Below are 48,303 nucleotides of genomic sequence, written 5' to 3' on the forward strand. Positions count from 1 at the left end.
AATCCAGCCCCTCCGGCGTTTGAGGAGCGGGGGTTCCGGGGGCTGGCCCCCGGGGAACGGTGGAAGGGCGGGTAGGGGACCCTCGCCCCGCAGGGCAGCCCCCCGGGACAGCCGTCCCGCATTCAGGACTGTCCGCCGGCTGCCTAGACGCCGGTGCGGATCCGGCGGCGGGTGCGCTCCCGGCCCCGGCGGGCCGCCGCCGGGGAGAGCAGCAGCACCCGGAGCGGGGGCAGGCGCAGCGGGCGGGCCGGGAGCTGCGCGAGCTCCACGACCTCCAGCTCCTGCGCGCCGACCCTCGGCACCGAGCCGGCCGGCGTCCCGGCTCCGGCGGCGAGCACGGCCGCCGGGGCCCCGCCGCGCCGGCGCACCGAGCCGGGGGTCAGCGGGCGTCCGCCGACGTGCAGGGCGACCGCGGCCATCGGGCCGGCCACCGCCAGCAGCAGGCCCCCGAGGACCAGGCCCATGCCGGGGAACCCGACGCCCTCGGCGAGCAGGCTCCCGGTGACGGGCCCGCAGGCCACGCCGAGCGAGGACGCGGAACCGACCAGGACGGCCCAGCGCCCGCGCGGGTCGAGGGCGGCGGCCAGGCCGATGGCGTAGGAGAGCACGACGGGGTAGACCGCGTTCCACAGGATCTCCCCGGCCGCGAAGGAGCCCAGGTCCCGGGCGTGCGAGGCCAGCACCACGCAGCACGCGATCACCGCCGTGCCCACGCCTACCGGGACCGCCCGCCCGAGCCGGGCCCCGAGCGCGGAGGCGGCCGTGACCCCGAGCAGCCCGGCGCCGAGCGCGGCCGCGAAGACCATCCCGAGGGTGACCTCGGACAGGCCCGCCTGCTGCGCGCCGATGCGGCCGCTGACGCCCCACAGGGCGTTCTGGGCCAGTGACCACAGCATCAGGGCCCCGGCGAGCACCATCCCGGCGCGCGGGTACGGCAGCCGCCCGGAGACCCGTACGGCGGCGTGGCCGGTGCCGTCGGCGCGGTCCGCACCGGCCAGGCGGCCCGTCGCCGGCCAGCACACCAGCGCGACCAGGGCGATCGCCGCGAACGGCAGCCCGTGCCCGCCGCCCAGCCGGGGCAGGGTCAGGTACAGGGCCCCGGCCGTCGCCGACACCGACAGCAGCCCCAGCGCCGAGGTCCGGTGCGGGTCGCGCTGCGCCGCGATCCCGGACGCGGCCACGGCGGTGGCCGTGCCCGAGCCGAAGCCGCCGAGGACGGCGCCCGCGATGACGAGGGGGAGCTGCGCGGTGGCGGCCGCGGTGCCGTACCCGAGGACGGCGAGCAGCAGCCCGAGCCGGGCCAGCGGACGCGGCCCGTGGCGCGGGATGCGGGAGGCGAGGGTGAATCCGGCGGCGGCCGAGCCGAGCAGCAGGACCGAGCCGATCAGCCCGGCCTGCGCGGGGCTCAGGGGGAGGTGCGCGTCGAGCCGGCCGACGACGGTCGGCAGCAGGTACGGGGCGACGTAGCCGGAGGTGAAGAGTGCGACGAGCGGCCAGGCGGCGGGCGGCGCGGGGGTGCGGTCGGGCACGGGTGTTCCAGGTGGTGCAGGTGGAGCGTGAGATTCCGCAAGAGCGCGGGGCTCATATCTATCAAGCGGCCCGATCTTCCGAGAAGAGCGTTCAGGCGGTGATCTGCGTCACACTGTATTGCGGGCCCGCCCGGGAGGGAGGGCCTGACGGCGGACGTGGGTTAAGCCCATTGAAGAAACGACCCGCCAAGATTCACCACGCGCGCCGAACCGAACGGGGAGTACATCGTGACCAGTCGCAGCAGCCGGGACAGCCTCGACTCCGCCGTGGACCCGCTCGGGCCGCTGCGCGACCCCCAAGAACCGGGCTGCGACGTCTTCCTGACGGGCACGGTCTTCCTCGACATCATCTTCACCGGCCTCGACTCGGCCCCCGTGCGCGGCACGGAGTCCTGGGCGCGCGGCATGGGCTCCAGCCCCGGCGGGGTCGCCAACATGGCCACCGCGCTCGCCCGGCTCGGCCTGCGCACCTCCCTCGCCGCAGCCTTCGGGGACGACCACTACGGGGAGTACTGCTGGGACGCGCTCGAACAGGGCGAGGGCATCGACCTGTCGATGTCGCGGACCGTGCCCGGCTGGCACAGCCCCGTCACCGTCTCGATGGCGTACGAGGGCGAGCGCACGATGGTCTCCCACGGCCACGAGGCCCCGCCCCCGGCGGGCCCCGGACCGTTCCCCCAGTGCCCGCCCCGCGCCCGCGCGGCCGTGGCCTCGCTCGGCCCGGGCGGCGGCGAGGCCTGGGTCGCGGAGGCGGCCCGGCGCGGCGCCCGGGTCTTCGCCGACGTCGGCTGGGACGACAGCGGGCGCTGGGACCTGGGGGCGCTGGCCGACCTGGAGCACTGCGAGGCCTTCCTGCCCAACGCGGGGGAGGCGATGGCCTACACGCGCACCGACTGCCCGCGCGCGGCGGCCCGGGCGCTGGCCGAGAAGGTGCCGATCGCGGTGGTGACGATGGGCTCGGAGGGCTCGTACGCGGTGGACGGGCGGACCGGGGAGACGGCCGAGGTCCCCGCGATCGCGGTCGACGCGCTGGACCCGACCGGTGCGGGCGACGTGTACGTGGCGGGCTTCCTCACCGGCACCCTCGCCGAGTGGCCCCTCGCGGACCGGCTCGCCTTCGCGGGCCTGACGGCCGCCCTGTCGGTGCAGGAGTTCGGCGGCTCCCTGTCCGCCCCCGGCTGGCCGGAGGTGGCCCACTGGTGGCGGACCGCCCCGGAGGCGCTGCGCGGACGGTACGGCTTCCTGGACGACCTGGTCCCGCGGGCCGCGGCCCCGGCCAGCCGCCGCCGGGCGGTCCCGACGATCGGCTTCCGCCAGTCGGCGTAGGCCTGGCCGGCCGGGGAACGGGGCTGGCGGGGGCGTGCGGGGCCGCGCCCCCGACCCGAGGCCCGCGCCCCAGGTGGTCCGGCCGGGTGCGGCGGCGTTTCCGGGGGCCAGCCCCCGGACCCCCGCTCCTCAAACGCCGGAGGGGCTGGTGTGGGCCGGGGGGTCCGGGCCCCGCGGGGGACCCCGTAAAACCCCTCGGGGATGCCGGGGCGGCGACGTAGGCTTGGAAGTCCGGTGGCCGTCGATCGGCGCGGCCCCTCAGTGGGAGGTATGCGCAGGCCACAGTGCCGGCCCATGACTCAGACACCGACAGCCAAGACTCCCGCGCCGGGACAGGCGCGAGCCCACTTCACCGTCCCGGCCACCCACCCGATGGTGTCCGTCCTCGGCTCGGGCGACGCCCTTTTGCGCGTGATCGAGAAGGCCTTCCCGAAGGCCGACATCCATGTTCGGGGAAATCAGGTCAGTGCGGTCGGTACGGCGGCGGAAGTCGCTCTGATCCAGCGCCTGTTCGACGAGATGATGCTGGTGCTCCGCACCGGGCAGCCGATGACGGAGGACGCAGTGGAACGCTCGATCGCCATGCTCAAGTCGAGCGGCAACGGCGGGGGCCCGGACGAGTCGCCCGCCGAGGTGCTCACCCAGAACATCCTCTCCAGCCGCGGCCGCACCATCCGCCCCAAGACCCTGAACCAGAAGCGGTACGTCGACGCGATCGACAAGCACACGATCGTCTTCGGCATCGGCCCCGCCGGTACCGGCAAGACCTACCTCGCCATGGCCAAGGCGGTCCAGGCCCTGCAGTCCAAGCAGGTCAGCCGGATCATCCTGACCCGCCCGGCGGTGGAGGCGGGCGAACGCCTCGGCTTCCTCCCGGGCACCCTGTTCGACAAGATCGACCCGTACCTGCGGCCGCTCTACGACGCCCTCCACGACATGATCGACCCGGAGTCGATCCCGCGGCTGATGGCGGCGGGAACGATCGAGGTGGCGCCCCTGGCGTACATGAGGGGTCGCGCGCATCCGATTTTCACACAAGTGCTGACCCCGGACGGTTGGCGTGCCATCGGCGACCTCCAGGTGGGTGACCTGGTCGTCGGGTCGAACGGCGAGCCGACGCCGGTCCTGGGCGTCTACCCGCAGGGCGAGAAGGACATCTACCGCCTCACGGCCCAGGACGGCGCCTGGACCCTGTGCTGCGGCGAGCACCTGTGGACGGTCCGTACGGCCTCGGACAAGCGTCGCGACAAGCCGTGGCGGGTCCTGGAGACCAAGGAGATGATCGGCAACCTCCGTGCGGCACATGCCCGCCGCTACGAGCTGCCGATGCTCACAGCGCCCGTAGCCTTCCCCGAGCGCGAGGTCCCGGTCGATCCCTACGCTCTGGGGCTTCTGCTCGGCGACGGCTGTATCTCGGGAAGCACCACGCCCTTGTTCACCACTGCCGATCCTGAGCTCATCCCCGCGGTGGAGGCAGCACTGCCGGGCATTAAGGTGCGGTCGCGAGGGGGCTACGACTACCTCATCAACCGTGCGCCGACACCGAGTGATAGTTGGGGCGGTGTCCTGACACATCCGCTCAAGCAGGCGCTGCGCACCCTGGATCTGCTCGGTAGTAAGTCGTACTCGAAGTTCGTGCCGGACGCCTACCTTTTCAACACGGCAGAGGTCCGCCTCGCGGTGCTCCAGGGCCTGCTCGACTCCGACGGCGGCCCGGTAACCCAGAATGACCGCACCTGCCGTGTCCAGTTCTCCACGGTGTCGATCATTCTGCGGGACGACGTGATCGCCCTCGTCCAGTCCCTTGGCGGGGTGGCCTACACGCGGCGTCGCGCGGCCGAGGGTCGCAAGCAGGGGACGGCCCTGGCTGCCCACCGGCGCGATTCCCACGTCGTCGACATCCGCCTCCCCGAGGGCATCGAGCCCTTCCGCCTCACCCGCAAGCGGGACGCCTACCACGCAGCCGGCGGAGGCGGGCGCCCGATGCGCTTCATCGACTCCATCGAGCCCGCGGGCCGCGAAGAGGCGGTGTGCATCCAGGTGGCCGCCGAGGACTCGCTGTACGTCACGCAGGACTACCTGCTGACGCACAACACCCTCAACGAGGCCTTCGTCGTGCTCGACGAGGCGCAGAACACCACACCCGAGCAGATGAAGATGTTCCTGACCCGGCTCGGGTTCGACTCGAAGATCGTCGTCACCGGTGACGTGACCCAGGTCGACCTGCCGGGTGGCTCCAAGAGCGGTCTGCGGCAGGTGCAGGACATCCTCGAAGGGGTGCCGGACATCGCGTTCTCGCGGCTCACGTCCGAGGATGTCGTCCGGCACAAGCTGGTCGGCCGTATCGTCGACGCGTACGAGAAGTACGACGACGGCCAGGACGCGAAGCAGTCGCGGAACGGCTTCCAGCGGAAGTAGAAATCAGCGCACCATGTCGATCGACGTCAACAACGAGTCCGGAACCGAGGTCGACGAGCGGGCGATCCTCGACATCGCCCGCTACGCGCTCGCCCGGATGCGGATCCACCCCCTCTCGGAGCTCTCCGTCATCGTCGTGGACGAGGACGCGATGGAGCAGCTCCACATCCAGTGGATGGACCTGCCCGGACCCACCGACGTCATGTCCTTCCCGATGGACGAGCTGCGTCCGCCGTCGAAGGACGAGGAGGAGCCCCCGCAGGGGCTCCTCGGTGACATCGTGCTCTGCCCCGAGGTCGCCAAGAAGCAGGGCGAGGACGCGCCGACGCGGCACTCCATGGACGAGGAGCTCCAGCTCCTGACCGTCCACGGGGTGCTGCACCTGCTGGGGTACGACCACGAGGAGCCGGACGAGAAGGCCGAGATGTTCGGCCTCCAGGCGGCCATCGTCGACGGCTGGCGCGGCGAGAACGGCGTGACCGGACCGTCCCCGGCGCCGACCGTCTCATGACCGGTGATCTCCAGCTGATCACCGGGGCCGTCCTGCTGGTCGTGGTGGCCTGGTTCGCCGCGTGCGCGGAGTCCGGGATCGCCCGGATCTCCGCCTTCCGCGCCGAACAGGCCGTACGGGAGGGCCGGCGCGGCAGCGCGAAGCTGGCCCAGGTCGCCGGCGACCCGACCCGCTACGTCAATGTCGCGCTGCTGGTCCGGGTCACCTGCGAGATGGCGGCGGGTGTGTTCGTCACGTACGTCTGCCTCGACGAGTTCGGGGAGAACTGGACCGCGCTGCTCGTGGCCATCGCCGTGATGGTGCTCGTGTCCTACGTGGCGGTCGGGGTGTCCCCGCGCACCATCGGCCGGCAGCACCCGCTGAACACGGCGACGGCCGCGTCCTACGTGCTCGTACCGCTCGCCCGGATCATGGGGCCGGTCCCGCAGTTGCTGATCCTCCTCGGCAACGCGCTGACGCCCGGGAAGGGCTTCCGCAAGGGGCCCTTCGCCTCCGAGGCGGAGCTGCGCGCGATGGTGGACCTGGCGGAGAAGGAATCGCTGATCGAGGACGACGAGCGCCGCATGGTGCACCAGGTCTTCGAGCTGGGCGACACGCTCGTGCGCGAGGTCATGGTGCCGCGCACCGACCTGGTCTGCATCGAGCGGTACAAGACGGTCCGTCAGGCGACCACGCTCGCGCTGCGGTCCGGCTTCTCGCGCATCCCGGTGACCGGGGAGAACGAGGACGACATCGTCGGCATCGTGTACCTGAAGGACCTGGTCCGCAAGACGCACATCAGCCGGGACGCGGAGAGCGACCTGGTCTCCACGGCGATAAGGCCCGCGGTCTTCGTGCCGGACACCAAGAACGCGGGCGACCTGCTGCGCGAGATGCAGTCGGTGCGCAACCACGTGGCGGTCGTCATCGACGAGTACGGCGGCACCGCCGGCATCGTCACCATCGAGGACATCCTGGAGGAGATCGTCGGCGAGATCACCGACGAGTACGACCGGGAGCTCCCGCCGGTGGAGGAGCTGGGCGGGGACCGCTACCGGGTCACCGCGCGGCTGGACATCACCGACCTCGGCGAACTGTTCAAGGTGGACGCCTTCGACGACGAGGACGTGGAGACGGTCGGGGGACTGCTCGCCAAGGCGCTGGGCCGGGTGCCGATCGCCGGCGCCTCGGCGGTGGTGGACCTGCCGGACGGGCGGCCGCTGCGGCTGACGGCGGAGTCCCCGGCGGGCCGCCGGAACAAGATCGTGACGGTGTTGGTGGAGCCGCTGGCTCCGGTGGAGGGCCAGGGCGGGGAGACGGAGTGACACCGGCGGAGCTGCGCGCCTTCTGTCTGGGGTTCAACGCGGCGGTGGAGGAGTTCCCCTTCACCCCGGAGACCTCGGTGTTCAAGGTGCTGGGGAAGATGTTCGCGCTGAGCGCGCTGGACGCCGACCCGCTGAAGGTCAACCTCAAGTGCGACCCGGAGCAGGCGGTGCGGCTGCGGGCGGAGCACGAGGCGGTCGTGCCGGGCTGGCACATGAACAAGCGGCACTGGAACACGGTGACCGCGGGCGGGCCGGGGGCGCTGCCCGACGCCCTGGTTCGGGAGCTGGTCGAGGACTCGTACGACCTGGTGGTCGCGGGTCTGCCGCGGGCGGAGCGGCTGCGGCTCGACCGGCCGTAGGGATCCGGCGGCCACGGCGTTCCCGGTGACCGCGGCGTTCCCGGAGCCCGTGGCGTTCCAGGCGGCGGAATCGGGGAGGGGTCCAAGGTCATGGATCACGGGACCTTCGGGGCCGTGGATCCGCTTACGCAGCGCTTAGTTTTATCCCTGCGCCACCAAGATCCCGGGGGGACACCGGGGGCGGAGGGGAGAGCGCGTCCGCGGGGTCGTCGTGCGGCCCCGCCGACGCGCTCCATATGCTTCGGACCATGACCGACAGCACCGGGATCGACCCCGAAGACACCAAGATCATCACGTTGGCGCGCAGCGCCCGGGCCCGCAACGGCGTGCCCGAGGGGGCGGCGGTCCGGGACGAGACCGGCCGTACGTACGTCGCCGGAACCGTGGCGCTGGACTCCCTGAAGCTGAGCGCGCTCCAGACGGCCGTCGCGATGGCGGTGGCCAGCGGCGCCCAGTCCCTGGAGGCGGCCGCCGTCGTCAGCGCGGCGGATGCCCCCGCCGACGCCGACCGCGCGGCGGTCCGGGACCTCGGCGGCCCGGACACCCCGGTCCTCCTGGCAGCCCCGGACGGCACCCTGAAGTCGACCACTCCGGCGGGCGCCTGATCCCCGCGGGGCGCGGGCGGACCGTAGCGGCCCGGGGGTGGGCGGACCGCCCGCCCCCGATCCCTGTGGTCTGCGCCGCGTCCCGGATCAGGTCGTGACGGCCCCGGCCGTGGAGCGGCGGCGGATGACCATCGCCATCAGGGCGGCCATCGCGCACAGCGCGCCCGAGGCGTACCAGACGGGGTCGTACGAGCCGAAGGCGTCGCGGGCCAGGCCGCCGAGGAAGGCCACCACCGCCGCGCCGATCTGGTGCGAGGCCAGGACCCAGCCGAAGACGATGGCGCCGTCCTCGCCGTAGTGCTCGCGGCACAGCGCGATCGTCGGCGGGACCGTCGCGACCCAGTCCAGGCCGTAGAAGACGATGAAGAAGATCATCGGCGGCTGCACGGTCGGGGCCAGCAGCATCGGGAGGAAGAGCAGCGAGATCCCGCGCAGGGCGTAGTAGACGGCGAGGAGGCGGCGCGATTCGAAGCGGTCCGTCAGCCAGCCGGAGAACACCGTGCCGATCACGTCGAACACGCCGATCACGGCGAGGAGCCCGGCCGCCGCCGTCACCGGCATGCCGTGGTCGTGGGCCGCCGGGACGAAGTGGGTCTTCACCAGCCCGTTGGTCGATGCCCCGCAGATCGCGAAGGTGCCCGCCAGCAGCCAGAAGGGGCCGGTACGGGCCGCCTTGAGCAGGACGCCCACGGCCCGGCGGGCGGCGCCGGGGACGGGTGCGGGCTTGGCGGTGTACTCGCCTCCGTACGGGGTCGCCCCGACGTCCGCGGGGTGGTCGCGCAGCAGCAGCCAGACGAAGGGCACGACGGCCAGGGCCGCCAGCGAGACGGTGACCGCCGCCGGGCGCCAGCCGTGGTTCTCGACCAGCCAGGCCAGCAGCGGCAGGAAGACCAGCTGGCCGGAGGCCCCGGCGGCGGTCAGGATGCCGGTGACCAGCCCGCGCCGGGCGGTGAACCAGCGGTTGGTCACCGTCGCGGCGAAGGCCAGCGCCATCGAGCCGCTGCCCAGCCCGACCAGGACGCCCCAGTACAGGACCAGTTGCCAGGAGGCGGTCATCCACACCGTGGCCATCGAGCCGCCGGCTATGACGGTCAGCGCGAGGGCGACGACCCTGCGGATGCCGAAGCGGTCCATCAGCGCGGCGGCGAACGGCGCGGTGAGCCCGTACAGCGCGAGGTTCACGGAGACGGCGAGGCCGATCGTGCCGCGCGACCAGTCGAACTCCGCGTGCAGCGGTTCGATGAGCAGGCCGGGGAGCGAGGCGAAGCCGGCGGCGCCGATGATCGTCACGAAGGCGACGGCCGCGACGAACCAGGCGCGGTGGATGCGGTGGACGCGGTGCGGCCCCCGCGGCGGTACGCCGGCGGTGGTGTCGGCGCCGGCGGCCTGGCCGGAGGCGGGCGTCGGTGCGGGGGAGGGGCCGGGGCCCGGGTCTGTCTGCGTCACGCCGATAGTTTCCGGCCGCCGGGGACCCGTACGACAGTGGCCTGACCGACACCCTTCGATATGATCGGGCCATGGAGACTCGCGCGCACCGTGTCCACCGTGTTGTCGTACTCGCCCTCGCCGGGCTGCTGCCCTTCGAGCTCGGGATCCCGCACCGGATCTTCGGGCGGGCGAAGGATTCCGCCGGGCGGCCGCTGTACGAGATCCTCACCTGCGCGCTCGCCCCCGGCCGGGTGCCCACGGACGCCGACTTCGACGTCCACGTCGAGCACGGTCCCGAACTGCTGGCCACGGCCGACACGGTGGTGGTCCCCGCCTCCTACGAGCTGGGCCCGGTCCACGACGAGGGCCGGCTCACCCCCGAACTCGCCGCCGCCCTCGCGCACATCAGGCCCGGCACCCGGCTCGTCTCCATCTGCACGGGCGGCTACGTCCTGGCCGCGGCCGGGCACCTGGACGGCCGCCGGGCCACCACCCACTGGTCCGCCGCCGAGCACTTCCAGCGGACCTTCCCGGCCGTACTGGTCGACCCGGGCGTGCTCTACACCGACGACGGGGACGTCCTCACCTCGGCCGGAGTCGCCGCCGGGATCGACCTGTGCCTGCACATCGTGCGCCGGGACCACGGCGCGGCCGTCGCCAACGACGTGGCCCGGCGCACCGTCGTACCGCCGCACCGCGAGGGCGGGCAGGCCCAGTTCATCGAGCGCCCGGTGCCGCAGCCGCAGCGGTCGGCCACCACCGCGGCCCGCGCCTGGGTACTGGACCGGCTGCACGAACCGCTGCGGCTGACCGACCTGGCCCGGCAGGAGGCGATGTCGGTACGGACCTTCACGCGCAGGTTCCGCGAGGAGTCGGGGCTGAGCCCGGGCGAATGGATCGTCGGGCAGCGGGTGGAGCGGGCCAGGGCGCTGCTGGAGCAGACCGAGCTGCCGATGGAGCACGTGGCCCGGGAGGCGGGCTTCGGGACCGCGCAGTCCCTGCGCAAACACGTCCAGACGGCGCTCGGCGTGAGCCCGACGGCCTACCGGCGGACGTTCCGGGAGGCCGCACCCGGTGCCACCCTGCCATCTCCTGATGGGACATCAGTTGCTGCCGGGTCCGTGCATTGACTTATCCCCCCGCCCGCTCGTGAATGGCCCCCTGGCGGGGTAGGGGATCCCAGGGGGCGGTCAGTGCGGACTTCGGCGGGAACATCGGCGCGGACGACGGCGCGGACTACGGCGCGGCACAGAGGGTGGTCGGCGGCCGTCGGCATGGCGGTCCTGGCCGCCGCGACCGGGGGCGCGCTGAGCGCGCCCGCCGCCGCGGAGGGGGAGACCCCTCCCGGGCAGGTGGAGTTCCCCACGCACTGCCTGCCGCCGCAGGAAGCCGGACTGCCGCCGGCCGACGGGCCCACCACCGCCCGGATCACCGTCGACGACCCCGCGCCGCGCGTGGGCGACACCGTCACCGTCACCTACCAGGTGACCCGGACCCCCGCCGTGAACCCGCTCTCGGTCGGCCTGCCCGCCGACGTCCTCACCCCGAGCGGGCGGATCGTGCTCGGGGGCGTGCAGCAGGGCGAGGTCACGGTCGTCGGGGCCAAGCGCAACGATCCAGTCGAGGCGGGCGGGGCACTGCCCGCCGTCACCATGACCGGCACCTTCACCGTCACCGCTCCCGGCGAGATCACCCTGGCCCCGGGCGGCTACACCCTGCACACGGGCCACCTGCTCGAACTCGACACCGTCTGCGCCGCCGCCTCCGGGAGCGTGCCGCCGGGACCGGCACCGGACCCGTCCGCGAAGCCCTCCGCGTCGGCCTCCGCGTCCGCCTCCGCGGATCCGTCGCCGGTGTCCCCGTCCGGCTCCCCGTCCTCGGCTCCGTCCCCGTCGCCCTCCCCGGCCGGGCCGCCGGTCGCCCAGCGGATCACCGCGAGCCCGCTGCCGACGGCCAACCTGCGCGCCGTCGCGCTCGGTACGGCCGCGGGAGCCCCGGGCGCCAGGGTCGAGGTCACCGGAGCCGGCTTCGTCCCCGGCGCGGAGGTCACCGTGGCCGGCCGGGCCGGTACGGCCGAGACCGCCGACCGGGTCACCGCCAAGGCCGACGAGCTCGGCGTGGTCCTCGCGGAGCTGCCGGTCACGGACCGGGCGACCACCGCCGTCGTGGCCTACGAGGGCGCCGCCTGGACTCCGGAGCGGGGCTCCGGCCCGTCCGCGTACACGGTGATCGCCGCCGCCCCGCTGCCGCCGGGCAGCCAGACGGTGACGGCGGTCGTGGAGCCGGGCGAACTCGGGATGACCCAGGCGGGCGACGCCGTGACCCTGGCCGCGGTGCCGTACGGGGACGGCGGCGCGGCGGCCGGCCGGATCGGCACGGTCACTGTCAAGGACGCCCGCGGCGGGCCGGCCGGGTGGTCCCTGATCGGCAAGGTCACCGATTTCACGGGCTCCGGCGGGGTCCGCATCCCCGGCGCCTCCCTGAACTGGACCCCGGCGTGCACGGCCGCGCCCGGCAGCCCCAGCGCGTGCACGCCGGGCAGTGCGGGCACGGTCGGGCCGGACGGCGCGGTCCTGGCCTCCACCGGTGACGCCGCGCTCGTCGGCGGCACCTTCACCGTCGACGCGGCCGTCACCCTCCAGGTGCCCCCGTACACCCCGCCGGGCGCCTACACGGCGGTGCTGACGCTGACGTTGTCGTGACCCGGCCCGGCTGCTCCGCCACCCCTGTGCCGCTGCGCGGGGCGGGGAGAAGAACCCCCAGGAAACCGGCACCGGCACGGCGGCTCCTCGCCGCAGTCGTGGCCGCCGCGGCGCTGGCAGTGGCCGGGCTGCTCGGCGGAGCCGGGACGGCATCGGCCGCCGACAACGGGCAGTGGTCCGTCCTGCCCGCCGCCAACAAGCTCGGGCAGCGCCCGTACTTCTACCTCGCCGCGGCCCCCGGCCAGAGCGTCACCGACTCCGTCACCATCGCCAACCGCACCGACCGGCCCCGCACCTTCCGCCTCTACGCCGCAGACGCCTACAACACCGCCCGCGACGGCGGCTTCGCCCTGCGCGGGCCCGAGGAGCCGCGCACCGCCACCGCGGCTTGGACGGTGCTGGCCCGGGAGCGGATCACCGTCCCGGCGAAGACGGCGGTCGACGTCGGCTTCACCCTCACCGTCCCCGACCGGGCCGAGCCGGGGGACCACCCCGGAGCCGTCGTCGCCCTGGAGGACCGGCCGGCCGACACCGCGGTGCGCGGCATAGCCAGAGAGGGGATAGGGATTCAGCAGGCCGTCGCCGCCCGCCTCTACCTCCGGGTCGGCGGCCCCACCGCCCCCGCCCTGGCCGTCGAGGACCTCCGCACCGACCGCCGCGGCGCCGCCGGCGCGGAGGTCTCGTACACGCTCCACAACCTCGGCAACGTCACCCTGCGCCCCCGCGCCACCCTGACCGCCTCCGGCGCGCTCGGCCGGGGCCTCCTCTCCCGCCCCCTCACCGGCCTGCCGGCCGAGCTGCTGCCCGGCCAGCGGGTCCGGCTCACCGCGCGCTGGGCGGACCCGCCCGCCCTGGAATGGGCCCGGGTCGCGGTGGTGGCGCGGGCCGACGGCACGGCCGCCCGGGCCACCGCCGGACACGCCGCGCACCCCGCGCTGAACGGCCTGCTCGGGGCCGCTCTCGCCCTCGTGGCGGCGGCCTGGTCGGCGCTGGGAGCCGCATCGGGGAGAATGGCCCGTATGAGCGATCGTTCCCCCGAGACCACCAGCCCGCACCGTGCGGGCTTCGCATGCTTCGTCGGCCGTCCCAACGCGGGGAAGTCGACCCTGACCAACGCGCTCGTGGGTACCAAGGTCGCGATCACCTCCAACCGGCCGCAGACCACGCGCCACACCGTCCGCGGCATCGTGCACCGCCCCGACGCCCAGCTCGTCCTGGTCGACACGCCCGGCCTCCACAAGCCGCGCACCCTGCTCGGCGAGCGCCTCAACGACGTCGTGCGCGCGACCTGGTCCGAGGTCGACGTGATCGGCTTCTGCCTGCCCGCGGACCAGAAGCTCGGCCCCGGTGACAAGTTCATCGTCAAGGAGCTCGCGGGGATCAAGAAGACCCCCAAGATCGCCATCATCACCAAGACCGACCTCGTCGAGTCCAAGGTGGTGGGCGAGCAGCTCATCGCCGTGCACCAGCTCGCCGAGGAGCTGGGCTTCGAGTGGGCCGAGATCGTCCCCGTCTCGGCGGTCGGCGACACCCAGGTCCAGCTGCTGGCGGACCTGATCGCGCCGATGCTGCCGAAGAGCCCGCCGCTGTACCCGGAGGGCGACCTCACCGACGAGCCCGAGATGGTGATGGTCGCGGAGCTGATCCGCGAGGCCGCGCTCGAAGGCGTACGGGACGAGCTCCCGCACTCCATCGCCGTGGTCGTCGAGGAGATGATCCCCCGGGAGAACCGCCCGGCGGACCGTCCGCTGCTGGACATCCACGCCAACCTCTACATCGAGCGGCCGAGCCAGAAGGGCATCATCATCGGCCCGAAGGGCGCCCGGCTGAAGGAGGTCGGGATGAAGTCGCGCAAGCACATCGAGGCGCTGCTCGGCACCCCGGTCTTCCTCGACCTGCACGTGAAGGTCGCCAAGGACTGGCAGCGCGACCCCAAGCAGCTCCGCAAGCTCGGTTTCTGATTTTTGACGCGCCCCTCGCACCGGTCGGCCCTGGCGGGCCTCTCGGGCTTCGGGACGCTGCGCCGGACTCCGTCCGTCGTGGGCCGGGGCTGATCCGGGAGGGGGTCAGGCGAGCCGCCGCACCTTCACCGCGTTGTCCGTACGGGTCCCGGGCCGGCCGTCAGGCTGCTTCTGGACCCGTACGTGTTCCTCCGCCAGCAGGACCTCCCAGGCGCCCGCCTCCAGTTCCAGCTGGGCGAGGACCTCGTCCGGGGTCGGGAAGGCCACCTCCGGGCGGTCCTCCTGCCAGGACGCCCAGCCCGCGTGGCCGACGACGAGCAGGATCCCGCCGGGGGCCACGGCCGCGGCGGCCCGGCGCAGGATCCGCTCGCGCGGGAACTCCCCGAAGGTGTGCAGGAAGCACGCGGAGACCAGGTCGTACTTCCCGGCCGGGAAGGACTCCGCGAGGTCGTGCCGCTCCCACGCGGTGCGGTCCGCGACCCCGGCATCGGCGGCGTGGGCCGCCGCCCGCTCCAGGGCGACCCCGGAGATGTCCGTCCCGGTGACGTACCAGCCCTGCCGCGCGAGCCACACGGCGTCGCCGCCCTCCCCGCAGCCGAGGTCCAGGGCCCGGCGGGGGGTGAGCGGGGCGGCCTCCCGGGCCAGCACGGCGTTGGCGTCGCCGCTCCAGATCCGATCGCTCTCCCGGTAGCGGGAGTCCCAGAACTCCTCGCCCGCGAAGTCGGTCTCGAGGGAGTGGGGGGCGTGGTCGTGCGCGTGTGCCATGGCGGCCTCTTCCGGTCGGCGCGGGTACGGGTGCCCGCGTCTTCGATGCTCCGCCCGGACTGCGCACCCGGCCAAGCGACCTTGCCGTTTCCGCAAAACAACGGGCTCAGAGATGCGCGGGACGCCCCGCGGGGACCCGCCCCGTCAGAGCGGCCGGTCCGTCAGAGCGGCTGCCCCGTCAGAGCGGCCGGTCCGCGATCAGGGCCGTGCCCACGGGGCGGAAGCCGAGGCGGGCGTAGAGGCGGGCCACGTCCTCGTCGCCCGCCGAGAGGAAGACCGTGCGGGCTCCGCGGGCCAGGGCGTCGGCGACCAGGGCGGCCGTCACCGCGAGGGCCAGGCCCTGGCGGCGGGCCGAGGGGAGGGTGCCGACACCGACCACCTCGGCGACGTCGCCGACCGGGATGTACTGGCCGGAGCAGAGCACCGCTCCGTCCCGTACGGCCGCGGCCAGCGCGGTCCCGCCCGAGGCGATCGACTCGGCGACCCGGACCCGGCGGCCCTCCGAGGCAGGGTCCCGCTCCGCCGCCGCGAGCTCCGCCGGGCCCGCCTCGCCCACCGCCGTGCCGGGAGCGGCGAAGGCCAGCATCGGCACCGTCACCGCCGGGCGCAGCAGCGGGTCGGCCGCGCCGAGCAGGCGTACGTCCGGATGCGCGGGGGGCCGTACCGCGGCGGGGTCGAGCACCATCAGCGGATGGGCGTGGACGGCCAGCCCGGCGGCCTCCGCGGCGGCCCGCAGGGAGGGGGTGGTTTCGGCCACCCACTCGAAGGCCTCGGGGATCCGCAGCTCGCGCTGCCGGGCCAGCACGCGCTCGACGTCGGCCGCGGAGACGCCGTCGGCCGAGGCGGGACCGAGCGCGGGCCGGGCGTAGTACGGCCAGCCTCCGCCCTCCTGGACGAAGAGGGTCAGCGGGCCGAAGTCCTCGGCCCGCGCCCCTCCCGCCCGGGGTGCCGCGTCGTAGTAGCGCTCAAGCTCGGGCAGGCGGTCGGAAGCGGTGATCATCCGGCCATCCAAGCAAGCGGGCCCCGGTCAAGCACCTTCTTTAAGGACGCGGGAGATCAGCGAGCGCTGCGCGTCCGAGAGGTTCGGGTCCCCGCAGAGCACCGTCCGCCCGTCCACCGTGATCCTGTACGAGAAACCGTCCCGGACCCGGTCCGCCGCATCCCCGGGCGGGCCGGGCCGCAGGGCCAGCTGCGCCAGGGCCTGCCACTCGGCCTCGTCGGGCAGGCCAGAGGTGTCCACCTCGCCCCGCCGCTCGATCCCCGCGAAGCCGCCCGTCCGCACCACCTGAATCCGCATGACGGCCCTTCTACCCGACGCCTTCTACCCCAACCCGACCGCCGACCACGCCTTCTGCAGTGCCTGGTGTTCCGCGCCGCCCTCGCCGAAGCGGGTGACGGCCGCGGCGGTCGTGAGGGCGGCGAACCGGGCGAAGTCCGCCTTCGGACCCAGCTCCCCGCCGGTCAGGGTGTCGTACCAGATCCGTCCGGCCCGCTCCCAGGCCTTGCCGCCGAGCTCGGTCGCGGCGAGGTAGAAGGCGTGGTTGGGGATGCCGGAGTTGATGTGCACCCCGCCGTTGTCGCGGGAGGTGCGGACGTAGTCGTCCATCGTCGCGGGCTGCGGGTCCTTGCCGAGCTCGTCGTCCTCGTACGCGGTCCCGGGCGCCTTCATCGACCGCAGGGCGAAGCCGCTGTCCACCGAGGGACCGAGCAGCCCGGCGCCGATCAGCCAGTCGGCGTCCTCGGCCGTCTGGTCCAGTGAGTACTGCTTGATGAGGGAGCCGAAGACGTCGGACAGGGACTCGTTGAGCGCGCCGGACTGGCCGTAGTACTCCAGGTCGGCGGTGTGCTGGGTGACCCCGTGGGCCAGCTCGTGCCCGATGACGTCCACGGACACGGTGAAGTCGAGGAAGAGGTCCCCGTCGCCGTCGCCGAACACCATCTGGCTGCCGTCCCAGAAGGCGTTGTTGTACAGCCGGTCGTAGTGGACGGTGGCGTCCAGCGGCAGGCCGGCGTCGTCGATGGAGTGGCGGCCGAAGGCCTTGAGGAAGAGTTCGAAGGTGGCCCCGAGCCCGGCGTAGGCACGGTTGACGCTGGCGTCCTGGCCGGCGTCCTCGCCCTCGCCGCGGATCTTCTTCCCGGGCAGCCGGGTCTGGTGCTGAGCGTCGTAGATGGTCCGCTCGGGGGTCTCGGACGGGCTTCCCGCGGCGGGCGGGAGCACCGTCATCAGCCGCCGGACCCGGTGGGAGGCGTCCAGTTCGAGGGTCCGCCGTGCGGCGGCGGCCCGGGCGGGGTCCTCCGACCGGGCGATCTTGTCCAGGAGGTGCGGCGGCACCACGGTGCAGAAGACGGGGTGGCGGGGGGTGAGGAAGGCATCCATGCCCGGCAATGTGGCAGCGCGTGATGGCTATGTCACTAGGGGCGACCATGATTCATTCGGTCGCCTGAAAGCGGCCGTAGCGCATTGACGGATCAACCGGACATCGGGCGGGGTGCGCAAGAGGTAAAGAGGCTTAGCTCACAAAGGGTGCAAAACGGACCTGCGGGTCTTGCATACTGAAACAGGTCCCGCATTACGGGGCGGCTCGGTTAGGCTCGGCCCATCATGCGTTTCGGGCTGCTCCTCCTTAGCTGCCGCGGCGAGGGCCTGTAGTCGTAGGCCGACCCCCTCCCCGCGGAGTTTGGTGTTGCGGTTTTGCGACCGTCCGTCGGCCGTCCCAGCGAACTACACGCGGACACGCGAGGAGCCCTACGTCATGAGCCAGCACACTTTTGTCGGTCGCCCCACGCCCATCACGAACGCGACCCACACCCAGAAGCCCTCCGGGATGCCGATCCACAAGTACGGCTCGTACGAGCAGGTGGACATCCCCGACCGCACCTGGCCCGAGGCCCGCGTCACCCGGGCGCCCCGCTGGCTGTCCACGGACCTGCGCGACGGCAACCAGTCGCTGATCGACCCGATGACCCCCGCCCGCAAGCGCGAGATGTTCGACCTGCTGGTGCGCATGGGCTACAAGGAGATCGAGGTCGGCTTCCCGTCCTCCGGTGAGACCGACTTCAACTTCGTGCGCTCCATCATCGAAGAGGGCGCGATCCCGGACGACGTGACCATCTCCGTACTGACCCAGGCCCGCGAGGACCTGATCGAGCGGACCGTGGAGTCGCTGGTCGGCGCCAAGCGCGCGACCGTGCACCTGTACAACGCGACCGCGCCCACCTTCCGCCGGGTCGTCTTCCGCGGCTCCAAGGAGCAGATCAAGCAGATCGCCGTCGAGGGCACCCGCCTGGTCATGGAGTACGCCGACAAGCTGCTGGGATCCGACACCGTCTTCGGCTACCAGTACAGCCCGGAGATCTTCACCGACACCGAGCTGGACTTCGCCCTGGAGGTCTGCGAGGCCGTCTGCGACGTCTGGCAGCCCGCCGAGGGCCGCGAGATCATCCTGAACCTGCCCGCCACCGTGGAGCGCTCCACGCCCTCCACGCACGCGGACCGCTTCGAGTGGATGGCCCGCAACCTGACCCGCCGCGAGCACATCTGCATCTCCGTGCACCCGCACAACGACCGCGGCACCGCCGTGGCGGCCGCCGAGCTGGCCCTGATGGCCGGCGCGGACCGCATCGAGGGCTGCCTGTTCGGACAGGGCGAGCGCACCGGCAACGTCGACCTGATCACGCTGGGCATGAACCTGTTCTCCCAGGGCATCGACCCGCAGATCGACTTCTCGCAGATCGACGAGATCCGTCGCACGAGCGAGTACTGCAACCAGATGGAAGTACACCCGCGCCACCCCTACGCGGGCGATCTGGTCTACACCGCCTTCTCCGGCTCCCACCAGGACGCCATCAAGAAGGGCTTCGACGCCATGGAGGCCGACGCGGCCGCCCAGGGCAAGACGGTGGACGACATCGAGTGGGCGGTCCCGTACCTGCCGATCGACCCGAAGGACGTCGGCCGCTCCTACGAGGCCGTCATCCGGGTCAACTCGCAGTCCGGCAAGGGCGGCATCGCGTACGTCCTGAAGAACGACCACAAGCTGGACCTGCCGCGCCGCATGCAGATCGAGTTCTCGCGGATCATCCAGGCCAAGACCGACTCCGAGGGCGGCGAGGTCACCCCGAAGGCGATCTGGGACGTCTTCCAGGACGAGTACCTGCCCAACCCCGAGAACCCGTGGGGCCGAATCCAGCTGCGCTCCGGCCAGACCACCACCGACAAGGACGGCACCGACACGCTGACCGTCGAGGCGGTCGTGGACGGCGTGGAGACCGTGCTGGACGGCACCGGCAACGGCCCGATCTCGGCCTTCTTCGACGCCCTGGCCGCCATCGGCATCGACGCCCGCCTGCTGGACTACACCGAGCACACGATGAGCGAGGGCGCCTCCGCCGTCGCCGCCTCGTACATCGAGTGCGCGATCGACGGCCGCGTCCTGTGGGGCATCGGCATCGACGCGAACACCACCCGCGCCTCCCTGAAGGCGGTCATCTCCGCCGTCAACCGCGCGGGCCGCTGAGACCGGTCTACGAGCGAACCCCGCTCCCCCTTCCGGGGGGGCGGGGTTCCGCCGTTCCCGGGGCCCTCAGCGGGCCAGGTAGCCGCCGTCCACCGGGAGGACGACGCCCGTCACGAACGAGGCCGCGTCGGAGGCCAGGAAAGCGATGACGCGGGCCACCTCCTCCGGCTCGCCGAGCCGGCCCATCGGGTACGCCGCGGAGACCTCCGCCGGGTACTCCGGCCCGCCCGGCTCCCCGTCCAGGGCCAGCACCCGCTCCGTACGGATGGTTCCGGGCGCCACCGCGTTGACCCGGATCCCGCGCGCGGCCCACTCCACCGCGAGGTGCTTGGTCAGCCCCGACGCCACGAACTCCTCCGGGCTGGTCTCGCGTACATCCGAAAGGGGGATCACCCCGGCGTTCGCCACGGCGACGTCGAGCCGCCCGTACGCCTCCACCGCGGCCGTCACCATCGCGCGGTTGGACTCCGGATCGGACACGTCACCGGTCACCACGGTGATCGCACGGCCCTCGTCCGCCAGCCGCGCACGCAGGGCTTCCAGGCCGGGGCCGTTGACATCGGACGCGGTCACCCGGGCCCCGGAGCGGGCCAGCAGCAGGGCCGTGGCCCGGCCGATGCCGCTCGCGGCGCCGGTCACCAGACGGGAGTTGTCGTTCATGCGCAGGAGCGTAGGGAAGCCGGGCGGCGGCGGGCCGGCGGCAGGGGCACAGATCAGCCAAGTACGGCGGACGGAGGATGTTGTCTTGTCACACGACTGACGCATCCTCACCGATGTGGCTAACATCACGCCAACCCGGCGATGTTGCCGGAAGGTTACGGAGGTGCGACGTGCTGCCAGTTCGGGGTGGGGACGGCCGGAAGCTGACGGTCTGGGGCATCCGCACCACCTGGAGCACCGTGGGGGACGGGGAGTTCTTCTGCCCCGACTGCGGTGGCGACCGTAACTACCGACGGCGCACGGGGCGCCGCCGGTTCACCGTCCTCGGTGTGCCGCTGCTGCCCCGCGGGCAGGCGGGTCCCGTCGTCGAGTGCCAGGGCTGCCGCGAGCGGTTCGGCACCGACGTCCTGGACTACCTCACCACCACCCGCTTCTCCGCGCTGCTGCGCGACGCCGTGCACACCGTGACCCTGGCCGTGCTGGCCGCCGGCGGGACGGCCTCGCGCAGTGCGCTGGAGGCCGCCGTGGGCGCCGTACGGTCCGCCGGGTTCCAGGACTGCACCGAGGAGCAGCTGGAGTCCCTCATCGAGGGGCTGGCCGCCGAGGAGGGGCGGCTCGGGCTCTACGACGGCCCCGACTGCTACGGCGCCGCGCTCTCGATCGAACTGCACGAGGCCCTGGAGCCGCTGGCCCCGCACCTGGCCGGCCCGGGCCGCGAATCGATCCTGCTGCAGGGCGCGCGCGTCGCGCTGGCCGACGGCCCGTACATCCCCGCGGAGCGCGAGGTGCTGGCGACGGTGGGCGCGGCGCTGCGGATCGACGCGGACGAGGTCGCGCGGCTGCTGTCGGCGGTCCGGGCGCCGTAGGGCCCGCACCGGACGCTGCGAGGCCGCGCACCCCGCCCCCGGAGACCCCGGGGCGGGGTGCGCCGCCATGAGGCGGCGCGGGGCCTCGCACAGCCCCCTCCGCGGCGCGGCGCCTCGCGGGCGGATCCGTACGCGACCCGGGACCGGGAGATCGTTTCGGCCGGGGGGACCGTTTCGGACGTGGCCACGGCCCCGGGGCGGGCGAAAACGGCACATTCCGAGATAACGATCGGGCCTCGCACCCTCGTTTTCGAGATCCTTCCGCGTGCTGTGAACCGCGGAGCCGTGCTATCCGTACGGAGTGTTTCCACAGGATGGACGGACGGAGCGGGGCCTTCTTCTTTGCGTGGCCGAACGGCTCGCGGAGTGTTAACCCGCACGTCACCGCGGAGGGCCTTCGCGTTCGCGCAGCGGGAAGCGCCGATTCCGTCGAGCGTTGGCCATAGCTGAATCCGGGAGTCCCCACCACTGGAGAAACCTCCAGAGCCCGTACGTCTGCGCGTCAACATTTTGTAGCAGCCGACGATATCTGTGAGCGGCCCCACAGGCGTTCAATTCCGGTCACACGAGGAGACGCCGCCGGTAACACCGCGGAGCTTCGATTCACGTGGACGCACTGACAACCCTGACGGATCAACGGGCTAACGACCCACTCCGGCCAGGGATAACCAGCTTCCTTCAGCTTCCTCTCAGTTACCTACCTCATTGAAGGGCAAGGCAGAGATGGCACGTGTCGCCGCACCGCTTTCCGCCACCGGAAAGCAGAGCACGCACCCGGTCGACGAGGTGCTCCCCCTCCCCAAGCTCGCGCTGTACGGCTTCCAGCACGTACTCGCGTTCTACGCCGGTGCGGTGATCGTTCCGATCATCGTCGGTGGTGCCCTCGGGCTCTCCGCCGAGCAGCTGGTCTACCTGATCAATGCCGACCTCCTCACCTGCGGTATCGCCTCGATCATCCAGGCGTGGGGCATCGGCAGGATCGGGGCGCGGCTGCCCCTGATCCAGGGCGTCACCTTCACCGCGGTGTCCCCGATGATCGCCATAGGTCTCGGAGCGGGCGGCGGGACGGCGGGCCTCCTCGTCATCTACGGCGCGGTCATCACGGCCGGCATCGCCACCTTCGCCTTCGCCTGGCTGCCTCCCAAGGCCTTCCGCATGATCATGCGGCTCTTCCCGCCGGTCGTCACCGGCACGGTGATCACCGTCCTCGGCATCGTGCTGATCCCGGTCGGACTGAACGACGCCGCGGGCGGCCTCGGCAGCCCCGACTTCGGTGACCCGAAGCACTTCGCCTACGCCGGCGGCACGATGCTCTTCATCCTCATCCTGATGAAGCTCGGCCGGCCGTTCCTCAACAGCATCTCCATCCTGCTCGGCCTCGTCGGCGGCACCGCCGTCGCCTTCCTGCTCGGCGACGCCAAGTTCGGCAACGTGAGCAACTCGGACTGGATCGGCATCACCACGCCGTTCTACTACGGCGCCCCGAAGTTCGAGTGGTTCCCGATCGTCCTGATGCTCATCGTCATGCTGATCACCATGGTCGAGACCACCGGCGACACCTACGCCGTCGGCGACATCGTCGGCAAGGACATCGACAGCGAGACCGTGGCCCGCGCCCTGCGTGCCGACGGAGCCGCGACCGCCCTCGGCGGTGTCCTCAACTCCTTCCCGTACGTGGCCTTCGCGGAGAACGTCGGCCTGGTCCGCATGACCAAGGTCAAGAGCCGCTTCGTCGTGGTCGCCGCGGGTGTCTTCATGATCGTGCTCGGCCTGCTCCCCAAGGCCGCCGCGATCGTCGCCGCGGTCCCGCACGGAGTGCTCGGCGGCGCCGCGACCGTGATGTTCGCGATGGTCGCCCTGGCGGGCATCCAGACCCTGGCCAAGGTCGACCTCAAGGAGGAGAAGAACGCGCTCATCGTGGGCGTCTCCCTGGCCTTCGCGCTGCTCCCCGCCACCGTGCCGGTCCTCTTCAAGGACCACATGGACGCGGACCTCTCCTCGCTCCTCAACAGCGGCGTGACCCTCGGTGCCACCGCCGCCATCGTCCTGAACCTGATCTTCAACGGTCTGGGCAAGGACGACGCGCACGGCGCCCCGCTGGCCGACTCCCTGCTGGCCGACGCTCCGAAGGCCGACGCGTCGAAGGACGCCGCCCCGGCGGCGGACGACGAGCCCACGGCAGCCATTCCGGCCCAGTCGGGCGAGGGCGAGCCCGCCCCGGCGCCGACCGCCTGATCCTCCCAAGGGGTGTCCCCCGCCGGGCCTCGGGCCCGGCGGGGGTCGCTGCCGTTCCGGGGGAGTCCGCCTCGTCGGGGAGTCCGCCTTGTCGGTGGGGTACAGGACAATGGGCTCCATGAGTCTGTTCCGCGACGACGGCATCGTGCTGCGCACCCAGAAGCTGGGTGAGGCGGACCGCATCATCACGCTCCTGACCCGGGGCCACGGCCGGGTCCGGGCCGTCGCCCGCGGCGTCCGGCGCACCAAGTCCAAGTTCGGCGCCGGGCTGGAACCTTTCTCCCACGCCGACGTGCAGTTCTTCTCGCGCGGCGGCGAACTGATCGGCCGCAGCCTCCCGCTCTGCACACAGACCCAGATCATCGCCCCGTACGGCAACGGCATCGTCACCGACTACGCCCGCTACACCGCCGGCACCGCGATGCTGGAGACCGCCGAGCGGTTCACCGACCACGAGGGCGAACCCGCCGTACAGCAGTACCTGCTGCTCGTCGGCGCCCTGCGCACCCTCTCGCGCGGCGAACACGCGCCGAACCTCATCCTCGACGCCTTCCTGCTGCGCTCCCTCGCCGTCAACGGCTACGCGCCCAGCTTCGACGACTGCGCGAAGTGCGGACTCCACGGACCCAACCGGCACTTCTCCGTCGCCGCGGGCGGGGTCATATGCGGCGACTGCCGCGTCCCCGGCAGCGTCGTACCCTCGTCGGAGGCCATCGCCCTGCTCAGCGCGCTGCTGACGGGCGACTGGGCCCACGCCGACGCGTGCGAGGCGCGTCACGTGCGGGAGGGCAGCGGGCTGGTTTCCGCCTACTTGCACTGGCATCTGGAGCGCGGACTACGCTCCCTTCGATACGTCGAGAAATAGGAGCTGGGCACATGGCACGACGCGGGATTCTGGGACGCTCTCGCCGGGAGTACAAGGTTCCCGAGCCGCACCCCTCCGGTGAGCGCCCGCCGAAGATCCCCGGCGAGCTCATCCCGAACCACGTCGCGGTCGTCATGGACGGCAACGGCCGCTGGGCCAAGGAGCGCGGCCTGCCGCGCACCGAGGGCCACAAGGTGGGCGAGGGCGTCGTACTCGACGTGCTCAAGGGCTGCCTGGAGATGGGCGTCAAGAACCTCTCCCTGTACGCCTTCTCGACGGAGAACTGGAAGCGCTCGCCCGACGAGGTCCGCTTCCTCATGAACTTCAACCGCGACGTCATCCGGCGCCGCCGCGACGAGATGAACGAGCTGGGCATCCGCATCCGCTGGGTCGGCCGCATGCCGAAGATGTGGAAGTCGGTCGTCCAGGAGCTCCAGGTCGCGCAGGAGCAGACCGTCGACAACGACGCGATGACCCTCTACTTCTGCGTCAACTACGGCGGCCGCGCCGAGATCGCGGACGCGGCGCAGGCCATCGCGCGCGATGTGGCGGCGGGGAAGCTGGACCCCTCGAAGGTCAACGAGAAGACCTTCGCGAAGTACATGTACTACCCGGACATGCCGGACGTGGACCTCTTCCTGCGCCCGAGCGGCGAGCAGCGCACCTCCAACTACCTGCTCTGGCAGAGCGCCTACGCCGAGATGGTGTTCCAGGACGTCCTGTGGCCCGACTTCGACCGCCGCAACCTCTGGCAGGCCTGCTACGAGTACGCCCAGCGCGACCGCCGCTTCGGCGGGGCCGTCCCGAACCAGGGGGAGCCGGGCACCTCGGCCTGAGCCTCGTCTACGCTCCCGTGTCATGCACACGGGTGGAGATCAGGCGCAGCACACGGAACAGGTCGTATTGGCGTACAGGCCGACGCTCGCGGACGTTCGGGGGGCCGTCCGGGCCCGCGCCCGGCGGACGGGAGCGGGCCGGGCGGAGACGGCCGCGATCCCGCTGATGACGGCCGTCCTCGTGACGGCGTTCGGCCTGGTCCGCGGAGTCCTGCCGGTCGTCCTCGTGGGCGGCGCGGTGGTGTCGCTGGGCGTCGGGCTCATCGGTGCCCGGTTTGTCCGGCGCAGCATGGCCCGCCAGATCCACAGCGTCGTGGGGCAGTACGGGGAGTGCCGCACGACGGCAGACGACCGGGGCGCCGTGACCACGGGCGAGACCATGTCCTTCTCGGCCGACTGGAAGCTCTTCCCGCGGTACGTCGAGACGCCCGAGCTGTTCGTCCTCATCGGGGGCACGCGCGCGGCCGCCATCGGGGTGCTCCCGAAGCGGGGCGCCCAGCACCCCGGCGACATCGACCGGCTGCGGGCGATCCTCGACCGGAACCTGAAGCGGCTCTAGGCCGTCATCCGAAAGAGACGACCTAGGCCAAGAGACGACCTAGGCCGCGGCCGCCGCGCAGTCCGCGCAGGTGCCGAAGACCTCCACCGTGTGGGCGACGTTCACGAAGCCGTGTTCGGCCGCGATCGCCTCCGCCCACTTCTCCACCGCCGGGCCCTCCACCTCGACGGCCTTGCCGCACTTGCGGCAGACCAGGTGGTGGTGGTGTTCCCCGGTGGAGCAGCGCCGGTAGACGGACTCGCCGTCGCTGGTCCGCAGCACGTCGACCTCGCCGGCGTCCGCGAGGGACTGCAGGGTGCGGTAGACGGTGGTCAGGCCCACGGAATCACCGCGGTGCTTGAGCATGTCGTGGAGTTCCTGGGCACTGCGGAACTCGTCCACCTCGTCCAGCGCCGCCGCCACGGCGGCCCGCTGTCGGGTGGATCGTCCTCGTACTGGCGCGGTATTCATCTCGCCAGGCGCAGTCGCCACCGGTTCCTCCTCGTCTCGGCCTCGGGCCATTGTGCCAGGCGGCCGCCTGCCCGAGGTCTTCAGACCTTTACGTCGTCCCGCGTACAGACTTCTTCGGCGGCGCGGGCGGCCCTGGCCCGGCGCCGGGCCAGGGGGGTGGACACCGCCGTCATCACCATGAAGACGGCGATGGCGAGCAGCACGATCGTGCCGCCGGACGGCGCGTCGATGTAGTACGTGGCGGCCGTGCCGGACAGCGAGACCAGCACGCCGATGACCATGGCCACCGTCAGGGTGGCGGTGAACCCGCGGGTGACGCGCTGGGCGGCCGCGACCGGGATCACCATCATGGCGCTGACCAGCAGCAGGCCGACGATGCGCATCGCGACGGTGACGGTGACGGCGGCGGTGACGGCCATCAGCAGGTTCAGGAAGCGCACCGGCAGGCCGGTGACCCGGGCGAATTCCTCGTCCTGGCAGACGGCGAACAGCTGCCGGCGCAGGCCCAGGGTGACGGCGACGACGAACAGGGCGAGGATCACGACCGCGGTGATGTCCTCGGCCGAGACGGTGGTGATGGAGCCGAAGAGGTAGCTCGTCAGGTTGGCCGTCGAGCCGCCCGGAGCCAGGTTGATGATCATGACGCCGCCGGCCAGGCCGCCGTAGAAGAGCATGGCCAGTGCGATGTCCCCGCTGGTCTTGCCGCGGGAGCGGATCAGTTCCATGCCGACCGCGCCGATGATCGCGACGAGGGTGGCCATCCACACGGGGCTCGTGTTGAGCAGGAAGCCGAGCGCGACGCCGGTCATGGCCACGTGCCCGATGCCGTCGCCCATGACGGCCTGGCGGCGCTGCACGAGGTACGTGCCGATCGCGGGGGCCGTGATGCCGACGAGGGCGGCGGCGATGAGGGCCCGCTGCATGAAGGCGTAGTCGAGGAGGTCCATCAGCTCAGCAGTCCCGTCCGGAGCGGCTCGGCGTCGTGCGCCGCGTGGGGGTGTACGTGGTCGTGGCCCGGCAGTGCGTGCTGGCCCAGGGCCTCCGGGGGCGGGCCGTCGTGCGTGACGCAGCCGTCGCGCAGGACGACGGCGCGGTCGATGAGCGGCTCCAGCGGTCCCAGCTCGTGCAGGACCAGCAGCACGGTGGTCCCGGCGACGACCTGGCTGCGCAGGGCGTTCGCGAGGACCTCCTGGTTGGCCAGGTCCACGCCGGCCATCGGCTCGTCCATGATCAGCAGCTCGGGTTCGCCGGCGAGCGCGCGGGCGATGAGCACCCGCTGGTGCTGGCCGCCGGAGAGGGCGTTGACGGAGGCGTCGGCGTGGGAGCCCATGTCGACCAGGTCCAGCGCGCGGTCCACCGCGGCCTTGTCGGCCTTGCGCAGGAACCCGAAACGGGTGCGGGCGAGCCGGCCGGCCGAGACGACCTCGCGGACGGTGGCGGGGACCCCGCTGGCGGCGGTGGTGCGCTGGGGCACGTACCCGATGCGCGACCAGTCGCGGAAGCGCTTGAACTCGGTGCCGAAGAGGGACAGGGCGCCGTCGCTCAGCGGGACCTGGCCGACCACGGCGCGGACGGCCGTGGACTTGCCGGAGCCGTTGGCGCCGAGCAGGGCGACGACCTCACCGCGGCGGACGGTGAGGTCGATGCCGCGCAGCACGGGGCGCGAGCCGAGCGAGGCCGTGGCCCCGCGCAGGGATATGACGGGCTGGTCCAGGGCCTGGGTGGGCTTGGACTCCATGGCTCGCGCCTCCGTTGCCGCTATTGCTGCTGCCATTACTTGCTGCCGAGTGCCTTCTGGAGGTTCTTCAGGTTGGCCCGCATGACCTCGAAGTAGTCAGCGCCCTGGGACTTGTCCGTGATTCCCTCCAGGGGATCCAGGACGTCGGTCTTCAGGCCGGTGTCCGTCGCGAGGGTCTTGGCCGTCTTGTCGCTGGCCAGGGTCTCGAAGAACACCGTCGTCACATTGTCCTGCTTCGCGAGGGCCTGCAGCTCCTTCATTCGTGCCGGGCTCGGCTCGGACTCGGGGTCGACGCCGGAGATGCCCTCCTGGTCGAGGCCGTAGCGCTCGGCGAGGTAGCCGAAGGCGGAGTGGGTGGTGATGAAGGTCTTGGAGGCCGTGTTCTTCAGGCCGTCCTTGAACTCGGTGTCCAGCGCGCCCAGCTTGGCGACGAGGTCGTCGGTGTTCTTCTTGTAGTCCGCCGCGTGGTCGGGGTCGGACTTCTCCAGGGCCGAGCCGACGCCCTTGGCGAGCTCGGCGTACTTGACCGGGTCGAGCCAGACGTGCGGGTCCTCGCCGGATTCGCCGTGGTTGTGGCCGTCGTCCGCGGCGTGCTCTTCGGCCTTCGCGTGCTCGTCGCCCTCGGTGTGCTCGTGGCCCGCTTCGCCGTGGCCCGGTTCGGCGCCGTGCTCGTCGTGGCCGGAGGTGCCGTGCACCTCCAGCTTGGTGAGGGTGGCGGCGTCGACGACGTTCTTCACGCCGGACTGGGCGACGGCCTTGTCGACGGCGGGCTGCAGCGTCTTGAGGTAGATGACGACATCGGCCTCGCCGAGCTGCGCGGTCTGCTTCGGGGTGATCTCCAGGTCGTGCGGCTCGACCCCGGGCTTGGTGAGGGTGTCGACCTTCACATGGCCCTTGCCGATCTGCTCGGCGAGGAACTGCATCGGATAGAACGACGCCATCACGTCGAGCTTGCCGTCCTCGGCCCCGGCGGCTCCGGCCGTGCCCGAGCAGGCGGTGAGGGCCGTGGCGGCGAGGGCGACGGTCGCGGCGAGGGCGGCGGTGGGTATGAGGCGTCGTACGTTCATGACATCCATTTTCATCAAAGATGGAAACGATTGTCAAAAACCCAGGTGAGGAGGGTGCGGAGGGCCCGTGGACGGGGGTCCCGATTTGAAAGGGGGGGTGCGGGCGCCGGTAACCTTGAGGCTTCGCCGTTCGTCCTCGTAAATGAAGAGAGCACCGTGGCCGCCGACAAGATCGAAACCATCGTCAGCCTGAGCAAGCGCCGTGGCTTCGTTTTCCCGTGCAGTGACATCTACGGCGGCTCCAAGGCCGCCTGGGATTACGGTCCGCTCGGTGTCGAGCTCAAGGAGAACATCAAGCGCCAGTGGTGGAAGGCGATGGTCACCGGGCGTGAGGACATCGTCGGCCTCGACTCGTCCGTGATCCTGGCCCCCGAGGTCTGGGTGGCCTCCGGCCACGTCGGCACCTTCTCGGACCCGCTGACCGAGTGCACCTCCTGTCACAAGCGCCACCGCGCCGACCACCTGGAAGAGGCGTACGAGGCCAAGCACGGCCGTGTGCCCGCCAACGGTCTCGCGGACATCAACTGCCCCAACTGCGGCGTGAAGGGCCAGTTCACCGAGCCCAAGCAGTTCTCCGGCATGCTGGAGACCCACCTCGGCCCGACCCAGGACACCGGCTCCAAGGCGTACCTGCGCCCCGAGACCGCCCAGGGCATCTTCACCAACTTCGCCCACGTGATGACCACCTCGCGCAAGAAGCCCCCGTTCGGCATCGCGCAGATGGGCAAGTCCTTCCGCAACGAGATCACCCCCGGCAACTTCATCTTCCGCACCCGCGAGTTCGAGCAGATGGAGATGGAGTTCTTCGTCAAGCCGGGCGAGGACGAGCAGTGGCAGGAGTACTGGATGCAGGAGCGGTGGAACTGGTACCGCGACCTCGGCATCCGCGAGGAGAACATCCGCTGGTACGACCACCCGAAGGAGAAGCTGTCCCACTACTCGAAGCGCACCGCCGACATCGAGTACCGCTTCAACTTCGGTGGCAATGAGTTCTCCGAGCTCGAGGGCGTCGCCAACCGCACCGACTTCGACCTCAAGGCGCACTCCGCCGCCTCCGGCACGGACCTCCTCTACTTCGACCAGGAGACCAAGGAGAAGTACACCCCGTACGTCATCGAGCCCGCGGCCGGTGTCAACCGCGCCATGCTCGCCTTCATGCTCGACGCGTACAACGAGGACGAGGCCCCCAACGCCAAGGGCGTCATGGAGAAGCGCACCGTGATGCGCCTCGACCCGCGCCTGGCCCCGGTCAAGGTCGCCGTCCTGCCGCTGTCCCGCAACGCGCAGCTGTCGCCGAAGGCCAAGGGCCTCGCCGCCGACCTGCGCAAGTACTGGAACATCGAGTTCGACGACGCGGGCGCCATCGGCCGCCGCTACCGCCGCCAGGACGAGATCGGTACGCCGTTCTGCGTCACCGTCGACTTCGACACCCTCGACGACAACGCGGTGACCGTGCGCGAGCGCGACACCATGAAGCAGGAGCGCGTCTCCCTGGACCAGATCCAGAGCTACCTCGGCAGCCGCCTGCTCGGCTGCTAGGTCCCGCCGCGAGAACGGCAGTGGCCCGGTGCGCTTCGCGCACCGGGCCACTGCCGTCTTGCCGTGCCGTCAGGCGCGCAGGCCCCGGATGACCAGGGCGGTGACCGCCTCGAACTCGGCGGTGATCGTCGGCCCCCGCCAGTCCGCCGCGTACTGCGGATCGTGGAAGCGGCCGGTGGCGTCGAACACCGCGCGCGCGGCGGCCGGTACGTCGGGCGCGCTGAGCGATCCCGCCGCGACCCCCTCGCCGATGATCCGGGACAGCTGGTCGATCAGCTCGGTCAGGTGCTGCTCCACCACGCCGCTGTTCTCGTCGAGCAGCACGATGTACGTGGCGAACAGCTCCGGGTCGTCACCCGCCTTGTGGCGCTTGGCCTCGAACAGTGCCTCCAGCCAGGACTCCAGCTTGGAGGGGGCCGACTCGGCCGGCGCCGAGGCGATCCGCTCCAGCATGACCACGCTCTTGGCGAGCCAGCGGTCCGTGACGGCCTCGCGCAGCGCGGCCTTCGACGCGAAGTGCCGGTACACGCTGCCGTGGCTGACGCCCAGGGCGCGCGCCACGTCCACCACGGTCGCCTTGGTCGGGCCGAAGCGGCGCAGCACCTCCTCGGTGGTTTCGAGGATGCGCTCGGGGGTGAGGGGCTCGGCGGCTGCGGGTGGCATGAGTACGACCGTACAGCCGGATCAGTGCTCGCTGTCCAGGTGGGCCATCTGGGCTGCCGGGTACCGCTCGCCGGCGGCCGCACCGGCCGGGACCGCGTCCTCGATGGCGGCGATGTCGGCGGGGGTCAGCGCGACCTGAAGGGCACCCAGTGCCTCGCCGAGCCGTTCGCGGCTGCGGGCGCCGACCAGCGGCACGATGTCCTCGCCCCGCGAGAGCACCCAGGCGATGGCCGTCTGGGCGACGGTGACGCCCTTCTCGTCGGCGACCTTGCGCAGGGCGTCGACCAGGTCGAGGTTCCGGTCGAGGTTGCCGCCCTGGAAGCGCGGGCTCATCCCGCGGAAGTCGCCCGGAGCCAGTGCCCGGTCGCGGGTGAAGTGGCCGCTGATCAGCCCGCGGGACAGCACCCCGTACGCGGTGACGCCGATGCCGAGCTCGCGGGCGGCCGGCAGGATCTCCTCCTCGATCCCGCGCGAGATCAGGGAGTACTCGATCTGGAGGTCGGAGATCGGGGCCACGGCGGCGGCCCGGCGCAGGGTGTCCGCGCCGACCTCGGAGAGGCCGATGTGCCGGACGTGCCCGGCGGCGACGGCTTCGGCGATGGCGCCGACGGTCTCCTCGATCGGCACGTCGGGGTCCACGCGGGCGATGCGGTAGATGTCGATGTGGTCCCGGCCGAGCCGCTGGAGCGAATAGGCCAGGAAGTTCTTGACGGCCTCCGGCCGCCCGTCATAGCCGGTGAAACCGCCCTCGACCGTGCGCAGCGCGCCGAACTTCACGCTGGTCAGCGCCTTCTCACGGGCCGCGGCGGGGGCGGTGCGCAGGGCTTCGTTGATGAGGAGCTCGTTGTGCCCCATGCCGTAGAAGTCGCCGGTGTCGAGGAGGGTGACTCCGGCGTCGAGGGCGGCGTGGATGGTGGCGAGGGACTCCGCCCGGTCGGCCTCGCCGTAGAGGGCGGACATCCCCATGCAGCCCAGCCCCAGGGGGAAGGCCGCGGGGCCGCTGCTGCCGAGGGTGCGGTGCGGTGCCGCGGGGTGCGCTGAGGTGCTCCGGTTCGTCGTCATGGAACGAGAGTGACATGACGAGTGACAGATTTCAATATCTGTCACCCGTCAGCGTGAAGGGGTGCTCGGGCAGCGGGCCGAGCGCGGCCGCCGCCGGCTCAGTGCAGCGGTGCGGCGCCCGTCTTCGCCGGGCCGGTCTGCGGCTCCAGGGCGCGGGCCGTGCGCAGGGCCGTCTCGCGGGCCCAGGTGCCGCTGGTCGCGAAGCCGACGAACAGGACGAGCAGTCCGCACGCCGTGATGATCCACCAGGCGGGCCGGGCGGCGGCCACGAACGCGGCGGCCGACCCGGACCCGCCCGCCAGCCCCGCGGCCAGGACCGCGCCGACGACGGCCACGCCCAGCGCCCCGCCGGTCTGCCGGCTGGTGGAGGCCACCGCCGCGGCCACGCCGGCCTGGGCGCGCGGCATCCCGGAGACGGCGGTGTTGGTGATCGGCGCGTTCACCAGGCCGAACCCGATGCCGAAGAGCACGTACCCGCAGAACAGCATCGGGGTGGAGCTCTCGGCCGAGAACGCGGCGAACAGCAGCCCGCTCGCGCTCATCGTCACGCCCGCGACCAGCAGCGGCAGTCGCGGCCCCCGGGTGGCGACGAGCCGTCCCGACACGGGTGCGCACAGGAAGGCGAAGGCCGCCATCGGCAGCATGTACAGGCCGGCGTCCAGGGCGTCGAGGCCCCGTACGTCCTGGAGGTACAGGGTGTTCAGGAACAGGAACCCGGACAGCGCGGCGAAGGCGCTGACCGCGAGCACCGTGGCCCCGCTGAAGGGGGCGCTACGGAAGAACCGCGGGTCGATCAGGGGCTCCGCCCGCCGTGACTCGTAGGCCACCAGCCCGGCCAGGGAGGAGACGGCGACGAGTGCGCACCCCAGGATCAGCGGGGAGCGCAGTCCGGCGGCGGGGGCCTCGATGATCCCGAACGTGACCGAGCCGAGCAGCCCCATGATCAGCAGCTGCCCCATCGGGTCCGGGCGGCGCGGGTGGTCGGCCCGGGACTCCGGGATGTAGCGCAGGGTCAGGACGAGGGCGAGGAGGCCGACGGGGAGGTTGATCCAGAAGATGGACCGCCAGCCGACCGAGTCCACGAGCAGGCCGCCGATCAGCGGGCCCGCGGCCATGGAGATGCCGACGACCGCGCCCCAGACGCCGATGGCGCGGGCGCGCTCGCGCGGTTCGGTGAAGGTGTTGGTGATGATCGACATGGCGACCGGGTTGAGCATCGAGCCGCCGACGGCCTGGATCATCCGGAAGGCGATCAGCCAGCCCAGGCTCGGCGCGAGCGAGCAGAGCACCGAGCCTGCGGTGAAGAGCACGACGCCGACGATGAACACCTTGCGGCGGCCGATCCGGTCCGCGGTGGAGCCGGCCAGCATCAGCAGCGAGGCCAGGACCAGGGTGTACGCGTCGATCGTCCACTGCATGCCGGCCACGGAGGCGTCCAGGTCGCGGCGCATGGCGGGGAGGGCGACGTTCAGGACCGTGTTGTCCAGGCTGACGATGAGCAGGCTCATGCAGCAGATCGTCAGGATCAGCAGGCGCCGCCGCTGGGTCAGCTCGTCCATGGGGCCGATAGTACGCCTAACTAACGACATGCGATCAACGGCACGACTGAGCCACAATGGTGGAATGACCACGCTCCCCCCGCCTCTCGCGATCGGCCCGCACACCGTGCAGCCCCCGGTGGTGCTCGCGCCCATGGCCGGCATCACCAACGCCCCGTTCCGTACCCTGTGCCGCGAGTTCTCGGGCGGCAAGGGGCTGTTCGTGAGCGAGATGATCACGACCCGGGCCCTGGTCGAGCGCAACGAGAAGACCATGCAGCTGATCCACTTCGACGAGACCGAGAAGCCCCGCTCGATCCAGCTGTACGGAGTCGACCCCGCGACGGTCGGCAAGGCGGTCCGCATGATCGTCGAAGAGGACCGCGCCGACCACATCGACCTCAACTTCGGCTGCCCGGTGCCCAAGGTCACCCGCAAGGGCGGCGGCTCGGCCCTCCCGTACAAGCGGAACCTGCTGCGCGCGATCCTGCGCGAGGCTGTCGCGGGCGCCGGCGACCTGCCGGTGACGATGAAGATGCGCAAGGGCATCAACGACGACCACCTCACCTACCTCGACGCCGGCCGGATCGCCGTCGAGGAGGGCATCACCGCCATAGCCCTGCACGGCCGCACCACCGCCCAGCACTACGGCGGCACCGCCGACTGGGAGGCCATCGCACGGCTCAAGGAGCACGTGCCGGAGATCCCGGTGCTCGGCAACGGCGACATCTGGTGCGCCGAGGACGCGCTGCGCATGGTCCGCGAGACCGGCTGCGACGGTGTCGTCGTCGGGCGCGGCTGCCTGGGGCGCCCGTGGCTGTTCAACGACCTGGTGGCGGCCTTCGAGGGGCGTCCCGAGGACTTCCACAAGCCCACGCTGCGGGAGGTCGGGCAGACCATGCTCCGCCACGCCCAGCTGCTGGGGGAGTGGATCGGCGACGAGGCGCGCGGGGTGATCGACTTCCGTAAGCACGTGGCCTGGTACACCAAGGGCTTCTCGGTGGGTTCGGAGATGCGGCAGAAGCTCGCCGTCACCTCTTCCCTGGCCGAGCTGGATGCTCATCTGAGCGAGCTGGATTTGGATCAGCCCTGGCCGGACAGCGCGGACGGCCCGAGGGGCCGTACGTCCGGAAACAACCGGGTTGTCCTGCCCGAGGGCTGGTTGAAGGATCCGTACGACTGCGCGGGCGTGAGCGAGGAAGCCGAACTGGACACGTCCGGAGGCTGAGAAATCGGTGGCAAAACGTGCCGCCGGTGGCGTGACATACGCCACGCATGGGTGAGGTTTCGCTCAGATGAGCGTAATGGCCACGGGTAAGACTTTCAAAGGGTGGCACTGGGTGCCACCCTTTGTTCGTTCAAGTCTTGAACGCAAATGTATCGATGATCGCTCATCGGAGCGGAAACAGGCCTCAGTGGGCACCTTGGGCTTCGGGACCTGAAGGGTCTTCGTAGGTTTTGGCTACTCGCCAGTTACATTCGATTGGCTGGCACCCAGGTGGTTAAGGCCGCATGACGGCCAAGTGGACGTACCCATAAGCCTTCGATCTGGGTATGTTCCTGGCCGTCAGGGCAGCCACCGAGCCTCGAGGAGTCGAGACCCGTGTCGGAAAACAAAGATCAGAAGTTCGTCTACGACTTCACGGAGGGCAACCGCGACCTCAAGGACCTTCTCGGTGGCAAGGGTGCCAACCTCGCCGAGATGACCAACCTGGGTCTGCCGGTCCCTCCCGGCTTCACCATCACCACCGAGGCCTGCAAGGTCTACCTCGACAGCGGCGAGGCCCCGGCCGAGCTGCGCGAGGAGGTCAGCGCGCACCTCGCCGCCCTCGAGGCGAAGATGGGCAAGAAGCTCGGCCAGTCGGACGACCCGCTGCTGGTCTCCGTGCGTTCCGGCGCCAAGTTCTCGATGCCGGGAATGATGGACACGGTCCTCAACATCGGCCTCTCCGACGAGTCCGTCGCCGGCCTCGCCACCCAGGCCGGCAACGAGCGCTTCGCGTGGGACTCGTACCGCCGCCTCATCCAGATGTTCGGCAAGACCGTCCTCGACGTGGACGGCGAGCTCTTCGAGGAAGCCCTCGACGAGGCCAAGGCCGCCAAGAAGGTCACCGTCGACACGGACCTCGACGCCGCCGACCTGAAGAAGCTGGTCACCCGCTTCAAGAAGATCGTCGCCAAGCAGGCCGGCCGCGAGTTCCCGCAGGACGCCCGCGAGCAGCTCGACCTCGCCGTCGAAGCGGTCTTCAACTCCTGGAACACCGATCGCGCCAAGCTCTACCGCCGCCAGGAGCGCATCCCGAGCGACCTGGGCACCGCGGTCAACATCTGCTCCATGGTCTTCGGCAACCTCGGCCCCGACTCGGGCACCGGCGTGGCCTTCACCCGTGACCCGGCCACCGGCCACGCGGGCGTCTACGGCGACTACCTCCAGAACGCCCAGGGCGAGGACGTGGTCGCGGGCATCCGCAACACCGTGCCGCTCGCGGACCTGGAGACCATCGACAAGGTCTCGTACGACCAGCTCATGACGATCATGACGACGCTGGAGACCCACTACAAGGATCTCTGCGACATCGAGTTCACCATCGAGCGCGGCCAGCTGTGGATGCTGCAGACCCGCGTCGGCAAGCGCACCGCCGGCGCCGCCTTCCGCATCGCCACCCAGCTCGTGGACCAGGGCCTGATCGACGAGGCCGAGGCCCTCCAGCGCGTCAACGGCGCCCAGCTCGCGCAGCTGATGTTCCCGCGCTTCGACGAGAGCGCCAAGGCGACCCTGCTGGGCCGCGGTATCGCCGCCTCCCCGGGTGCGGCCGTCGGCAAGGCCGTCTTCGACTCCTACACGGCCGTCAAGTGGTCCCGCTCCGGCGAGAAGGTCATCCTGATCCGCCGCGAGACCAACCCGGACGACCTCGACGGCATGATCGCCTCCGAGGGCATCCTGACCTCGCGCGGCGGCAAGACCTCGCACGCGGCCGTCGTCGCCCGCGGCATGGGCAAGACCTGCGTCTGCGGCGCCGAGGACCTCGAGGTCGACACCAAGCGCCGCCGCATGACGGTCGGCGGGACGGTCGTCGAAGAGGGCGACGTCGTCTCCATCGACGGTTCCACCGGCAAGGTCTACCTCGGTGAGGTACCCGTCGTACCGTCCCCGGTCGTCGAGTACTTCGAGGGCCGCATGCACGCCGGCGCCGACGACGCCGACGAGCTCGTCGCCGCCGTGCACCGGATCATGGCCTACGCCGACCGCGTGCGCCGGCTGCGCGTGCGCGCCAACGCCGACAACGCCGAGGACGCGCTGCGCGCCCGCCGCTTCGGCGCCCAGGGCATCGGCCTGTGCCGCACCGAGCACATGTTCCTCGGCGAGCGCCGCGAGCTGGTCGAGCGCCTGATCCTCGCGGACACCGACAAGGAGCGTGAGGAGGCACTCAGTGCCCTCCTGCCGCTGCAGAAGAAGGACTTCGTCGAGCTGTTCGAGGCGATGGACGGACTGCCCGTCACCGTCCGCCTGCTCGACCCGCCGCTGCACGAGTTCCTGCCCGACATCACCGAGCTGTCGGTGCGCGTCGCCCTCGCCGAGTCCCGCAAGGACGCCAACGAGAACGACCTGCGCCTGCTCCAGGCCGTGCACAAGCTGCACGAGCAGAACCCGATGCTGGGTCTGCGCGGCGTCCGCCTCGGCCTGGTCATCCCCGGCCTGTTCAAGATGCAGGTCCGGGCGATCGCCGAGGCCGCCGCCGAGCGCAAGAACGCCAAGGGCGACCCGCGCGCCGAGATCATGGTCCCGCTGGTGGGCACCGTCCAGGAGCTGGAGATCGTCCGCGAGGAGGCCGACGCGGTCATCGCCGAGGTCGAGGCCGCCACCGGCACCGACCTCAAGCTGACCATCGGCACCATGATCGAGCTGCCCCGCGCCGCGCTCACCGCCGGCCAGATCGCCGAGGCCGCGCAGTTCTTCTCCTTCGGCACGAACGACCTGACCCAGACCGTGTGGGGCTTCTCCCGCGACGACGTCGAGGCCAGCTTCTTCACCGCCTACCTGGAGAAGGGCATCTTCGGGGTCTCGCCCTTCGAGACCATCGACCGGGACGGCGTCGGCACGCTGGTCCGCAGCGCCGTCGAGGCCGGCCGGGCCACCCGCCCCGACCTCAAGCTCGGCGTCTGCGGAGAGCACGGCGGCGACCCCGAGTCCGTCCACTTCTTCCACGAGGTCGGCCTGGACTACGTCTCCTGCTCGCCGTTCCGGATTCCGGTCGCGCGCCTGGAGGCCGGCCGCGCCGCCGCCGAGGCGAAGGGCAGCGACAGCCGCTGACCGCTCCGCGGCCCCGATGCCGGGGCCCCCATTGACCGCGCCTGCCCCCGGGTTCCCTGACGTCCGGTGGCAGGCGCGTCTATTTCCCCGGCCTGGCCCGGTGTTCCACGGCGTTCCTCGGTGTTCGCGGGCGTTCCACGGCGTTCCCCGGGCTCAGTATTGGTTCAATGTTGTTCCAGATGCCTTAACAGCAACAAGCGGTGGACGGATCCCCACCCGTCCACCGCCTGCCGCCAATCCGCCGGACACGTCGGCGCTTCCCGGTGCGACCGACCGCCAGGCCCCGCAAAGCCCCCCACGGCCTTCGCGGAGCGTTTCGGTCGCGCCGGAGTGTGCCCGGCGGAGTACAGGATTTCGGTTGTCACACCTTCGCCGAAAGGGGTTTCAACTGTGGCTGAAAGGCCATGGTGACCACGTGTGACGGCGTGCATACTCGAGGGGCGGGGGGATTGCGGTTGCACAGGTGGGGGTTCGGGTGCTGCGTATCCATTTCACTGGAGTGGACCTCGCGCGCGTAAGGATGGCAGGGCGTCCGGATGCGTTGTGGGAAACGATTCTGAGTTTTCACCGTTTACGGGACCGGCGGGATACCCGGCTCTTCGGCGATTGGCGTGCGGAAACACGCACCAGGTTGAATGGTGAAACACGACTTCTCGGTGCCCTGATACCGAGCCGCGGCTATTTCCCCGATTTTCTGACCCCCGTGGAGGGTCAGTACGGGTGGGACGTGGGCCTCGACGCACTGCGCGGGATCCGCCCCGAGCGGCTGCGCCGCGAGCTCACCCTGCTCGGCCGGGGCGTGGAGGCGGGCTCGGGCATGGCCGCGGCCTTCGGGATGCCGGCGGCGGCCGGCGGGGCCGCGTACCGCGGCTCCGAGGCCCTGGTCCCCAGGCGGCTGCGGGACTTCATGGAGGGGGACACCGCGCACCTGCCCCGGCTGCTGGGGGAGCTGCGCGGGTACCACCGGGCGGCCGTGGAGCCGTACTGGAGCCACATCCAGGCGCAGATCGAGGCCGAGCGGGCCGCGCGGGGGCGGGCGCTGCTCGACGGCGGAGCGGACGAGCTGCTGGCCTCGCTGCCGCCGATGCTGCGGTGGCGGGCGCCGGTGCTGGAGTGCGACTACCCCGTGGACCGGGACGTACGGCTGCGGGGGCGCGGGCTGCTGCTCCAGCCCTCCTTCTTCTGCCGGCGCACGGCGGTGACCCTGCACGATCCGGAGCTGCCGCCCGTGCTGGTGTATCCGGCGGCGGCCGAGTCGTCCTCGGCGCAGGCCGGCGGTGAGGCGGCCCGGCCGGCGGAGGAGCGGCGCCGGCACCGCCAGCACACCCTGGGCAAGCTCGTCGGGCACACCCGGTCGGTGGTGCTCCAGGCGATCGGTGACGGGGCCACCACGAGCGAGCTGGCGCGGCGGGCCGGGGTGTCGCTGGCCTCCGCGAGCCAGCACGCGGGGGTGATGCGGGAGGCCGGGCTGGTCACCACGCTGCGGCGGGGCAACGCCGTGTTGCACACGGTGACGCCGCTCGGAGCCGCGCTGCTCAAGGGCGGGGCCGTGGTGTCGTGACGGGCCGCGCCCCGGCGGGTTCGAAACCCCGCCGGGGTGCGGCCGGTGGTGCGGTGCGGCGCCGTTGCCAGGGGCTCCGCCCCCGGACCCCCGCGCCTCAAACGCCGGCGGGGCTGGATTTGGCCTCGGCCGGTGGTGACCTGCGAGGCGGTTGCCGGGGGCCGGCCCCCGGACCCCCGCGCCTCAGACGCAGGTGGGCTGGATTTGGCCCGGCCGGTGGTGACCTGCGAGGCCGTTGCCGGGGTTGGCCGGGCGGGGTTCGGTCAGACGCGGAACGGGCCCGTGACCTCGTACGTGATGCCGCCCGAAGAGCTGCCGCTCGTGCCGCGCTGGCTGCTGAAGTAGAGGCGGTTTCCGGCGGGGGAGAAGGCCGGGCCGCAGATCTCCGAGGAGGACTGGCCGGTGACCCGCAGGAAGGGGGCGACCACGTCGTCCGGGGTGATCACGCAGATCTCCAGGTTGCCGCCGTCCTCGGCGACGTACAGGTCGCCGTACGAGGAGCCCGTGACGTTGTCCACGCCCGTCAGGGGGGCGCCGCCGCCGGAGACGAGGGAGTCGTCGTAGGCCAGCTCGTAGGTGCTGTTGGCGAGGTTGAGCTGCCAGACCCGGTTGTCGCCCTTGGTGGTGAACCAGACCGTGTCATTGGCGTAGTGGCAGCCCTCGCCGCCGTTGAACTTCTTCGAGCCCGAGACCTGGGTGCGGGTGGTCGTCGGGGAGCCGTCCGGGTCCGGGACGTTCTGCCAGGTGAAGGAGCCGGAGGTGGCGGTGCCGGCGACGAGCACCTGGAGGGTGCCGGAGGAGAGGTTGCCCCAGGTGGTGGGGATGAAGCGGTAGAAGCAGCCGCTCGACTCGTCCTCCGTCATGTAGATCACCTGGCGCACGGGGTCGGCGGCCGCCGCCTCGTGCTTGAAGCGGCCCATCGCGGCGCGCCGGACGGACGCGTTCACCCCGTACGGGTCGGCCTCGTAGACGTAGCCGAGGCTGACCTCCTCGCAGGACAGCCAGGTGTTCCACGGGGTCTTGCCGCCCGCGCAGTTCTGCCGGGTGTTGGAGAGGATCCGGTAGGCGCCGGTGACGGTGCCCGAGGAGTTGAACTTCACCGCGCTCGCCCCGCCGGAGGGGTTGATCTCCGAGTTCGACACGTAGATCCAGCCCGTGCCGTCGGCGAAACAGGCGCCGCCGTCGGGGGCGCTGTGCCAGGTGTACGAGGTGCCGCTGACGGTCTGGCCGGAGCGCGCTATCACCCGGCTGCTGAAGCCTGCGGGCAGCATGATGCCGTTGGCGTCGGCGGCGCCGAGCGCCCCGTAGGGTCCGGCGCCGGGCTGGGCGGGGGCCGCGTAGGCCGCGCCGTGCATCAGCGTGCCGCCGAAGGCGGCGGCGGAGGAGCCGATGACGGCCCCGCGAAGGAAGGTACGACGTTCCACGGTCACTCCTGTGGGAGGAGAGGCTCCGCGCCCGGTCGGGCGCGGAGTCACGCACGCGTCGAGGAACTTAGAACCGTCGAGTTGACGTGACGTCAATTCCATATGACGCGGGAGCGACCGGCACGAGGTCAATCCTCCCGGAGGGATTTCCTGAAATCGGGAAGGAAGCGGAGAGGCGTCGAAGGGGTATCGAAGTGGCGCGGGACGGGGTGATGCGGGACTTTCTGCCCTGGGGAGGGGGCCGGTGCGGGAGGATGGTGGAGTGATGAGCCCTACCGCTGCCGACACCGCCGACACTGCCGACGCCGACATCACCGGCCGCGCCGACCTCGACGTCGTGCTGCGCCGCTTCTACACGGCGGCCTTCGTCGACCCGCGGATCGGGCCCTTCTTCACCGAGATCGCCGGCACGGACCTCGACGTGCACCTGCCCCGGATCACCGACTTCTGGGAGCGGGCCCTCTTCCGCAGCGCCGACTACCGGCGCAACGCCTTCGCCCCGCACGCGGCCCTCCAGTCGGCCCGCGAGATGACCGCCGAGGACTTCGGCCGCTGGGTGCAGCTGTGGCGGGCCACGATCGACGGACTGCACCGGGGGCCGAACGCGGAGCGGGCCAAGGCCCAGGGCGAGCGGATCGCGCTGACCCTGCACAAGCGGCTGGCCGGCGCCGACGCCTCCCTGGAGAGCGCCGACGGGCTGGGCTTCGTACCGCTGGCGGCCCTGCGGCTGCGCTCGGCCATGGCCTGACCTGCGGGGTCGGGAAAGCTTGAAAAGGTTTCGCGGGGAGCGATGAGTTTCCCGGGAGCTCCTGGTCTACCTCTCGAAAGCGACGCCGACGCACCGAGAGAAGAGAGACCGCGATGTCCTCCACCATGATCTTCGTCAACCTGCCGGTCAAGGACCTGGAGGCCACCAAGACCTTCTGGGGCAAGCTCGGTTACACCTTCAACGCCCAGTTCACCGACGAGACCTGCGCCTCGATGCCCATCACCGACTCGATCGTGGCCATGTTCCTGACCGAGGCGCGGTACAAGGACTTCACCCACAAGGCCATCGCGGACGCCACCACCACCTCCGAGGTGCTGCTGTGTCTGAGCGCGGAGAGCCGCACCGCCGTCGACGAGTTCGTCGACGGGGCCCTGGCGGCCGGCGCCACCGAGCCCCGCCCCGCCCAGGACCACGGCGTCATGTACGGCCGGGCCTTCGACGACCTCGAGGGCCACACCTGGGAGATCATGTGGATGGACCCGGCGATGATCCAGTCCTGATCTGGGCTGGACTGGGCTGAGCAGGGCTGGCCGGTACGAGGCCCCTCAGCCCGAGGTCGCTGCGGTCCGTACCGGGTACGTCCGGACCGCCACCTCGTCGTCGTCCAGGCAGAGCCCGGACTCCAGGTCGAAGCGCTGCTTGAGCAGCGGCGAGGCCACGAAGAGCCGTCCGGCGGCCGAGCCGACCAGCCCGCGCGAGAGCACCTGCGCCCCGGTGAAGGGGTCCCGGTTGCCGATGGCGTACGGGCGTCCCGCACGGTCGACGAACACGGCGGCCTGGCTCCCGTCGGGCAGCAGCGCCGCCACCCCGCGCCCGGGGATCAGCGCCGACAGCTCGCACACGGTGAGCCAGCCCTCCGCCACCTGCAGTTCCACGGTCATCGGGTGCCTCCCAGGGGCTCCAGGGTCAGCACGGTCAGGTCGGGCTTGACCTGGCCGCGTTCGGGGACGAACTTCACGCTCGGGTCGGGTGCGCCGGGGGCGTTGACGAAGGACACGAACCGGCGCAGCCGCTCCGGGTCGTCCAGGGTCTCGGCCCATTCGTCGCGGTAGTGCGCCACGTGGTCGGCCATCAGCGACTCCAGCTCCGCGCACAGCCCGAGCGAATCGCGCACGATCACGTCCCGCAGGTGCTCCAGGCCGCCCTCCAGCCGGTTCAGCCAGGTGGAGGTCCGCTCCAGCCGGTCGGCGGTGCGGATGTAGAACATCAGGAACCGGTCGATGAGCCGGACCAGTTCGGCGTCGGACAGGTCCTGGGCGAGCAGGTCGGCGTGGCGCGGGGTGGCCCCGCCGTTGCCGCCGACGTAGAGGTTCCAGCCGCTCGCCGTCGCGATGATCCCGAAGTCCTTGCTCTGCGCCTCCGCGCACTCGCGGGCGCAGCCGGAGACCGCCGACTTGAGCTTGTGCGGGGCGCGCAGGCCCCGGTAGCGCAGCTCCAGGTCGATGGCCATCCGTACCGAGTCCTGGACGCCGTAGCGGCACCAGGTCTGGCCCACGCAGGACTTCACTGTCCGCAGCGCCTTGCCGTACGCGTGCCCGGACTCGAATCCGGCCTCGACGAGCCGGGCCCAGATGCGGGGGAGGTCGTCGAGGGCGGCGCCGAAGAGGTCGATGCGCTGCCCGCCGGTGATCTTCGTGTAGAGGCCGAAGTCCCGGGCCACCTCGCCGATCACGATGAGCTTGTCGGGGGTGATCTCGCCGCCGGGGATGCGCGGGACGACCGAATACGAGCCGTTGCGCTGCATGTTGGCGAGGAAGTGGTCGTTGGTGTCCTGGAGGGCGGCCTGCTCCCCGTCCAGGACGTAGCCGCTCGCGCCGAGGGTGGGGGCGAGCGAGGCGATGATCGAACCGACGGTGGGCTTGCAGACCTCGCAGCCTTCGCCGCCGCGCGCCTCCTCGCGGCCGTGGCTGTCCAGGAGCCGCCCGTACGAGGTCACGCGCAGGGTGCGGACGATCTCGTAGAGCTCGGCGCGGGTGAAGGGGAAGCAGCTGCAGAGCCCCTTGTCGGCGGCGGGCGGCATCAGCTGGCCGATCACCTTGAGGCAGCTTCCGCACCCGGTGCCCGCCTTGGTGCACTTCTTGACCTCGGGGACGGTGCTGTGGGCGGTGATCGCCTTCTTGGTGACGTTGTGGCAGGAGCAGATCACCGCGCCGTCGGGGAGCGAGGCCGGGCCGAGCGCGACGGGTGCGCCGGCGCCGGCGGGCAGCACCAGCTGCTCGGGGGTGACGGGCGGTACGGAGCCGGTGAGCGGGCGCAGCAGGCCGTAGGAGTCGGCGTCGCCGACCAGGACGCCGCCGAGGAGGACGCCTTCGGCGGAGACGACCACCTTCTTGTAGACGCCGGAGCGGGAGTCGGAGTAGACGACGTCGAGACTGCCGGCGGTGGCGCCGTGGGCGTCGCCGAAGGAGGCCACGTCCACGCCGAGGAGCTTGAGCTTGGTGGAGAGGTCGGCGCCGGTGAACTCCTTCTCCCGGCCCAGCAGATCGGCTGCGGCCGTCTCCGCCATCTCGTAGCCGGGGGCGACCAGGCCGTAGACGCGGCCGTCGGAGGCGAGCGCGCACTCGCCGATGGCGTAGACGTGCGGGTCGGAGGTGCGGCAGCGGGCGTCGACGGCGATGCCGCCGCGCTCGCCGACGGTCAGGCCGCTCTCGCGGGCGAGCTGGTCGCGGGGGCGGACGCCGGCGGAGAAGACCACCAGGTCGGTGGCGACGCTGGAGCCGTCGGACAGCTTCATGCCGCTGACCGCGCCGTCCTCGCCGGTGAGGACCTCCTGGGTGCCGACGCCCGTGTGGACGGTGAGCCCCATGTTCTCGATGGTGCGGAGCAGGGCCGCGCCGCCGCCCTCGTCGACCTGGACGGGCATCAGGCGGGGCGCGAACTCCACGACGCGGGTGGCGAGTCCGAGGCCCTTGAGCGCGCCGGCGGCCTCCAGCCCGAGCAGCCCGCCGCCGACGACGGCGCCGGTGGTGCGCGTCTTCGCGTACTCCTCGATCGCGAGGAGGTCCTCGATGGTGCGGTACACGAAACAGCCCGGGGCGTCCTTGCCCGGCACGGGCGGCACGAAGGGGTAGCTGCCGGTCGCGAGCACGAGCACGTCGTACGGGAACACCTGCCCCGTGCGGGAGGTGACGGTGCGGGCGTCGCGGTCGATGGTCTCGGCGGGGTCGTCGAGGTGCAGGGAGATCCCGTGCTCCGCCATGAAGGAGGCGGGGGTGAGGGAGAGGTCCTCGGGGGTGCTGCCGGAGAAGTACGAGGTCAGGTGCACGCGGTCGTAAGCGGGGCGGGGCTCCTCGCAGAGCACGGTGATCCGGTGCGTGGCGGTGGCGCCGAGTTCGGCGAGCGCCTCCAGGTAGCGCTGGCCGACCATGCCGTGGCCGATGAGCACGAGGGCGGGCTTCCGGGTCCCGGGGGCCGTGGCGGTGGCCGTGGCGGTGGCCTGGGTGGTGGCCTGGGCGGTGCCCGGGGCGGGCGTGGGCGTGGCTGCGGCCATGATCAGGAGCCTCCGTCGTCGGTGAGCAGGTGGTGCAGGTCGGTCAGGGCCTCGCCGTCCTCCCAGCTGCGGGCGAGGGCGCCCACGCTGGAGAGTTCGCCGAGCAGGACCCCGCCGACGAGGCGGTCGCCGCGGACGACGACCTTGCGGTAGGTGCGGCGGGTGGCGTCCGTGAGCCGGACCACGTCGTCGCCGGGGAGCGGGGTGGTCTCGCCGAAGGCGGCGAGGTCGAGGGGCCGGTCGCCGCCGGCGGTGAGGGTGAGGCGGGTCAGGGCGCGGGTGCCCGCGTAGGCGGGGTCCGGGTTGAGTCCCTCGCCGGTACCGAGGAGGACGCCGGCGAGGGCGTCGGCCTGTTCGAGGGCGGGGCCGGCCAGGCCGTACACCCGGCCCGCGTGCTCGGCGCAGTCGCCGATGGCGTGGATGCGGGGGTCGCTGGTGCGGAGCTCGTCGTCGACGAGGATGCCCTTGCGGACGTCCAGGCCGGCGGCCTGGGCGAGGCCCGTGCGGGGGCGGACGCCGCACGCGAGGACGACGAGATCGGCGTCGAGGCGGTAGCCGACGGCGAGGTCTACGCCTGTTACCCGGCGGGGTCCCTGGCCGGGGTTGGTCCTCGGGGGCAGGACCTGGGTGCGGGCGGCGGCTTCGGGAGCGGCGGCCCTGCGGGGCGTTCCGGGCTCTGCCCGGGCCCGCTCCTCAAATGCCGGAGGGGCTGGATTCCGGCTGACCTCGGTTTGGATGTGCCCGCTGGTGGGCTGGATTGCCCGCAGGGCAATTTCAGCCTCGCCGGCGTTCGAGGCGCGGAGTCCGGGGCGGAGCCCCGGCAGCGGAGCTGCTGTCGTCGTCAGGCCGCGGACTCGGCATTCCGTGTGGATCTCGACGCCCAGGGTGGTCAGGTGGGTGTGGAGGAGGGCCGAGGCTTCCGCGTCCAGTTGGCGTTCCATCAGGCGTTCGCCCTGCTGCGCCAGGACCACCTGCGCGCCCCGCTCGGCCAGGGCGCGGGCCGCCGAGACGCCGAGGAGGCCGCCGCCGATCACCACCGCGCGCACGCCGGGACGTACGGCCTCCGACAGGGCCAGGCAGTCGTCCATGGTGCGGAAGGCGTGGACCCCGGCGGGGAGCTCGCGCCCTTCGGGTTCGAACAGGCCGCGGAGGGGAGGGAGGACCGGGTTCGACCCGGTGGCCAGGACGAGGGTGCCGTACCGCTCGACCGTGCCGTCGTCGCAGTGCACCACCTGCTCCGCCCGGTCGATCCGGACCGCCCGCACGGCCCGGCGCAGCGCCGGGCCGGGGGCCGGGAGGGCCGTCACCTCCGGCGCGTACCGGCCGGCCAGGACCTCCGCGAGGAGGACCCGGTTGTAGGGGGCGTGCGCCTCCTCACCGAGGACGCGTACGTCCCCGCCCAGCCGGGCGGCGAGCCGCAGGCCCGCGAGGCCGCCGCCGATCACCACCACGCGTTGCTGTTCCGAGGTCATGACACGAGAGTGCGCGGCCGCTGTTTCCCCACGGCATCGCCGTTGTTTCCCCGACGGAACGCCGACCTCAGCGTGCGGGTTAAGCGTCCGTGAGGCGTTCCTCAAGGCCGCCTTAAGGATCACCGGAGGGCCGGGGAGCCCGCCGCACCGCCCGTAGCGTGGCCGTATGCGAGAGCGAGACATGGCGGTTCGGGTCAAGGGCGGGATGCTCGGCGGGGCGGGGACCGTCGCCCTGCTGTGGGCCGCCCAGGTGCGGCCCTCGGCCCGGCTCGACGCGCTGTTCGCCACCGCCGCGCACCTGTCCGGCCTGCTCGCCGGGTACGGGGTGCTCGTCCTGCTGTTCCTCATGGCCCGGGTCCCCGCCGTCGAGCACGGGGTGGGCGCGGCCCGGCTCGCCCGCTGGCACGCGCTGGGCGGCCGCCACGTCCTGCTGCTCTGTTTCGGGCACACGGCCTTCGCGCTCTGCGGCTACGCCGTGCACGAGGGGGTCGACGTGCTCTCCGCCGTCCGGGAGCTGCTCGGCTACCCGGCGCTGGCCGCCGCGGCGATCGGGACCGTCCTCCTGGTCGCCGTCGGCATCACCTCCGCCCGCTCCGTACGCCGCCGGGTCTCGCACGAAACCTGGCGGGGGGTCCACCTCCTGGTGTACCTCGCCGCCGCCCTCGCCTTCGGGCACCAGCTCGCCGGACCCGACCTGGCCCCGGTCGCCTGGTTCTGGGCCCTCGCCCACGCCGTGGTCGCCGTCCTGCTGCTCTGGTACCGCGCCGTGGTCCCCGTACGCCAGGCCCTGCGGCACGCGCTGCGCGTCTCCGAGGTGCGCACGGAGGGGCCCGGGGTGGTCTCCGTCATCGTCTACGGGGAGCACCTCGCGGAGCTGCGCGCGGAGCCGGGGCAGTTCCTGCGCTGGCGGTTCCTGCAGCGCAGGCTGTGGCACACCGCACTGCCGTTCTCGCTGTCGGCGCCGGTCCGCGGGGACACCCTGCGCATCACCGTGAAGGCTCTGGGCGGCCACTCCCGCCGGATCCGCCGGCTGCGTCCCGGCACCCGGGTCCTCGCCACCGGGCCCTTCGGGGCGCTCACCGCGGCCCGCCGGACCCGGACCAAGGTGCTGCTGATCGCCGGCGGGGTCGGGATCACCCCGATGCGGGCGCTGTTCGAGACCCTGCCCGGCGGGCCGGGGGACATCACCCTGCTCTACCGGGCGGGCGCCGAGGAGCACCTCGTCCTGCGCTCCGAGCTGGAGGCCATCGCCGCCGAACGGCAGGCCGCTCTGCACTACCTGCTCGGGCCGTCGGGCGCCGCCTTCGACCCGCTGGCTCCGCAGGCGCTGGCCGCGCTGGTCCCGGAGCTGGCGGAGCACGACGTGTACCTGTGCGGGCCGCCCGGAATGGCGGACGCCACCCAGTCCGCGCTGGTGCGGGCCGGGGTGCCGGCGGTGCGGATCCACGCCGAGTGCTTCGGATTCTGAACCCGCGCCCGATTCCGTCCCCGCCCCCGCACCCGAGAGGTCGCCGCCCCGTGCGTCACCCGCTGCACGTCACCCTGCCCGCGTCCCTTGCCGTTGCGCGGGGCTTGTCCCCTACCCTCCCCCAGACTCCGTCCGGGGGGACCCCCGGTTCGCCCGTTCCCCGGGGCTCCGCCCCGGACCCCGGTCCTCAAACGCCGGACGGGCTGGGTTTGGCTGCGCCCGGACCTGGTTTTCGAACGCCGGACGGGCTGGGTTTGGCTGCGCCCGGACCTGGTTTTCGAACGCCGGACGGGCTGGGTTTGGC

General features: G+C 71.9%; 40 protein-coding genes. 22 read left to right on the top strand and 18 right to left on the bottom strand.

Annotated features, from left to right (window positions below; all coding sequences use genetic code 11):
* Positions 1-143 precede the first annotated feature (143 nt).
* A complete protein-coding gene (locus AC061S_RS34665; RefSeq protein ID WP_478689854.1) occupies positions 144-1,529 on the bottom strand; it encodes an MFS transporter in 1,386 nt (461 codons plus the stop codon).
* Positions 1,530-1,754: 225 nt separating this feature from the next.
* On the opposite strand from AC061S_RS34665, the gene AC061S_RS34670 reads away from it, so the two are divergent.
* From AC061S_RS34670 to AC061S_RS34695, 6 genes are all read left to right on the top strand, one after another.
* A complete protein-coding gene (locus AC061S_RS34670) occupies positions 1,755-2,855 on the top strand; it encodes a carbohydrate kinase family protein (RefSeq protein ID WP_478689888.1) in 1,101 nt (366 codons plus the stop codon).
* A 294-nt stretch (positions 2,856-3,149) separates the two neighbouring features.
* On the top strand, positions 3,150-5,273 hold the full coding sequence (locus AC061S_RS34675; RefSeq protein WP_478689855.1) for a PhoH family protein: 2,124 nt from the start codon (positions 3,150-3,152) through the stop codon (positions 5,271-5,273).
* Positions 5,274-5,286: 13 nt separating this feature from the next.
* Positions 5,287-5,784, top strand: coding sequence for an rRNA maturation RNase YbeY (ybeY, locus tag AC061S_RS34680; protein ID WP_478689856.1), 498 nt, complete (start codon positions 5,287-5,289; stop codon positions 5,782-5,784).
* Positions 5,781-7,088 (top strand): hemolysin family protein, encoded by a 1,308-nt coding sequence (locus AC061S_RS34685; protein ID WP_478689857.1) that lies wholly within the window; start codon positions 5,781-5,783, stop codon positions 7,086-7,088. Before ybeY ends, AC061S_RS34685 begins: the two co-directional genes overlap by 4 nt.
* Positions 7,085-7,447: an MmcQ/YjbR family DNA-binding protein gene (locus tag AC061S_RS34690; protein WP_478689858.1), complete on the top strand. Its 363-nt coding sequence runs from the start codon at positions 7,085-7,087 to the stop codon at positions 7,445-7,447. Before AC061S_RS34685 ends, AC061S_RS34690 begins: the two co-directional genes overlap by 4 nt.
* A 248-nt stretch (positions 7,448-7,695) precedes the next feature.
* Positions 7,696-8,052, top strand: coding sequence for a cytidine deaminase (locus AC061S_RS34695; RefSeq protein ID WP_478689859.1), 357 nt, complete (start codon positions 7,696-7,698; stop codon positions 8,050-8,052).
* 87 nt (positions 8,053-8,139) lie between these two features.
* Here the strand turns inward: AC061S_RS34695 and AC061S_RS34700 are convergent, their stop codons facing one another.
* The gene (locus AC061S_RS34700; protein ID WP_478689860.1) at positions 8,140-9,498 is read right to left on the bottom strand and encodes an MFS transporter; all 1,359 of its coding nucleotides are present in this window, start codon (positions 9,496-9,498) and stop codon (positions 8,140-8,142) included.
* 71 nt (positions 9,499-9,569) lie between these two features.
* Between AC061S_RS34700 and AC061S_RS34705 the strand changes: the two genes are divergently transcribed.
* From AC061S_RS34705 to era, 3 genes are all read left to right on the top strand, one after another.
* Positions 9,570-10,610, top strand: a complete 1,041-nt coding sequence (locus tag AC061S_RS34705) for a GlxA family transcriptional regulator (protein ID WP_478689861.1) — start codon at positions 9,570-9,572, stop codon at positions 10,608-10,610.
* Positions 10,611-10,754: 144 nt separating this feature from the next.
* The gene (locus AC061S_RS34710; protein ID WP_478689862.1) at positions 10,755-12,182 is read left to right on the top strand and encodes a WxL domain-containing protein; all 1,428 of its coding nucleotides are present in this window, start codon (positions 10,755-10,757) and stop codon (positions 12,180-12,182) included.
* A gap of 1,010 nt (positions 12,183-13,192) precedes the next feature.
* Positions 13,193-14,143 carry a GTPase Era gene (era, locus tag AC061S_RS34715; RefSeq protein ID WP_374213701.1) on the top strand — a complete coding sequence of 317 codons (951 nt, stop codon included), beginning with the start codon at positions 13,193-13,195 and terminating at the stop codon, positions 14,141-14,143.
* Between the two features lie 105 nt (positions 14,144-14,248).
* Here the strand turns inward: era and AC061S_RS34720 are convergent, their stop codons facing one another.
* The 4 genes from AC061S_RS34720 to AC061S_RS34735 form a co-directional block, all read right to left on the bottom strand.
* Entirely contained in the window at positions 14,249-14,908 is a 660-nt protein-coding gene (locus tag AC061S_RS34720) for a class I SAM-dependent methyltransferase (protein ID WP_478689863.1), read from the bottom strand.
* 178 nt (positions 14,909-15,086) lie between these two features.
* A complete protein-coding gene (locus tag AC061S_RS34725; protein WP_478689864.1) occupies positions 15,087-15,908 on the bottom strand; it encodes a GNAT family N-acetyltransferase in 822 nt (273 codons plus the stop codon).
* 27 nt (positions 15,909-15,935) lie between these two features.
* Positions 15,936-16,205, bottom strand: coding sequence for a protealysin inhibitor emfourin (locus tag AC061S_RS34730; RefSeq protein ID WP_478689865.1), 270 nt, complete (start codon positions 16,203-16,205; stop codon positions 15,936-15,938).
* Between the two features lie 24 nt (positions 16,206-16,229).
* Positions 16,230-17,285 (bottom strand): M4 family metallopeptidase, encoded by a 1,056-nt coding sequence (locus AC061S_RS34735; RefSeq protein ID WP_478689866.1) that lies wholly within the window; start codon positions 17,283-17,285, stop codon positions 16,230-16,232.
* Between the two features lie 376 nt (positions 17,286-17,661).
* Between AC061S_RS34735 and leuA the strand changes: the two genes are divergently transcribed.
* Positions 17,662-19,425, top strand: coding sequence for a 2-isopropylmalate synthase (leuA, locus tag AC061S_RS34740; protein WP_478689867.1), 1,764 nt, complete (start codon positions 17,662-17,664; stop codon positions 19,423-19,425).
* A 66-nt stretch (positions 19,426-19,491) separates the two neighbouring features.
* Here leuA and AC061S_RS34745 read toward each other — a convergent pair whose 3' ends face one another.
* On the bottom strand, positions 19,492-20,085 hold the full coding sequence (locus AC061S_RS34745) for an SDR family NAD(P)-dependent oxidoreductase (protein ID WP_478689868.1): 594 nt from the start codon (positions 20,083-20,085) through the stop codon (positions 19,492-19,494).
* A gap of 170 nt (positions 20,086-20,255) precedes the next feature.
* Between AC061S_RS34745 and AC061S_RS34750 the strand changes: the two genes are divergently transcribed.
* The 5 genes from AC061S_RS34750 (at position 20,256) to AC061S_RS34770 (ending at position 25,446) form a co-directional block, all read left to right on the top strand.
* Entirely contained in the window at positions 20,256-20,951 is a 696-nt protein-coding gene (locus AC061S_RS34750) for a TerB family tellurite resistance protein (RefSeq protein ID WP_478689869.1), read from the top strand.
* Between the two features lie 723 nt (positions 20,952-21,674).
* Positions 21,675-23,186, top strand: a complete 1,512-nt coding sequence (locus tag AC061S_RS34755; protein WP_478689870.1) for a nucleobase:cation symporter-2 family protein — start codon at positions 21,675-21,677, stop codon at positions 23,184-23,186.
* A gap of 118 nt (positions 23,187-23,304) precedes the next feature.
* Entirely contained in the window at positions 23,305-24,051 is a 747-nt protein-coding gene (gene recO, locus AC061S_RS34760; protein ID WP_478689871.1) for a DNA repair protein RecO, read from the top strand.
* An 11-nt stretch (positions 24,052-24,062) separates the two neighbouring features.
* Positions 24,063-24,887 (top strand): isoprenyl transferase, encoded by an 825-nt coding sequence (locus tag AC061S_RS34765; protein ID WP_478689872.1) that lies wholly within the window; start codon positions 24,063-24,065, stop codon positions 24,885-24,887.
* A gap of 22 nt (positions 24,888-24,909) precedes the next feature.
* Positions 24,910-25,446, top strand: coding sequence for a YcxB family protein (locus tag AC061S_RS34770; protein WP_478689873.1), 537 nt, complete (start codon positions 24,910-24,912; stop codon positions 25,444-25,446).
* A gap of 39 nt (positions 25,447-25,485) precedes the next feature.
* Here the strand turns inward: AC061S_RS34770 and AC061S_RS34775 are convergent, their stop codons facing one another.
* From AC061S_RS34775 to AC061S_RS34790, 4 genes are all read right to left on the bottom strand, one after another.
* Positions 25,486-25,896, bottom strand: a complete 411-nt coding sequence (locus AC061S_RS34775; RefSeq protein ID WP_478689889.1) for a Fur family transcriptional regulator — start codon at positions 25,894-25,896, stop codon at positions 25,486-25,488.
* A gap of 80 nt (positions 25,897-25,976) precedes the next feature.
* A complete protein-coding gene (locus tag AC061S_RS34780) occupies positions 25,977-26,843 on the bottom strand; it encodes a metal ABC transporter permease (protein WP_356515458.1) in 867 nt (288 codons plus the stop codon).
* Positions 26,843-27,634: a metal ABC transporter ATP-binding protein gene (locus AC061S_RS34785; protein WP_478689874.1), complete on the bottom strand. Its 792-nt coding sequence runs from the start codon at positions 27,632-27,634 to the stop codon at positions 26,843-26,845. Before AC061S_RS34785 ends, AC061S_RS34780 begins: the two co-directional genes overlap by 1 nt.
* Positions 27,635-27,669: 35 nt before the next feature.
* Positions 27,670-28,701, bottom strand: coding sequence for a metal ABC transporter substrate-binding protein (locus tag AC061S_RS34790; protein ID WP_478689875.1), 1,032 nt, complete (start codon positions 28,699-28,701; stop codon positions 27,670-27,672).
* 156 nt (positions 28,702-28,857) lie between these two features.
* Between AC061S_RS34790 and AC061S_RS34795 the strand changes: the two genes are divergently transcribed.
* Positions 28,858-30,240, top strand: a complete 1,383-nt coding sequence (locus tag AC061S_RS34795; RefSeq protein ID WP_478689876.1) for a glycine--tRNA ligase — start codon at positions 28,858-28,860, stop codon at positions 30,238-30,240.
* Between the two features lie 69 nt (positions 30,241-30,309).
* Here AC061S_RS34795 and AC061S_RS34800 read toward each other — a convergent pair whose 3' ends face one another.
* The 3 genes from AC061S_RS34800 to AC061S_RS34810 form a co-directional block, all read right to left on the bottom strand.
* Complete coding sequence (locus AC061S_RS34800) at positions 30,310-30,903, bottom strand: TetR/AcrR family transcriptional regulator (protein WP_478689877.1); 594 nt, start codon at positions 30,901-30,903, stop codon at positions 30,310-30,312.
* Between the two features lie 21 nt (positions 30,904-30,924).
* Complete coding sequence (locus AC061S_RS34805; RefSeq protein ID WP_478689878.1) at positions 30,925-31,965, bottom strand: aldo/keto reductase; 1,041 nt, start codon at positions 31,963-31,965, stop codon at positions 30,925-30,927.
* A 98-nt stretch (positions 31,966-32,063) separates the two neighbouring features.
* Positions 32,064-33,524 carry an MFS transporter gene (locus tag AC061S_RS34810; protein WP_478689879.1) on the bottom strand — a complete coding sequence of 487 codons (1,461 nt, stop codon included), beginning with the start codon at positions 33,522-33,524 and terminating at the stop codon, positions 32,064-32,066.
* Positions 33,525-33,588: 64 nt separating this feature from the next.
* Between AC061S_RS34810 and dusB the strand changes: the two genes are divergently transcribed.
* The 3 genes from dusB to AC061S_RS34825 all read left to right on the top strand — a co-directional run bounded on the left by dusB (position 33,589) and on the right by AC061S_RS34825 (position 39,376).
* Positions 33,589-34,731 (top strand): tRNA dihydrouridine synthase DusB, encoded by a 1,143-nt coding sequence (gene dusB / locus AC061S_RS34815; protein WP_266909012.1) that lies wholly within the window; start codon positions 33,589-33,591, stop codon positions 34,729-34,731.
* 375 nt (positions 34,732-35,106) lie between these two features.
* Positions 35,107-37,815: a pyruvate, phosphate dikinase gene (gene ppdK, locus AC061S_RS34820; RefSeq protein ID WP_478689880.1), complete on the top strand. Its 2,709-nt coding sequence runs from the start codon at positions 35,107-35,109 to the stop codon at positions 37,813-37,815.
* A gap of 475 nt (positions 37,816-38,290) precedes the next feature.
* On the top strand, positions 38,291-39,376 hold the full coding sequence (locus AC061S_RS34825) for an ArsR/SmtB family transcription factor (RefSeq protein ID WP_478689881.1): 1,086 nt from the start codon (positions 38,291-38,293) through the stop codon (positions 39,374-39,376).
* Between the two features lie 263 nt (positions 39,377-39,639).
* On the opposite strand, the gene AC061S_RS34830 is transcribed toward AC061S_RS34825, so the two are convergent.
* Positions 39,640-40,800 carry an alkaline phosphatase PhoX gene (locus AC061S_RS34830; protein ID WP_478689882.1) on the bottom strand — a complete coding sequence of 387 codons (1,161 nt, stop codon included), beginning with the start codon at positions 40,798-40,800 and terminating at the stop codon, positions 39,640-39,642.
* Between the two features lie 265 nt (positions 40,801-41,065).
* On the opposite strand from AC061S_RS34830, the gene AC061S_RS34835 reads away from it, so the two are divergent.
* A complete protein-coding gene (locus tag AC061S_RS34835) occupies positions 41,066-41,548 on the top strand; it encodes a group III truncated hemoglobin (RefSeq protein WP_478689883.1) in 483 nt (160 codons plus the stop codon).
* A gap of 113 nt (positions 41,549-41,661) precedes the next feature.
* Positions 41,662-42,069 carry a VOC family protein gene (locus AC061S_RS34840; RefSeq protein WP_478689884.1) on the top strand — a complete coding sequence of 136 codons (408 nt, stop codon included), beginning with the start codon at positions 41,662-41,664 and terminating at the stop codon, positions 42,067-42,069.
* A gap of 45 nt (positions 42,070-42,114) precedes the next feature.
* Here the strand turns inward: AC061S_RS34840 and nirD are convergent, their stop codons facing one another.
* The 3 genes from nirD to AC061S_RS34855 form a co-directional block, all read right to left on the bottom strand.
* Entirely contained in the window at positions 42,115-42,450 is a 336-nt protein-coding gene (nirD, locus tag AC061S_RS34845) for a nitrite reductase small subunit NirD (protein WP_478689885.1), read from the bottom strand.
* Positions 42,447-44,936: a nitrite reductase large subunit NirB gene (gene nirB, locus AC061S_RS34850; protein ID WP_478689890.1), complete on the bottom strand. Its 2,490-nt coding sequence runs from the start codon at positions 44,934-44,936 to the stop codon at positions 42,447-42,449. The genes nirD and nirB overlap by 4 nt, the downstream gene beginning before the upstream one ends.
* 125 nt (positions 44,937-45,061) lie before the next feature.
* Positions 45,062-46,531, bottom strand: coding sequence for an NAD(P)/FAD-dependent oxidoreductase (locus tag AC061S_RS34855; RefSeq protein ID WP_478689886.1), 1,470 nt, complete (start codon positions 46,529-46,531; stop codon positions 45,062-45,064).
* 166 nt (positions 46,532-46,697) lie between these two features.
* On the opposite strand from AC061S_RS34855, the gene AC061S_RS34860 reads away from it, so the two are divergent.
* A complete protein-coding gene (locus AC061S_RS34860; RefSeq protein ID WP_478689887.1) occupies positions 46,698-47,999 on the top strand; it encodes a ferredoxin reductase family protein in 1,302 nt (433 codons plus the stop codon).
* Positions 48,000-48,303: the final 304 nt, after the last annotated feature.

It is taken from the genome of Streptomyces sp. CA189, assembly GCF_056428985.1.

Coding starts and splice junctions, on each gene's coding strand:
- AC061S_RS34675 (WP_478689855.1), top strand. CDS start 3,150: ATGACTCAGACACCGACAGCCAAGACTCCCGCGCCGGGACAGGCGCGA.
- ybeY (WP_478689856.1), top strand. CDS start 5,287: ATGTCGATCGACGTCAACAACGAGTCCGGAACCGAGGTCGACGAGCGG.
- AC061S_RS34685 (WP_478689857.1), top strand. CDS start 5,781: ATGACCGGTGATCTCCAGCTGATCACCGGGGCCGTCCTGCTGGTCGTG.
- AC061S_RS34695 (WP_478689859.1), top strand. CDS start 7,696: ATGACCGACAGCACCGGGATCGACCCCGAAGACACCAAGATCATCACG.
- AC061S_RS34705 (WP_478689861.1), top strand. CDS start 9,570: ATGGAGACTCGCGCGCACCGTGTCCACCGTGTTGTCGTACTCGCCCTC.
- AC061S_RS34710 (WP_478689862.1), top strand. CDS start 10,755: ATGGCGGTCCTGGCCGCCGCGACCGGGGGCGCGCTGAGCGCGCCCGCC.
- era (WP_374213701.1), top strand. CDS start 13,193: ATGGCCCGTATGAGCGATCGTTCCCCCGAGACCACCAGCCCGCACCGT.
- AC061S_RS34720 (WP_478689863.1), bottom strand. CDS start 14,908: ATGGCACACGCGCACGACCACGCCCCCCACTCCCTCGAGACCGACTTC.
- AC061S_RS34725 (WP_478689864.1), bottom strand. CDS start 15,908: ATGATCACCGCTTCCGACCGCCTGCCCGAGCTTGAGCGCTACTACGAC.
- AC061S_RS34730 (WP_478689865.1), bottom strand. CDS start 16,205: ATGCGGATTCAGGTGGTGCGGACGGGCGGCTTCGCGGGGATCGAGCGG.
- AC061S_RS34735 (WP_478689866.1), bottom strand. CDS start 17,285: ATGGATGCCTTCCTCACCCCCCGCCACCCCGTCTTCTGCACCGTGGTG.
- leuA (WP_478689867.1), top strand. CDS start 17,662: ATGAGCCAGCACACTTTTGTCGGTCGCCCCACGCCCATCACGAACGCG.
- AC061S_RS34745 (WP_478689868.1), bottom strand. CDS start 20,085: ATGAACGACAACTCCCGTCTGGTGACCGGCGCCGCGAGCGGCATCGGC.
- AC061S_RS34755 (WP_478689870.1), top strand. CDS start 21,675: ATGGCACGTGTCGCCGCACCGCTTTCCGCCACCGGAAAGCAGAGCACG.
- recO (WP_478689871.1), top strand. CDS start 23,305: ATGAGTCTGTTCCGCGACGACGGCATCGTGCTGCGCACCCAGAAGCTG.
- AC061S_RS34765 (WP_478689872.1), top strand. CDS start 24,063: ATGGCACGACGCGGGATTCTGGGACGCTCTCGCCGGGAGTACAAGGTT.
- AC061S_RS34770 (WP_478689873.1), top strand. CDS start 24,910: ATGCACACGGGTGGAGATCAGGCGCAGCACACGGAACAGGTCGTATTG.
- AC061S_RS34775 (WP_478689889.1), bottom strand. CDS start 25,896: ATGAATACCGCGCCAGTACGAGGACGATCCACCCGACAGCGGGCCGCC.
- AC061S_RS34780 (WP_356515458.1), bottom strand. CDS start 26,843: ATGGACCTCCTCGACTACGCCTTCATGCAGCGGGCCCTCATCGCCGCC.
- AC061S_RS34785 (WP_478689874.1), bottom strand. CDS start 27,634: ATGGAGTCCAAGCCCACCCAGGCCCTGGACCAGCCCGTCATATCCCTG.
- AC061S_RS34790 (WP_478689875.1), bottom strand. CDS start 28,701: ATGAACGTACGACGCCTCATACCCACCGCCGCCCTCGCCGCGACCGTC.
- AC061S_RS34800 (WP_478689877.1), bottom strand. CDS start 30,903: ATGCCACCCGCAGCCGCCGAGCCCCTCACCCCCGAGCGCATCCTCGAA.
- AC061S_RS34805 (WP_478689878.1), bottom strand. CDS start 31,965: ATGACGACGAACCGGAGCACCTCAGCGCACCCCGCGGCACCGCACCGC.
- AC061S_RS34810 (WP_478689879.1), bottom strand. CDS start 33,524: ATGGACGAGCTGACCCAGCGGCGGCGCCTGCTGATCCTGACGATCTGC.
- dusB (WP_266909012.1), top strand. CDS start 33,589: ATGACCACGCTCCCCCCGCCTCTCGCGATCGGCCCGCACACCGTGCAG.
- AC061S_RS34835 (WP_478689883.1), top strand. CDS start 41,066: ATGAGCCCTACCGCTGCCGACACCGCCGACACTGCCGACGCCGACATC.
- AC061S_RS34840 (WP_478689884.1), top strand. CDS start 41,662: ATGTCCTCCACCATGATCTTCGTCAACCTGCCGGTCAAGGACCTGGAG.
- nirD (WP_478689885.1), bottom strand. CDS start 42,450: ATGACCGTGGAACTGCAGGTGGCGGAGGGCTGGCTCACCGTGTGCGAG.
- nirB (WP_478689890.1), bottom strand. CDS start 44,936: ATGGTCGGCCAGCGCTACCTGGAGGCGCTCGCCGAACTCGGCGCCACC.
- AC061S_RS34855 (WP_478689886.1), bottom strand. CDS start 46,531: ATGACCTCGGAACAGCAACGCGTGGTGGTGATCGGCGGCGGCCTCGCG.
- AC061S_RS34860 (WP_478689887.1), top strand. CDS start 46,698: ATGCGAGAGCGAGACATGGCGGTTCGGGTCAAGGGCGGGATGCTCGGC.